A 44,908-nucleotide genomic window follows, 5' to 3' on the forward strand; every position below is an offset into this window, starting at 1 on the left:
GTGTAGCGGATTTCGCTGCAGATCATGCCGACCACGGTGACGGTGGTTTCGTTCATCATCGGTGCATCCCCCTGGATGTGTGCTGTGCGGGTCCTGCTTATGGCCGGTGATCGCCTGCCCCCTGGGATCCTGGTGGAACTATGGTGGCATTCTTCGTGAATCGGGCACAAGGGTTCGAAGGGGGTGTGCACTCGTTCGGCCCAGTCAGGGCTCTTCCGTGGGGCCTTGGGCGGTTTTAGTGTTTGCCGAAACGATGCCGACGCTGGAGGCTTTTCGTGACCGGTTCCGTGGACAACGCCGCTGCCCAGCCCTTCCTCGCTGCGATCGCGGGGCAGACCGTGCCCGGGTTGATGGAACGCAATGCCACCGAGTACGGGGATCGGCCGGCGCTCACCGGGGCTCCGGATGCCGAGGGGCATACCAGTACCTTGACTTGGGCTGAGTTGCGGGAGCGGGCCGCGGAGTTCAGTGAGGGGCTGGTCGCGCTGGGGTTGGAGCCCGGGGATCGGATGCTGACCATGATGTCCAGTCGGCCCGAGCACTGGGTCGCCGACTACGGTGCCCAGCACGCGCGCGCCATCCCGTGCACCGCCTACGACACGCTGTCCACCGAGCAGATCGGTTACGTCGCCGCGCACAGCGCCGCGCCGATCGTGGTGCTGGAGGGCCGGCACGAGATCGAGCGGTGGCAGCCGGTGCTGGCCGATCTGCCGGAGTTGCGGCACGTCATCGTGGTCGAGGAGGCCGACTGCGTCGTCGTCGGCGAGGCCGCGCACGGCAAGCAGTTCCTGCCTTACAGCGCGGTGGTGGCCATCGGGCGGGAGCGGCTGGCGGACAACCGGAGCCTGTTCGAGCAGCGCTGGCGGCAGATCCGGCCGCAGGACCCGGTCGGCATGATGTACACCTCCGGCACCACCGGCGATCCCAAGGGCGTCGTGCTGACCCATCTCAACGTCCTGTACGAGGCGGAGGCCGTCAACGCGATCCACCCCATCGACGACTTCCCCAACGCCCTGGCCTACCTGCCGCTGGCCCACATCGCCGAGCGCGAACTCAGCCTCTACGGCTCCGTCGTGAAGATCGCGCACGTCCACCTCTGCCCGGATCCGCGCCAGGTGATCGGCGCGCTCGGCCGGGTCCGGCCGGAATCGCTGTTCGGTGTGCCGCGCATCTGGGAGAAGCTGGTCGCGGGCGTCCAGGGCCTGGTGAAGGCTGCCGATCCAGCGCGGCGTGCGGCGTTCGAGAAGGCGCACGCGCTCGCCGTGGAGGCCTTCGACCTGGCCACGGCGGGCAAGCAGGTGCCGGAGGAGTTGGCGCGGGCCGTCGCCGAGGCCGACCGCACCGTGCTGGCCCCGGCCCGCTCGCTGCTCGGCCTGGACCGGCTCACCCGGGCCACCAGTGGGGCGGCCCCGATCTCGGTGGAGACGCTGCGCTTCCTGAACGGCCTGGGCATCCCGCTGATGGAGCTCTGGGGCATGTCCGAGACCAGCGGCGCGGCCACCGTGTGCACGCCGGTGGCGAACCGGGCCGGCACGGTCGGCCCGCCGATCCCGGGCATCGAGGTGAGGATCGCCGACGACGGCGAGGTGTTCGTCCGCGGCCCGATCCTGCTGGCCGGCTACCTCCAACCGGACGGCAGCGTGCAGTCCCCGCTGGACGACGGGGGCTGGCTGGCCACCGGCGACGTCGGAACCCTGGACGAGGACGGCTTCCTGACCGTCACCGACCGCAAGAAGGAGCTGATCATCACCTCCGGCGGCAAGAACATCCCGCCGACGCTGATCGAGAGCCACCTGACCGCGCACCCGGCCGTCGGCTTCGCCGCCGCGATCGGCGACCGCCGCCCCTACGTCACGGCCTTGATCGTCCTGGACCCGGACGTGTTCCCGGGCGACGCGGCGCACTCCCCCGAAGCCCGGGCCGCGGTGGACCAGGCGGTGGCGACGGCCAACGCCAAGCTGGCCCGGCCCGAGCAGGTGAAGAAGTACACGATCATCCCCGGGCCCTGGACCCCGGACACCGGCGAGGTGACGCCGAAGCTGAGCCTGCGGCGCCGGGTGATCGTCGACCGGTACGCCGACGTGATCGATGAGATGTATGTGCAGACAGAGAGCTAGCGGAGAGGGTCTTCAGGCGTAGGCGCGGAACCGCCTACGGAAGTACCGCATATAGAGCGTCACAGGCAGGTCACGTACTCGCCGGGGAATCCTGGGGTACGTCGAACGCGCCACCCGCGCCCCGAAGCGGAACACCCGCTCGCGGCGCGGGTCCCAGACCAGCCCGAACTCATCCCGCATGCGCTCTGGCAACAGGCCTGTAGTGACGAACCGGTTCAACGGTTGCAGCGGACGCAAGTACCACGGAAGCGCTCGGTTGTAGAGCAGATCACGGCAGATCCGCTTGGCCTCCTCGGAGATCACTAGTGTCGCCACCTCGCGATCCCAGTACTCCTCGAACTCCGTCGCCGAGGACGGCCACATGTCCTCAGGGCAGCCGAGCAGCGTGCTGAACACCGAGGCCTCGCGAAAGAACTCCTCCCGCATCTCGGCAGACATCGGCCCGAGCGCGGATTCGTATAGATGGAGCGCGTTCCTATAGAGCGTCGCAGCGACCCAGAGCTGGAGTTCCGGATCGTTCGCGGAGTAGCCCGCGCCTTTGACATACGTATGTATCCGGTTGACGGTGCCGGCGATCGCCGCGGACTCCTCGGGTGTCCCAAGCGTGATCGCATAGACGTAGTCCAACGTCCCGCGCAGCCGCTTAAGGGGCTTCTCCGCGAACCGACTGTGCTCGGCCACTCCCTGTGCCACTTTGGGATGCGCCACCTGGAGCAGGATCGCGCGGCCGGCCCCGAGGAGGGTACAAGCCTCCTGCACCACCTGCTGGATCGCCGTCTCGTTCCGTACCCTCACTGCGCCAACCCCAATCCGGCCGCACCCGCGAGCAGCCCGGCCGCCAGGCTCACGCCGACGTTCAGGACGGCCTTCCCGAACGCCCGTTCTTCCACCAGCCTCACGGTCTCGACACTGAATGTCGAGAACGTCGTATAGGCGCCACAGAGGCCGGTACCCAGGATGGCCACCGCCTGCTTGGACAGCCCATGATGAGCACCCATACCCACCAGCACCCCCAGGACGAACGCGCCCGTGACGTTGATCACGAGCGTGCCCCACGGGAACGCACCCCGGTTCCGGGACGCCACGAGCCTGTCCACGAGGTACCGCGCGGGCGCCCCTATAGCGGAAGCGATGGCTACGCCTAGCAGAGTCATGCGCGGGACCATCCAGGGGAACGCCTGACGAGCGCCGCGCGCGCCAGGAAGATGCCGAGCGCCGTGGCGGCCAGCCCGGAGAACAGGCTGCCGAAGACGTCCAGCGCGGCCAGGCCATAGCGTCCCGCGGCCAGGAACCGGTCCGTGTCGACCATCCACGTGGAGAACGTCGTATAAGCGCCGAGGAAGCCGACCGCGCCGAAGGGCCGCACATAGTGCGTCGGCGGCCACACCTCGATCACGCACACCAGCAGCACCGCCAGGACGAACGCCCCGGTCACGTTGATGACGAACGTCGTCGCCGGGAACGTGTGCTGCGCGGTCGGGAACGCCTGGCCGAGAAGGTAGCGCGTCGGCCCGCCGAGGAACCCGCCGGCGGCGATGACCGCCACCACCCGCCCTGTGCCCGGCCCGGAAGCCGGCGCGGCCGGAGCCGGGGCCTCGACACTGCTGCCCTCGCCCTCGGGCGGGACCTCGTGGTGCCAGGCGTGATGAGGCCCGACGTGATGGGGTCCGAGGTGGTGAGGCCCGACGGGGTGGGGCCCCGGCTCGTGCCCGGCGTCGGAGGGCGGCTGTGGGGAACTCACGCGCCCATGATCGCCCGCCCGGCCGCCGGCGCCCAAACCGCCATCCCGGGTCGGATCCGGGCATCGTGGACGTCCCCTGATTTCGCCATGGCGGCTATAGCCGAATCCGGCCCTTACCGATTGTTGACGCGCTGGCCACAGCCGTAGCGATGATGCATCCCGGGGCCGGCGGGCGTTCCCTTGGAGTCTCCTCCGCCGACGCTTGGATTTTACCGTTAAGCCGCAGATCGCGCATTTACAAGCACTGCGATGCGCACCTACATTCACAGGGCATCTCGCGAGCAGCCACCCTCACCCGATCTCTCCCACACGCCTGGAGTGAGATGTCTCCCCTGTCCAGACGCAAGTTCCTGTCCGCTTCCGCGGCGGCGGCGGCCGGTGCCGCCTTCCTGCCGGAGACGCTGCGCACCGCCATGGCCGCTACGGCGGGCCTGAGCGGATCGCTCAGCGACGTCGGCCACATCGTGATCCTGATGCAGGAGAACCGCAGCTTCGACCACTACTTCGGCACCCTCGCCGGGGTCCGGGGCTTCGGCGACACAGTGCCGTACGTGTTCCAGAACGGCACCTCGGTGTCCACCCAGCCCAACGGCAGCAAGACCATCCTGCCGTGGCACCTGAACACCGCGACCACCAGCGCACAATGCGTCCCGGATCTTGATCATTCCTGGGGCGGTATGCACAACGCCTGGGCCAACGGCTCCTACAACGGCTGGGTAGCCGCCAAGGGCGTCGACACCATGGGCTACTACACGCGGGCCGACATCCCGTTCCAGTACGCCCTCGCCGACGCCTTCACCATCTGCGACGGCTACCACTGCTCCGTCATGGGCCCGACCAACCCGAACCGGCTGTACATGTGGACCGGGATGATCGACCCCAACGGCACCGGCGGCGGTCCGGTCACCGACAACTCAGAGGCCGGGTACACCTGGACCACCTACCCCGAGCGCCTCCAGGCCGCCGGGGTCACGTGGAAGGTGTACCAGGAGACCGACAACTACGACGACAACGCGCTGGCCTGGTTCAACCAGTACAAGAACGCCGCGACCAGCAGCCCGCTCTACCAGCGCGGCATGGTGAAGTCCACGGACTCGGTCGCGGAGTTCCAGGCCGACGTCACCAACGGCACCCTGCCGCAGGTCTCCTGGATCGTCGCGCCGGCCGGCAAGTCCGAGCACCCGAACTACGCCCCGGCGCTCGGCGCGGACTACGTCTCGAAGATGCTCACCGCGCTGGCGTCGAACCTGGACGTGTGGTCCAAGACCGTCTTCATCCTCAACTACGACGAGAACGACGGCTTCTTCGACCACGTCATCGCGCCGACCCCGCCGGCCGGCACCGCCGACGAGTTCGTCAGCGGCCTGCCGATCGGGCTCGGCGTGCGGGTCCCGCAGCTGGTGATCTCCCCCTGGTCGCAGGGCGGCTGGGTGGACTCCACGATCTACGACCACACCTCCACCATCCGGCTGATCGAGACCTGGACCGGTGTGCAGGAGCCGAACATCTCGGCGTGGCGGCGCGCGGTCTGCGGCGACCTGACCACCGCGCTGAACTTCGCGACCTCGACCACCACCTTCCCGACGCTGCCGGCCACCGGCCCGCTGGTGACCGCGGCGAACAACCAGTGCTCGACGCTGCCCGCCCCGACCCCGCCGGCCACGCAGAGCATGCCGACGCAGGAGGCGGGCACGAAGGGCCAGCGTGCCACCCGCTACCAGCCGAACGTCACCGGCCGCTACGACCTGGCCGCCGGCCGGTTCTGGACGGACTTCTCCAACGCCGGCGCGCAGGCCGTCCCGCTCCAGGCCTACACAACGGCCTACCGGACCTTCGCGAACTGGCAGTACCTCATCTCGCCGAACTCGACGTCCTCGGACTACTGGAGCGCGCAGAGCGTCAGCGCCGGCAAGTACTCGCTCGACGTGCACGGCCCCAACGGTTTCCTGCGCACGTTCGTCGGCGACCTGACCACCATCAGCAACGCCGCGCTGCCGCACCTGGAAGTGAAGCCGGGCTACGACACGGCGAACAACGCGCTGGTGCTGACGATGACCAACACCGGCACCGCCTCCGCGGTGATCACCGTCACGGCGAACCACTTCATCACCGGCGGGCCCTGGACCTTCACGGTCGCCGGCGGCGCGACGGTCACCCACTCCTGGGCCACGGCCGGCGGCTGGTACGACCTGACGGCCACCGCGAACGTCGGCGACAACTTCCTCCGCCGGTTCGCCGGGAAGATCGAGACCGGTCAGCCCGCGACGCCGAGCAGCGGCGGTGGCGGCGGCACCGCCGCCGTCCTGGACCGCACCGGCTGGACGGTGAAGTACTTCGACAGCCAGGAGACCGTCGGCGAGAGCGGCGCGGCGACCAACGCTATAGACGGCAACACCGCTACCTACTGGCACACGCAGTGGTACAGTGTCACGCCGAACCCGCCGTGCCCGCACGAGATCCAGCTCGACATGACCGCCTCGCACTCCGTGTCCGGGTTCACGTACCTGCCACGGCAGGACGGGGGCAACCACGGCTGGGTCGGCCAGTACGAGTTCTACGTCAGCGCCGACGGCACCAACTGGGGTACCGCGGTGGCAACCGGCACGTTCGCGAACGACAACACCCTGAAGACCGTGAACTTCACCGCCGCGACCGGCCGCTATGTACGGTTCCGGGCTCTGTCGGAGGTCAATGGGAACCCGTGGACGTCGTGCGCGGAGCTGAACGTTATAGGGATCTGATCCGCAGAGCTCTATAAGTCCGGCCCCTATAGGGATGCGCTACCGGAAGGCCTCGTAGCGCATCTCTACAAGGTCGTGGGAGGGGTCAAGGTTGTGCGGCTGAGCGAAGCCGGTCAGCACGAACCCCTCCCGTTCGTAGAAGCGGCGGCCGCGCTCGTTATCGTCCCGGACCAGCAGGACGAGTTCCTTGGCGTCCGTGGTGCGCGCGAAGTCGATGACCGCCTGGTTCAAGCGGCGCGCGACGTCGGTACCGCGCGCCTCGGGGCGGACGAACACCCCGAGGACGATCCATGAGCCCGGACGGTTGAAGTGCGGCGCCGCGCTCCACATACCGGCGAGCCGCCCGGTCGCGTCGTCCACGGCGACGTAGAAGGCCTGCTCCGTGGACGTGGCGTTAGTCCGTGCGCGTTCCTGCCATTGCTCGTCCGTCATGGCCAGGGCCTGCTCATGGGTCTGGCCGTAGTTGGTCGGCGAGTCCAGCAGCGCCGCCAGGCGCAGCTCCCTGAAGTCCCGCCACTCATCCGCAGTGGTGCGGCGCACGGTGTAAGCCATGCTCGGCATCTTCACAGGTTTCCCAAGGCCGGCGCCACAGAGTTCTCGCGACGTTCTCGCGGAGGTCTCGCCTGCGAGTACGCCGCAGCCCTCAGCCGCAGCCGTCAGGCGACCAAACCGACGAACCCCGCGAGGAACGCCGGCGCCCCGAGTCCGACCAGGCCCCAGCCGAGCACTTCCATCATGCCTTCGCGCTTGCACTGCCGATGGTGCTCCGCACGGCCGCCGCTCAACCGGACGGTCGACTCGTGCAGCCATTTGGCGCCGTGGTCCGACAGGTCGACCTTCCGATAGGCGAGCACCCGGATCACGTCCAGGGCCATCACCAGCCCGAGGCCGACGAATACCAGACCGACCGCCACCGCACCGGCGTCCCCCCACTGCCCGTGCAACACGCCGGAATGGTCGGCGAGACGAGCACTCAAGGACCTCGAAGCGGTCATCCATGACTCCCAAAGCTGTGAATCGCCGGACGTGGGGGGCGAACGTGCGATCCGCGTCCACGACCAAGAGTCTCACCCAATTATCCGAAAGTCGCGACAAGAGGGGTAAGCGTGATCATCGTTTCGATTGATTCTCGGTGAACCAGTCCCGGGAGCCGGCCCGCGCCACCCGCCCGGCCGTCCCAGCAGGCGCAGCAGCCTCACCAGCCCGACGATCGCCGTATGGTGGCCAAGCACTATGCCGCGATCTTCAAGGCACCGGGATCCAAGAGGTTCTCGTCCGCGGCGTTCGTCGGCCGGCTGCCCATGTCGATGCTCGGCCTGGGCATCATCTTGATGATCAAGGAGTCGACCGGGAAGTACGCGCTGGCCGGCGTGGTGTCCGGGACGATGGCGCTGGTGCAGGCTTTCTGCGGGCCGTTCCTGGCCCGGCTGATCGACCGGCGCGGGCAGGCCGAGGTCGTGTTCCCGATGCTCGTGGTGTCGGCCGCCGCGCTGTGCTCGCTGATGCTCTGCGTCCGCTTCAAGGAGCCGACCTGGTCCTGGTTCGCCTCGGCGGCGCTGGCCGGGGCCTTCCTGCCGAACGTCGGGGCGCTGGTACGGGCCCGCTGGACCAAGCTCTACACCGGGACCCCGTCGTTGCACACCGCCTACTCCTTCGAGGCGGTGATGGACGAGGTCGTCTTCATGATCGGCCCGATCCTGGTCACCTTCCTGACCCTGCAGGTGCACCACGAGGCCGGAGTCGGGCTGGCCACCGGGTTCCTGGTCGTCGGCACCACGGCGTTCCTGGTCCAGCGCCGCACCCAGCCCGCCCCGCATCCGCACGAGCACCACACCGGCCCCGCGGCGATCGCCATCCCCGGCATGCGGGTGGTGCTCATCTGCGCGATCGCGATCGGGGTGATGTTCGGCTCCATCGAGGTGGTGACCGTGGCCTTCGCCGAGGAGCACGGGCACGGCGACTGGTCCGGGCTGCTGCTGGCGGTCTACGCCGTCGGGTCGTTCATCGCCGGGCTGATCTTCGGGGCCACGCACTGGGAGACGCCGCTGGACCGGCGGGTCATGATCCTGCTCGCACTGGTCCTGATCACCGCGACGCCGATGGCGCTGGCGCCGAACATCGGGGTGCTGGCGCTGGTGCTGCTGCTGGCCGGCTTCGCCATCTCCCCGACCTTGATCACGCTGGTCGCGCTGGTCGAGTTCCTGGTCCCGGCGGCGCGGCTGACCGAGGGCATGGTGATCGAGACCACGGGCGCGGCGCTCGGGATCACCGCCGGCTCGGCGGTCGCCGGCTGGCTCATCGACCGGTCCGGGGCGCACACCGCATATCTGGTCCCAGTGGCAGGAAGCGCCCTCGCCCTCTTGACTGCGCTGCTCGGCTCGCGTTGGCTACGTCCGGGGGATCCGGCGATCGAGTGAACGGCGCGGCTCACGGCTGGCGTGCCGGCGGAAGAATCGGGTGAGGCGTGGCGGGCGCGAACGAGTGGTCCAACTGGGCCGGCAACCAGACGGCGAAGGCGGCCCGGGTGGTCACCCCGCGAACCGCCTCCGAGGTCGTCGAGATCGTGCGCACCGCCGACGACGAGGGGATGACGGTCAAGGCCGTCGGCTCCGGGCACTCCTTCACCCCGGCCGCGGTCACCGACGGGGTGCAGGTCTTGCCGGACGGGCTGACCCGGCTCAAGCAGATCGACAAGGAAGCCGGCCTGGTCACCGTCGAGTCCGGGATGCCGCTGCACCAGCTCAACGCGCTGCTGGCGGAGAACGGCCTGGCGCTGACCAACATGGGCGACATCCAGGTGCAGACCGCCGCCGGCGCGATCGGCACCGGCACCCACGGCACCGGCCGCGCCTCCGGCTCGATCGCGGCCCAGGTGGCGGCGCTGGAGCTGGTGCTGGCCAACGGCGAGATCGTGATCTGCTCGCCGAGCGAGAACGCCGAGCTGTTCCAGGCCGCGCGCCTGGGTGTCGGCGCGGTCGGCTACGTGACCGCGGTGACGTTCCGCACCGAGCCCTCGTTCCTGCTCACCGCCCGCGAGGAGCCGATGAAGCTGGACGCGGTCCTGGACGGCTTCGAGGAGCTGGCCGACGGCAACGAGCACTTCGAGTTCTACTGGTTCCCGTACACGACCAGCACCAACATCAAGCGCAACAACCGCACGACGGGCCCGGCCGCCCCGCTGTCCGGCTTCCGGCACTGGATGGACGACGAGTTCCTGTCGAACTCGGTGTTCGGCGCGGCGCAGCGGCTGGCCCGCACCGCGCCGCGGCTGACCAAGACGGTCTCGAAGGTCTCCGGCTCGGCGCTGTCCGCCCGCAGCTACACCGACCGCTCGGACAAGGTGTTCACCTCACCGCGCCGCGTGAAGTTCGTGGAGATGGAGTACGCGGTCCCGCGGACCGCGTTCGTTTCCGCGTTCCGCGAGGTCACGCAGCTGGTCAACGGCTCGAACTGGAACGTGAACTTCCCGATCGAGGTGCGCGTGGTGCCCGGCGACGACCTGTGGCTGTCCACGGCGCACGGCCGTGACACCGCGTACATCGCCTGCCACATGTACCAGGGCACTCGGTACGAGGAGTACTTCAAGGCCGTCGAACAGGTCCTCATCGGGCACGACGGCCGGCCGCACTGGGGCAAGATGCACACCCGCGACGCCGAGTATCTCGGCAAGACCTACCCGCGGTTCGAGGACTTCCTCGGGGTGCGCGACCGGGTGGACCCGAAGCGGTTGTTCGCCAACGAGTACACCCGGCGCGTGTTCGGGGACTGACAGGACTGCTCGCAGACCCGACCCCGAACCCTCGAACCCGACGTCGAACCAGACGCCAACCGCGACTACGCCGCCACCGGCGTCGGCGCGGTGGCCGCGGCCGGCGTCGCGGCCACCGCGGGCTCGGCACCCGCGACGATCAGCTCGCCCTTCGGCGCGTCGTACACCGCGCGGTCCAAGATGCCCTCCCGACTGGCCACCACGACCGGCACCAGCGCCTGGCCCGCGACGTTGATCGCGGTGCGGCCCATGTCCAGGATCGGGTCGATGGCCAGCAGGATGCCGGCGCCGGCCAGCGGCAGCCCGAGCGTGGTCAGGGTCAGGGTGAGCATCACGATCGCCCCGGTCAGACCGGCGGTGGCCGCCGAGCCCACGACCGAGGTGAAGGCGATCAGCAGGTAATCCTTCAGGCCCAGGTGCACCCCGAAGACGTTGGCCACGAAGATCGCCGCCAGCGCCGGGTAGAGCGCCGCGCAGCCGTCCATCTTGGTCGTGGCGCCGAACGGCACCGCGAAGCTCGCGTACTCCTTCTGCACCCCCAGCCGCTCGGTGACCACCCGCTGGGTCATCGGCAGCGTGCCGATCGAGCTGCGCGAGACGAAGCCCAGCTGGATCGCCGGCCAGGCCCCGGCGAAGAACTTCAGCGGGTTGACCCGCCCGGCCAGGCTCAGCACCAGCGGGTAGACGACCAGCAGCACCAGCGCCAGCCCGGCGTAGATGTCGACGACGAAGGTGGACAGCGGCTTGATCAGGTCCCAGCCGTAGACCGCGACGGCCTTGCCGATCAGGCCCAGGGTGCCCAGCGGGGCCAGCCGGATGACCCACCACAGGGCCTTCTGCACCAGCTCCAGCACCAGCTCGGAGGCCTTCACCACCGGCTCCATCCGGTCACCGACGGCCAACACCGCGGCGCCGGAGACGATGCCGAGGAACACGATCTGCAGGACGTTGCCCTCGCTGAAGGCGCCGACCACGTTGGTTGGGATGATGCCCTGCAGGAAGTCGACCCAGCTGCCGGTGGTGCCCGGCGCCTTGACCCCGGCCCCGAGGCTGACGCCGTGGCCGGGCTTGGTCACCACGCCGAGCGCGATACCGATACTGACGGCTATCAGCGCGGTGATGGCGAACCACATCAGGGTGCGCAGAGCCAGCCGCGCGGCGTTGGCGACCTTGCGCAGGTTCGCGACCGAGACCAGGATCGCGGTGAAGACCAGCGGCGGGACCGCCAGCTTCAGCAGCTGGACGAAGATCGTGCCGATCTGGGTCAAGGTGGTGGCCAGCCAGCTCAGGTGCGCGTCGCGGGCGACCAGGCCGAGGCCGACGCCGACGACCAGGCCCAGCAGGATCTGGATGCCGAACGGGACGTGGGGGAACTTCCGGCCGCGGGCAGGCGGATCGACGGATGCGGACATGGTTGTTCTACTCCGGGATTCGAGAAGTGCGGAAACGGGTGGGCGCTGGTTCGCGTCAGGCGTGACGCGGAGTACACAGCGCGCACTGCGTGCGGCACAGGTCGATGTGGCGGCGCTGGACCAGCAGCTCGCCTTCCCAGATTGATCGCATGATCGGACCAATGTACGTCACGACCGCCGCCGTCCCAAGCCTGCGCCTCCCCCATCTCATCAGGCGGACCTCCTACCATCGGCACGGAAAGTGAGGGTTCGATCACAGTAGGGAGTCCTCGTGGTGACGGACGTCGAAGTCGGCCTGAAGCAGCGGCGCAAGGCCGCGGTCATCGGCGTGGCCGGGGCGGCCTTCGCCGCCGCGGCGCTGGCGGCGGTGAGCGCGGCGCACGGCGCGGTCGGACCGATCACCGGGACCTCTCCGCTCGCGCCGCCGCTGGGCGCCTGTCTGGGCCCGCAGTGCCCCGGGCTCTGGCCGCCGCCGCACAATGGCGACTTCGCCGGCCGGGACGCGGCGATCAACATCTACGCCGGCACCGACTTCAGCGCCACCGGCCGGGCCGCCGAGGCCGAGGGCAAGATCGTGGTGCTCGGGGACTTCACCGTGGACAAGACCGGCGGCGGGATCTTCAACGCCGCCGTCGTCGGGGTCGGCTCGCGGGTCCCGCCGCCGGACGGCTCGGACTTCGTGACGGTCGGCGGGAACGTCACCGTGCGGCCGACCAACCGGCTGGAAGTCGGCGGGGTCGACTCCAAGGGCCCGGCGTACGGGAACCTCGTGTACGGCGGCACGGCGACCGGCACCATCAGCGTGGTCCCGTCCGGCCAGGCGATCCAGCGGCCGGGTGCCGCCGATCAGTACTCGGACCTGCGCGGCTACATCGAGGACCGGTCGCAGTGCGCCGCCACCGCCCCGGCGACCGGCACGGTCAGCGTCTCGCCGTCGGCTGTGACCTTCACCGGCGACGGGACGAGCCCGCTCCAGGTCTTCGACGTCCCCGGCGACATCGGCGGCGCGAGCACCGTGGGGATCGAGTTCAACAACATCCCGGCCGGCGCCACGGTGCTCGTCAACATGACCGGGACCGCGCCGGTCATCAACACCTACACCGGCACCGGTCTGCCCGGCGATCAGACGACCGAGCTGCGGCCGCGCCTGATGTGGAACTTCCCGAACGCCGCCTCGGCGACGATCCGGGGCGGGGCCCAGTTCCAGGGCTCGATCCTCGGCGGCAACCCGGCCGGGACGCTCAGCATCCAGACGCCGGGCCAGAACGGCCGGGTGTACGTGGCCGGCGGGCTGGTCCTGACCAACTCCAGCGCGGGCTCGGAGATCCACGCGTATCCGTTCGACGGCGTGCTGCCGGAGTGCGGGACGTCGCCGACCTCGTCCTCCTCGACGTCCGAACCCACGACGAGCCCGACCTCGCCGACGAACTCCCCGACGACCTCGCCGACCACGACGGCTCCGTCTTCCTCCCCCTCCACGACACCCTCATCGAGCTCCACGACACCGACCACCGCGGCGCCGACACTGCCGACCACCCCCTCGGGCACCCAGCCGTCGTTCTCGACCCGCCCCGCCGGCCGGGGCCTGGCGGCGACCGGCAGCAGCCTCGCGCCGGCCCTCGGCCTGGCCGCCGCCGCGCTGTCGGCCGGCGCCGCGGTCCTGGCCTTCACCAGCCGGAAGAGGGGAAAGCACGTCTGATCCGCCGGCCTCACGGCTCGTGAGACAACCGGTCCGCATCCCGGACGACAGTGGACGCGTCCGGGATGCGCTGCCAGGCTGAGGGGCATGTCTCGAGCCGGAATCGCCCTCGTCAGTCGACGCCATGTCGACTACGGCCGCCTTTCCAGCATGGCCTGTACGGTCCGCACCGCGCTCTGACCCGCGCCTCTTTTAGCGGTTCGCGCCCCGCGCCTCCTCCCTTCCGGCCGTACGAACCTGTTCAAAGGACACCCCGAGATGACTGTCACCCCGTCCACGCCTGCCCGCGCCGGCCGTCCCCGCCAGCAGCGCGGCGAGGGGCAGTGGGCCAAGGGCTACTTCACCCCGCTGAACGGCAACGAACAGACCAAGAAGGACGACGACGGCCTGAACGTGCGGGCCCGGATCGAGAACGTCTACGCCCACCGCGGGTTCGACGCCATCGACGGCGGCGACCTGCGCGGCCGCTTCCGCTGGTGGGGCCTGTACACGCAGCGCCGCCCCGGCATCGACGGCGGCAAGACCGGCATCCTGGAGCCGGAGGACCTGGACGACAAGTTCTTCATGCTGCGGGTGCGCATCGACGGCGGCCGCCTCAGCCTGGCCCAGCTGCGCGCCATCGCCGAGGTCTCGGAGAAGTACGCGCGCGGCACCGCCGACGTCACCGACCGGCAGAACATCCAACTGCACTGGATCCGGGTCGAGGACGTCCCGGCGATCTGGAAGACGCTGGAGGACGTCGGCCTGAGCACCGCCGAGGCCTGCGGCGACGTCCCGCGCGTGATCCTCGGCTCGCCGGTCGCCGGCATCTCCGCCACCGAGATCATCGACGGCACCCCGGCGATCGAGGAGATCTCCCGGCGCTACATCGGCAACCCGGAGTTCTCCAACCTCCCGCGCAAGTTCAAGACCGCGATCAGCGGCCTGCAGGACGTGGTGCACGAGATCAACGACATCTCGTTCGTCGGCGTCGTGCACCCGGAGCTGGGCCCGGGCTTCGACCTGTGGGTGGGCGGCGGCCTGTCGACGAACCCGCACTTCGCCAAGCGGCTGGGCGCCTTCGTGACGTTGGACGAGGTCCCGGACGTCTGGGCCGGTGTCTGCGGCATCTTCCGGGACTACGGCTACCGTCGCCTGCGCAGCCGCGCGCGCCTGAAGTTCCTGGTCGCGGACTGGGGCGCGGCGAAGTTCCGCGAAGTCCTGGAGACCGAATACCTCAAGCGCGCGCTGACCGACGGCCCGGCGCCGGAGCCCGCGCCGACCTACGAGCGTGACCACATCGGCGTGCACGTCCAGAAGGACGGCAAGCGCTACATCGGCTTCGCGCCCCGGGTCGGCCGCGTCGACGGCGCGACCCTGGCCAAGATCGCCGACCTGGCCGAGGCCGCCGGCTCGGACCGGGTGCGGACCACCGCCGAGCAGAAGATGTTGATCCTGGACGTGGCCGAGGAGCGGGTCGAGGAACTGGTCGGCGCCCTGGAAGCGCTGGACCTCCAGGTCCGGCCCTCGGTGTTCCGCCGGTCCACGATGGCCTGCACCGGCATCGAGTTCTGCAAACTGGCGATCGTGGAGACCAAGAAGGCCGCGTCGAACCTGATCGACGAGCTGGAGCGCCGGCTGCCGGACTTCGACCAGCCGCTGACCATCAACGTCAACGGCTGCCCCAACTCCTGCGCGCGCATCCAGGTCGCCGACATCGGGCTGAAGGGCCAGCTGGTCCTGGACGAGAACGGCGAGCAGGTCGAGGGCTACCAGGTGCACCTGGGCGGCCACCTCGGCGCGCAGACCAAGGAACCGACGGATGTCCAGGACGGCGCCTTCGGTCGCAAGGTGCGCGGGCTGAAGGTGACCGCGGCGGCGCTGCCGGACTACGTCGAGCGGCTGGCGCGCCGGTTCCAGGAGCAGCGGCACGCGGACGAGACCTTCGCGCAGTGGACGGTGCGCGCCTCGGAAGCGGACCTGGCATGAGCGAGCGAGCAGCGCCGGCGTACTGCCCCTACTGCGGCGACGAGGATCTGCGGCCGGAGGAGGGCAGCCACCGGCGCTGGTCGTGCCGGTCCTGCCGGCGGGTGTTCGAGGTCGCCTTCGTCGGCCTGCTCGCGTCCCGGACGGACCGCACGGATAATGCCGGAGATGCCGCATCCGGGTCCTGACAAACAAAATGCAAGTCATGCGGTTTGAGGGCTCGTCAGAGCGGCATACGAAATATGGTCCCTGACTCCCCCCACAAGGAGCCGCCTATGACCATCTTCGGTCCCGACATATCGTCCTATCAGAGCGGGCTGGTCTTGTCCCGGCTCGCCGACGCCGCCTTCGTCATAGCCAAGACGACCGAAGGCACCTACTACACCGATGCCGACTACCAAGGCTGGCGAGAGCAGGCCGCGCAGCTCGGCAGACCGTTCATCTGGTACCACTTCATCTCCAACGAGAGCGCAAGCGCACAAGCCGCGCATACCGCCGCCAATGTAGGAAACAGCGCACTGCCGGGCATGCTGGATGCCGAGCCCGCTAACTCCTTCTCGCCGTCCCTGGCCGACATCCTCGCCTACGTGGACGCCGCGCATGCCGCGGGACTCAATCTGCGTCTGGTCTATCTGCCGCGCTGGTACTGGCAACAGCTCGGTTCACCCGATCTGTCCGCACTGACCAGCCGCGGCGTGTCGTTGGTCTCCTCGGAGTATCCCGGCGGGTCCGGGAGCGTCGGGAGCCTGTATCCCGGCGACGGGGCGTCCGGATGGGAGTCCTACGGCGGGCTCACACCCCTGATCTACCAATTCACCAACCAGGCGTCCGACGGCGGACAGAGCCTGGACTACAACGCTTTCCGGGGCACGACCGCGAACTTGGTCGCGGCCCTGGGCACCCCCGGTCTGGAGGACGACAACATGCCCGCATTCGCGACAGGTGTGATCACGCCCGGCGCCGGCGCCGTGACCATGGTGTTGCCGCCGCCGGCGAACTACGGCAGCGCGAACTGGGGGAACGTGTGGTTCAGCCTGGGCGCCGACTTCGGTACGGCGACCGTGCGGGTCGCCATCTTCACGCACGGCCAGGGCTGGTCGCACATCTACGAGAACGTGGTGGTCGACGCCGCCGCCGACCGCGTCAACCCGTTCGGCGGGCCGCTGCCCACCGCGGTCCAGAAGATCAGCATCGCCCGCGTGACGAACCCGAATGTCCCGGTGGCCTACCTTCTGGAGGCCGTAGCCCGCTGATCAGCCGACCAGGGCTGAGTAAGGGTCCTGACCGCGCCGACCTGACGGGTACCTGGACAACCCGCGCTCGATCTTTTGAGGCCAACCCGTTGACCCGGGTTGGCCTCATTGCTAGTTTCCCCTTCGCAGACGATCTCAGGGGCCCGGTGTCCCGGGATTCGTCGGGCGCTGACAGGCCCCATCGCACCACGGAGCACGCCAGAGCGCGCGGTACCGCCGCGTGCCGGTGCCGTGCGCCCGCGCACCAACACGCCGCCACGGCCAACCCCGGCCGGACGGCGAGGTCCCAGCGAGAGGAAGCCACCACATGCTCCACACCCCCACCACCGCCCATGGCAAGGCGCGCCTGGCCGCCGCCGCCATCGGCGCCAGTGCCGCGCTGCTCGCCGCGTTCGGCACCGCCGGTTCCGCCCAGGCCGCCCCGGCCGCCGCCGCCCGCCACGGCGTGATGCCGACCGTCGCCGGAGCCGCGCAGTTCCGCGCGCAGGCCGCCCACGACGCCGCCACCGCGAAGGCCGCCACCGGCCCGGAGACGCTGTCCTACGGCGGCGGCGTCGACGGCATCGGCGTGATGGACCAGCACCCCAAGGTCTACGTCATCTTCTACGGCAGCCAGTGGGGAACACAGAGCAAGGACGCCAACGGCAACCTGACGTTCTCCAACGACCCGCAGAAGGGTGCCGCGCCGGCGCAGATGCTGTTCAAGGGCATAGGCACCGGCGGTGAGTCGTGGTCCGGGACCATGACCCAGTACTGCGACGGCCCGCTGGTGAAGGCCGGCGCGACCAGCTGCTCCACCAGCGCCGCGCACGTACCGTACCCGACCGGCGGCGTGTTCGCCGGCGCCTGGTACGACAACTCGGCCAAGTCCCCGGCCGCCGCCAGCGGCCACCAGCTCGGCGAGGAGGCGCTGAAAGCGGCGCACCACTTCGGCAACACCACCGCGGCCTCGAACCGGGCCGCCTACTACGTGATCCTGTCCCCGCACGGCACCAACCCGGACAACTACCAGGGCCAGTACTGCGCCTGGCACGACTACAACGGCGACAGCACCCTGACCGGCGGCGCGGTGACGTCCAACGTCGGGGACTTCGCCTTCTCCAACCAGCCCTACAACATGGACTCCGGCCAGGGCTGCGGCGTGAACTTCCTGAACTCCGGCAGCAAGGGCACGCTGGACGGCTGGACCATGACCCTGGGCCACGAGTACAGCGAGACCATCACCGACCAGAACCCGGCCGGCGGCTGGACCAACAACGTGGCCGGCTCGCAGTACCAGGGCCAGGAGAACGCCGACGAGTGCGCCTGGCTCAAGGGCGTGACCGGCGGCGCCGGCAACGTGAAGTTCGGCAACGGCACCTTCACGTTCCAGGGCAGCTGGTCCAACGACACCAACGTCTGCGCGCTGACGCACGCGACGGTGAAGTGACCCGGCTGTAGGCGACGCGGAACCCGCCGGGTCTCAGCCCTCAGCCTTCGGGCCGGGGCTCGGCGGGAGTCCACAGGTCCTGACGCGGCGGCAGCACCGCCGAGCCCGATGACGCGAGATCGTCCGCGTGCGGTGCCGACTGCGGCGGGAGCATGATCGTGGGTTCGTCGGCGGCGCTCGGCCGCGGCGGGATCAGGAGGGTCGGCTCGTCATCCGCGGCGGACGTCTGGTTCGGTGGAGCAGCGCTAAAGATATGTCCGGCAGCTTCGGGTGCCGCCGACACCGCCTCGCCGTACACTTCCACCCCGTGCAACCGCGCAGTGGCGATCAAGCTGTGCCGCACCTCCGGCCAGGTCGCCATCAGCAGGGCCGCGAACACCCCGCACTGGACCGTCTTCTCCCGCCCGAGCGCACCCCGGTACACGACCTCGCTGACCACGTCGCCGCCGCGGGCCTTGGTCAGCCGCGGCGCCGCGAAGTCGCCGAGCAACGCCATCGCGTGGTCCACCACCCACTTGCGGCCCGGCACCGGCGGCAGCAGGTGCCGGATCTTCTCCGCCTCGCGGGCCATCGCCTTGTCGGAGACCACCTCGACCAGGTCCCGCACGATCACCCGGACGGCCTTGTCCCAGGGCACGTCCTCGCCGTCGAAGGCCATGTGGTCCGGCCCGACGGCCACCTCGCCGTACCGGTCGAGCAGCCCCAGTGGTTTGAGGGCCAGCGACGGGAGGTCGGTGCGCCGCCGCAGATACGCCGCGAGGGAGATCTCCCACAAAGCGTCGGCGGGCGCGGACGGCATCGGGATCATAGGTGTCTTCTGGTCCCCCACGCGGCTCACTCTAGCGATCCCCGCGCGGGCCCCCTCCCCGAGACTGCCAGTATGCCTACTGTCGCGGATGTGCTGTGGAAGATGCTCGCCCAGGCCGGTGTGCGGCGCTGCTACGGAATCGTGGGCGACGCCCTGAACCCGGCGATCGACGCGCTGCGGCGGGCCGGCGACATCGACTTCGTGCACGTGCGGCACGAGGAGTGGGGCGTGTTCGCGGCGGTCGCGGAGGCGAAGATGTCCGGGCGGCCGGTCGCGGTCTGCGGCACCGCCGGACCCGGGGTGAGCCACCTGATCAACGGCCTGATCGACGCCCGCAAGGAAGGCGTCCCGGTGATCGCGATCGCCGGTGACGTCGAGACCGCCATCATGGACACGGACGGTCTGGAAGAGCTGAACCCCTATACGTTCTTCAGCGTCGCGTCTCTATATACAGGTCGCCTAGTAGACCCGAAACAGCTGCGGCCGATCGTCACCTCCGCCATCACCACCGCGCTGGCCGAACAGGGCCCGACGGTGATCTCGCTGCCCGGCGACGTGGCGGCGGCGGACGCACCGAATGTGTCGACGCATATAACGGTGCCGAACACCATGGTCGGCCCGGCGCCCGATGCGGACATCGGGAAGCTGGCCGAGATCGTCAACGGCGCGAAGACGGTCACCATCTTCGGCGGCGAAGGCTGCCAGAACGCCCGGGACCAGGTCCGCGCCCTCGCGGACAAGCTGAACGCACCGGTCGGCTACAGCTTCAAGGGCAAGCAGTGGCTGGAGTACGACAACCCGCACGCGGTCGGCATGACCGGGCTGCTCGGCTACGGCGGCTGCTGGGAGGCGGCGAACCACGCCGACGTGCTCCTGATGCTGGGCACGGACTTCCCGTTCCCGCAGTTCCTGCCGCACAGCGGCGTCAAGGTGGTCCAGGTGGACCGGGACGGCCGCCGGCTGGGCCGCCGCGTGCCGCTGGTCCACGGACTGGTCGGCGACGTCGGTGCGACCCTGGACAAGCTGCTGCCGCTGGTGTCGGCGAAGACCGACGACTCCTTCCTGCGTAAGTGTCTGAAGAAGACAGAGGATTTCGACAAGCAGTTGCAGCACTATGTCGAACGCGGTCCGGCCCTGAAGCAGATCCGTCCCGAGTACCTGACCGCGACCCTCGACCGGCTCGCGCCCGAAGAAGCCGTATTCACCGTGGACACCGGCACCGCGTGCATCTGGGCCGCGCACTACCTGCACTTCGGCCCGAAGCGCCACCTGTTCGGCAGCCTCACGTGGGCCTCGATGGCCAGCGCCTCGCCGAACGCGTTCGGCGCCAAGATGGCCTTCCCGGACCGCGCGGCGATCGCCCTGTGCGGCGACGGCGGCTTCACGATGCTCGGCCTCGGCGACCTCCTCACTGAGGTACAGCGCAAGGCCGAGATCGTGCACGTGATCCTGAACAACGGCAAGCTCGACTTCGTCTGGATCGAGATGCAGGAGGCCGGGCTCACGCCGTGGGGCGTGGACTTCCAGAACCCGGACTTCGCCAAGGTAGCCGAGGCGATGGGCGCCCGGGGCATCAGGATCGAACGCCCCGCGGATCTGGAGCAGGGCCTGAAGGAGGCCCTGAACCACCGCGGGGGTCCGGTGGTGGTCGACGTGGTGGTCGATCCCTACGCGCTGGCGCTACCCGCGCACACCCCGGCCGAGACGATCAAGGGCTTCACGCTCAGCGTCGCCAAGCAGGCGCTGACCGGCCACCTCGGCGACGTCGTCAAGGAGGCGACGCACAACGCGCGGCTGCTCTGAGCACGGAGCACGTCCCCGTACTCAGAGCACATCCGGCATCGCGGTTCTACGGCCTCAAAGCACGCCGCGCAGTGCGCGTCGGCGCTCTCAGAGCGCGTCGGCCAGCCGGTCGACCTGCTTGGGGTCGCGGCCGTAGCAGTAGAACATCACCTCGTCGACGCCCTGGTCGGCGTACGCCGCGACGGCCTCGCGGACTCCCTCCGGCGTGGTGATCATCGCGGCGACGAACTGCTCGCCCATCTCGCCGGCGAAGCGGTAGTAGCCGCCCATGGCCGTACGGGCCTCCTCGACCACCGACTCCGGGCCGAGCGCGGCGTTGACCTGGGCGACGATCCGCGGCGCTCCGTCCCGGCCGGCCTCCTCCCAGGTCCGGCGAACCGTGTCGATCTGAGCGCCGATCATCTGCGGCGGCGCGACGGCCAGCAGTCCGTCGCCGAATCGGGCGATCCGGCCCAGTGCGGCCGGCGCGAACGCGCCGAACAGCACCTCAGGGCCGTTCTCCCGGTGGGACAGCGGCCCGATCGGGCCCAGGGTGTCGCTGTAGTCGGCGCCGGACCAGACGCGCCGCATCACTTCCATCTGCTCGTCCATGCGCCGGCCGCGCGACCGGTAGTCGGCGCCGACCACCTCGAAGTCGTCCTCGCGGCCGCCGACGCCCAGCCCCAGGACGAAGCGGCCGCCGCTGAGCCGGTCGAGGGTGGCGGCCTGCTTGGCCAGCAGGACAGGCTCGCGCAGCGGCGCCAGCAGCACCTCGGTCTGGAGTCGGATCCGAGTGGTCGCACCGGCCAGGACGGACAGCGTCACCAGCGGTTCGGGGTTGTCGAAGACGAAACGGTCGAGCAGACCGAGGGTGGAGAACGGTCCGGTGTCAGCGGCCCGGGCCCAGTCGAGCAGCACCTCGGGGGTGCTGACGGGAAGGCCGATTCCGACTTTCATGAATAACCTCCATAAGGGAACGACGAAACAATGCCGCCCCCTCCAGGACTTCGGCAATGCGAAGCCTAAGGCTCCCGTTCTGCGGCGTTCCCTCTGGGGAGCTCCCTCTCGGAGTATCGGCAGCCTAGGACCTCGACTCCGGCGCAACAACCCCATTACGCCACCTCAACGTGGCGTGAGACACATGGTCCGCATCATGGACGACAGTGGACGACCCGCGGACCGCGTGCGACTCTCTAAGCATGTCTCGTGCTGGAATCGCGCTCGTCGGTCGACGTCACGTCGACTTCGGACGGCTGTCCAGCATGGTCTGTATGCCGGCCCAGTAGACCTCGCCCGCGATCTGTCACCGAAGATCCTTCAGGGCGCTCGGTCCGCCGGCCCTTCCCCCACGCCGTCCGAGGACGCCGCCTTCACGCGGTCCGGGCGCGTCGGGCGTCCGGCACGCCCGTGCGCCCGCCACTGTAAGGGGAAGCCCCGAAATGTCAGCGGACACCGCACCCGCGTCGGTCAAGCCCCGGGCCGGCGACCTGCGAGCGCTGGCCGAGCAGGCCAACGCAGAGCTGGAGCACGCCCCGGCCGGGCGGGTCGTCGAATGGGCCCAGGCCACCTTCGGCACGGACCTGGTCGTCGCCTCCTCTATGGCCGACACCCACCTGGTGCACCTGGCCTCCACCGCGGCGCCGGGCATCGACGTCGCGTTCCTGGACACCGGCTACCACTTCGCCGAGACCATCGGCACCCGGGACGCCGTCGCCGAGGTGTACCCGGTGCGGCTGCTGAACATCACCCCGCTGCGGACGGTCGCCGAGCAGGACGCCGAATACGGCCCGCGGCTGTACGAGCGCGACCCCGACAAGTGTTGTGCGCTGCGCAAGGTCGAGCCGCTGGAGCGGGCGCTGAAGCCGTACACGGCCTGGATCAACGGCATGCGCCGCGAGGAGTCACCGACCCGCGCGGACATCCCGGTGGTCGGCTACGACGCCAAGCGCGACATGGTCAAGATCTCCCCGCTGGCCGCCTGGACCCAGGCCGATCTCGACGCCTACATCACCGACCACGGCGTGCTGACCAATCCCCTGTTCATGGAGGGCTACACGTCGATCGGCTGCGAGCCCTGCACGCGCAAGCCCCTGCCCGGCGAGGACCCGCGGGCCGGCCGGTGGGCCGGCAACGCCAAGACCGAATGCGGACTGCACACCTGACATGAGTACCCTGACCCACGACGAGACGGCCCCGGCGCACGATCATCTGCGCACGTTGGAGGCCGAGGCGGTGCACATCATCCGCGAGGTGGCGGCCGAGTTCGAGCGGCCGGTGCTGTTGTTCTCCGGCGGCAAGGACTCGATCGTCATGCTGCACCTGGCGTTGAAGGCGTTCGCGCCGGCGCCGGTGCCGTTCGGTCTGCTGCACGTGGACACCGGGCACAACTTCCCGGAGGTGCTGGCGATGCGCGACCGCACCGTCGCCGAGCACGGGCTCCAGTTGTCCGTGGCGCATGTGCAGGACTACATCGACGACGGCCGGCTGACCGAGCGCCCGGACGGGACGCGTAATCCGTTGCAGACGGTGCCGTTGGTGGACGCGATCCAATCGCACAAATTCGACGCCGTCTTCGGCGGCGGACGCCGTGACGAGGAGAAGGCCCGCGCGAAAGAGCGGGTCTTCTCGCTGCGGGACGACTTCGGGCAGTGGGACCCCAAGCGGCAGCGTCCGGAGCTGTGGCGGCTGTACAACGGCCGGCACCGGCCCGGTGAGCACGTGCGGGTGTTCCCGTTGTCCAACTGGACCGAGCTGGACGTGTGGCAGTACATCGCCGAGCAGGACATCGTGCTGCCGGAGATCTACTACGCGCACGAGCGGCAGGTGTTCGCCCGAGGCGGCATGTGGCTGTCCCCGGGCGAGTGGGGCGGGCCGCGCGAAGACGAGCCGGTCCAGACCCGCGTAGTGCGTTACCGGACTGTCGGGGACATGTCGTGCACCGGCGCGGTGGATTCCACCGCCGTCGACGTGGCCGCGGTCATCACCGAGATCACTGCTTCCCGGATCACCGAGCGCGGGGCCTCCCGCGCGGACGACCGCCTGTCCGAGGCGGCTATGGAGGACCGTAAGCGAGAAGGGTACTTCTAGTCATGACTGTGCTTCTGGACGCGCCGACCTCAAAGGACACCCACGTCGCCGGACTGCTGCGGCTGGCCACCGCCGGCAGCGTCGACGACGGCAAGTCGACCCTGGTGGGCCGGCTGCTCTTCGACACCAAGTCGGTGCTGGCCGACCAGTACGAGGCGGTGGAGCGCACCTCGCGCAACCGCGGGCTGGAACAGGCGGACCTGGCGCTGCTGACCGACGGACTGCGCTCCGAGCGGGAGCAGGGCATCACCATCGACGTCGCCTACCGCTACTTCGCCACGCCCAAGCGCCGGTTCATCCTGGCCGACACGCCCGGGCACGTGCAGTACACCCGCAACATGGTCACCGGCGCCTCGACCGCCGAGCTGGCGGTGATCCTGGTCGACGCCCGCAAGGGCCTGGCCGAGCAGACCCGCCGCCACACCGCGGTCTCGGCCCTGCTGCGAGTGCCGCGGGTGCTGCTGGCGGTGAACAAGATGGACCTGGTCGACTTCGACAAGGACCGGTTCGCCGAGATCGAGGCCGACTTCGCCGCCTACGCCACCGCGCTCGGGATCGAGCACCACGCGGCGCTTCCGGTATCGGCGCTGCGCGGGGACAACGTCGTGGAGCCCTCGGCGGATCTGGCCTGGTTCGAGGGCCCGACGCTGCTGGAGTTCCTGGAGAACGTTCCGGTCCAGACCGAGCGGCGCCCGGCCGGCCGGTTCCCGGTGCAGTACGTGATCCGGCACCAGAGCGCGGACTACCGCGGCTACGCCGGCACCGTCGCCTCCGGGCACCTGGAGGTCGGCGACCCGGTCGTGGTGCTGCCCTCGGGCCAGCGCTCGACGATCGCCGCCATAGACCTGCTGGGCCGCGCGGTCGAGCGGGCCACCGCCGGGCAGGCCGCCACCGTGCTGCTGACCGACGAGCTGGACGTCTCCCGCGGCGACCTGATCGCCCCGGCCGAGGCCGCCCCGGCCGCGGTGCGGGACGTGGTGGCGACCGTCTGCCACCTGTCGGAGAAGCCGCTGGCCGTCGGCGACCGGGTGCTGCTGAAGCACACCACGCGCACGGTCAAGGCGATCGTGAAGGAGATCTCCGCCAAACTGGACATCACCGACCCGCTGGCCGCCGCGGCCGCCGCCGGCCCGGCCGAGACCGACGAGTTCGACTGGGACCACGACGCCCCGGCCCCGCACACCCTGCACGCCAACGAGATCGGCCGGGTGGTCCTGCGCACCGCCTCGCCGATCCTGCTGGAGCCCTACGCCACCGACCGCGAGACCGGCTCGTTCCTGCTGATCGACCCGGCCAGCGGCGACACCCTCACCGCCGGCATGTCCGGGGACCCGCTGGGGGTCTTCTCGTGATCGAGCGCGCGCTGTTCTCCCACAACTTCACCGGAGACGTCCGATGTCGGGCCGCGGTGCCTCACCGCTGCTCGCTGTTCCGACATCGAAGATTCCTGTAGTCCCCCTGGAGCGTGCGTTGATACGAAGGGCGTTCTCTGCCGTCGCCGCCACCGTCGCGGCCGGCTGGCTGATCGTGTCGGTGGTGATCGTGATCGCCGCGTACGTCTCCACCACGGACCACAGCTCCGGGTCGGTCACTACTTCCGCCGCCGCGGGCACCACGTCCACGGCCGCCGGCGAGCTGCGGCTGGGCTACTTCGCGAACGTCACGCACGCCACCGCCGTGGTCGGGGTCGCCCACGGCGACTTCGCCAAGGCGCTGGGCACCACCAAGCTCACCACCCAGATCTACAACGCCGGCCCGGCCGAGATGACCGCGCTGCTCGGCGGCCAGCTGGACGCCGCCTACGTCGGACCGTCCTCGGCCCTGTCCGCCTACGCCCAATCGCACGGCCAGGCGCTGCGGATCGTCGCGGGCGCCACCAGCGGCGGCGCGGAGTTGGTGGTGCGACCCGGGATCACCTCGGTCGCGGACCTCAAGGGCAAGACCCTGGCCACCCCGCAAAAGGGCAACACCCAGGACGTCGCCCTGCGCGCCTGGCTCAAGCAGAACGGCCTCACCGCCAACCCCGACGGGACCGGCGACGTCTCGGTGAACCCGCAGGACAACGCGGCCACCCTGGACCAGTTCAAGGCCGGACACATCGACGGCGCCTGGCTGCCCGAACCGTGGGCCTCCCGGATGGTGGCCGAGGCCGGGGCGAAGGTGCTGGTCGACGAGCGCAGCCTGTGGCCCGGCGGGCAGTTCGCGACCACCAACCTGGTGGTCTCCACGGACTTCCTGGCCGCGCACCCGGACACCGTCAAGGCCCTGATCGACGGCCAGATCGCCGCCAACTCCTGGATCACCGCGAACCCGGCCGCCGCCCAGACCCTGGTCAACGACCAGCTCAAGGCCCTCACCGGCAAGGCCCTCACCGACGCCGAGATCGCCCGGGCGTTCAGCGAGCAGACGGTGACCGACGACCCGCTGGCCGCCACCCTCCAGACCTCCATGGACCACGCCGTGGCCACCGGCCTGCTCAAGCAGACCGATCTGCACGGCATCTTCGACCTGACGCTGCTGAACACCGAACTGGCCCGGGACGGCCGGGCCGCGGTGTCCGACGCCGGGCTGTCGAGCAAGTAGCGAAAGCGAAGGGGATACCGCCATGACCGCCACCGTCGAGACCTCGGCGCCTCCCGGTACCGTCACGTCCGCGACCGGCACCACCCCCGCCGCCGTGCGCCTGTCCGGGGTCGGCAAGACCTTCCCCGGCGGCGCCCCGGTGCTGGACGGCATCGACCTGACCGTGGCCCCCGGCGAGTTCGTGTGCCTGCTCGGCGCCTCCGGCTGCGGCAAGTCCACGCTGCTGAACCTGGTCGCCGATCTGGACGCGCCGAGCTCGGGAACCGTCGAGGTGCCCTCCGGCCGGGCCGCCCTGATGTTCCAGGAGTCCGCGCTGTTCCCCTGGCTGACCGCCGGGGAGAACATCGACCTGGCACTGCGGCTGCGCGGGCTGTCCCGGCGCCGCGACCGGCAGGCCGAGACCGAGCGCCTGCTGGACCTGGTCCGGCTGCGCGGCGCGTACGACAAGCGGCCGCACCAGCTCTCCGGCGGGATGCGGCAGCGGGTCGCGCTGGCCCGGGCCCTGGCCCAGGACACCCCGGTGCTGCTGATGGACGAGCCCTTCGCCGCCCTGGACGCCATCACCCGGGACGTGCTGCACGAGGAACTGATCCGGCTGTGGGAGGCCACCGGGCTCGCGGTCCTGTTCGTCACCCACAACGTCCGCGAGGCCGTGCGCCTGGGCCAGCGGGTGGTGCTGCTGTCCTCCCGGCCCGGCCGGGTCGCCCAGCAGTGGCGCGTGGACATCCCGCAGCCACGCCGCATCGAGGACAAGGCCGTCGCCGACCTGTCGGTGGAGATCACCGACCACCTGCGCAAGGAGATCAGCCGCCATGGCCGCTGACACCACCGACACCGCCGCCGGGGCCGCGGGACCCGCCACCGGCGGCGACGCGCTCGCACACATCGAAGCCGGACTTGACGCGCTGGAAACATCCACGGAACCGGAGTCCAGCAGACTCAGGCACGTGGCCGCGTCCGTCTTACCCCCGATCGTCGCCGTCGCGCTGATCGTGGCCGTCTGGCAGCTCCTGTACGCGGCGAAGATCTGGCCGGACTGGAAGCTGCCGGGGCCCTCGGAGGTCTTCTCCTCGCTCAAGGACACCTTCTCCGGCGGCGACGCCTGGGGAGCCGTCGGCCACAGCATCGGCCACGGCGCCGTCGGCTTCGGCGCCTCGGTCGCCCTCGGCACCCCGCTGGGCATCCTGGTCGGGCGCTACAAGGCCGTCCGCTCAGGCCTCGGCCCGATCCTGTCCGGGCTCCAATCCCTGCCCTCGGTCGCCTGGGTCCCGCCGGCGCTGATGTTCTTCGGCCCCACCCCGGCCATGCTCTACACCGTGGTCCTGCTCGGCGCGGTGCCCTCGATCGCCGTCGGCGTCATGTCCGGCCTGGACCAGGTACCGCCGATCTATCTTCGGGTCGGCCACAACATCGGCGCCCGCGGTCTGGCCTCCGTCCGCCACGTCCTGCTCCCGGCCGCGCTGCCCGGCTACCTCGCCGGTCTGCGGCAGGGCTGGGCCTTCGCCTGGCGCTCGCTGCTGGCCTCGGAGATCATCGTCCAGTCCGCGAGCCTCGGACACTCCCTGGGCTTCCTGCTGAAAAACTCCCAGGACGCCAACGACATGTCCGGCGCGTTCGCCGCGATCGTGCTCATCCTGGCCGTCGGCGTGGCGGTCAACCAGCTGCTCTTCGCGCCCCTGGAACGGCGCGTGCTCAAAGCGAGGGGGTTGGCGTGAAGCAGGCAGAGGCGATGCTGGCGGTCGCCCACGGAAGCCGCGACCCGCGGCACCGCGAAGTCATCACAGCACTCGTGGAAACGGTTCGTGCGCAACGGCCGGAGCTCCGGGTGGAGACCGCGTTCCTCGATCACTGCGGCCCCACCACGACGCGGGCCCTTCAGGGACTGGTCCGGGACGGGTATCAGAACGTGCGGGTAGTGCCGCTGCTCCTGAACACCGCCTACCACGTGCGGCAGGACATCCCGGCCGCGGTGTTGGCGGCGCACGAGTCGCTGCCCCGGCGCTGGCGGTCCGGGGTGACGACGCCGGTGCTGGCCGAGCCGCTGGGCCCGCACCCGCTGCTGATGGCCGGACTGGAGCGGCGGCTGCGCGAGGCCGGAGTGTGGCCCGGGGACGAGGAGGCCTCCGTGGTGCTGGCCTGGGCCGGATCCTCGGACCGGGTGGCCGCCGCGGCCGTGGACGAGCTGGCCGAGGGCTGGCAGCGCAGCGGCTGGGAGCGCGTGGTGCCGGTACCGGCGGTCGGCGACCAGGCCGGGGCGGCCGTGCGCGCGCTGCGGAGCCGCGGTGCGCGCCGGGTCGTGGTGGCGCCGTACTTCCTGGCGCCGGGATTCCTCGCCGACCGGATCCGCGGCTCGGCACTGCGGGCCGGGGCGGACGCGGTGGCCGACGAGCTCGGGAACGCGCCGGAGGTGGCCTCGGCGGTACTGGCCCGGTTCGACGGGGCGCGGACCCGCTGCCTGGCGCACGTGGCGTGAGCTGAACTGAACTGAACTGAGTGAGCTGAGCCGCGCCTTTCCGGCATCCGGACCGGCGGAATCAGCGCGGCCGGAGCGGGGTTGCAAGCTGCGAACCCTGGCAACCTTTGAAAGGATCCGTGTATGCGCGCGATCGTCGTCGGCCAGACCGGCGGGCCCGAGGTCCTCCAGCTCTCAGACGTCAACGACCCGGAACCGGGGCCCGGTGAGCTCCTGGTGAAGGTCGGCGCCGCCGGCGTGAACTTCGCCGAGATCTACGCGCGCATCGGCCTGTATCCGAGCGATACGCCGTTCACCCCGGGTGCCGAGGTCGCAGGGCACGTGCTGGCCGTCGGTGATGGGGTCACAGATTTCAAGCCCGGGGACCGGGTGGCGACCGCGGACGCCCGCGGCAGCTACGCCGAACAGGTGATCGTGCCGGCCGACCGGGCAGTGCCGGTGCCGGACGGCGTGGACATCGAGACCGCCGCCGCCGTACTGCTGCAGGGCATGACCGCGCACTACCTGACGCAGAGCACGTACCCGGTCAAGGCCGGCGAGACCGCGCTGGTGCACGCCGCGGCCGGCGGCATGGGCCTGCTGCTGACCCAGATGGTTCGGGCGGCCGGCGCCAAGGTGATCGGCACCGTCTCCAGCGCCGAGAAAGCCAAGCTGGCCGCCGAGGCCGGCGCCGACGAGGTGATCCGCTACGACCAGCTGTCCGGCGAGGAGCTGGCGGCCGAGGTGCGCAGCCGCAACGGCGGGCAGGGCGTGCACGTGGCCTACGACGGCGTGGGCAAGGACACATTCGACGCCTCGCTGGCCTCGCTGCGGGTGCGCGGCATGCTGGTCAGCTACGGCAACGCCTCCGGCCCGGTCCCGCCGGTCGCCCCGCTGCGGCTGATGCGGGCCGGCTCACTGTTCCTGACCCGCCCGACGCTCGGCAGCTACATCGCCGCCCGGCAGGAGCTGGAGTGGCGCGCCGGGGACCTGTTCCGCTGGCTCCAGGACGGGACGCTGTCCGTGCGGATCGGCGCCACGTACCCGCTCGGCCAGGCCGCTCAGGCGCAGACCGACATGGAATCGCGCAAGACGACCGGCAAGCTGCTGCTGGTCCCGTAAGCGCACATCGCGTCAGCCGAAGACGGTCCCGGTCCGAACTCGCGGAGTTCGGACCGGGACCGTTCTCAACCCAGCTTCTGATACATCACGTGGATGCCGACGTAGCCGTGCCTGCGGCTCTTGTACGCCTCCGGCACGGTCCCGATGATCCGCATCCCGATCGACTGCCACAGGTGCACCGCAGGGGCATTGCTCTCCACCACGGCGTTGTACTGCATCCCGCGGTAGCCCTGCTCGCGCGCCCACTTCAGCGAATGCTCGCCCAATGCCCGGCCGACGCCCCGGCCCGCGGCCTCCGGAGCCACCATGTAGCTCGCGGTGGCCACGTGCGCGCCGGGGCCGGGCCGGTTCGGGCCCATCTTGGCGCTGCCCAGCACCGCGCCGGCGGCGTCGACGGCGACCACGGTCAGCCCCGGCGGCCGCTCCACCCACATTGCGCGGCCCTCATCCTCGGTGGGCTCGTAGGGGTAGACGTAGGTCTCCCCCTCGGCGCAGATGGCGCGAAAGAACGGCCAGATGTGCGGCCAGTCCTCGTCGGTGGCTTCGCGGATCCGCGGCGGTGTCGACATGCCGCGAAGGATAACGGCCGGTCGGCGGTCTGCGATCAGTGGTCGCCGGTCAGCGGTCGCCGATCAGCTGGAGGCGGTCTGGTTCACCGCGCCGATGAACGTGCCCGGGTGGGTCGCGGCGGACTGGTCCTCCAAGGCCCAGCTCCACGGCCACGGGACGGTCGTCGGGGTCTTGGTGTCCGGCGGGATGATGACGGCCGACTTCACCTGGAAGCCGTTGGTGCCGGCGCCCTCGGTGTGCGAGAGCACGTACAGGCTCGCCAGCGCGCTGGTGCCGGGCGCCAGCGTGAGCTTCGGGACGTCGCCGGACTGGTTCTCCAGCGGCCAGTCGAGACCGGACGTCGAGACCAGGTCGACCTGCGGGTGGCCCTGTATGGTGCAGCTGCTCTGGCCGGTGTTCTGGAACGAGACCGTCGCCGGGTCGTTGGTCTTGCTCGGGTCCGGGTCGGCGTCGGTGCCGTGGATGATGGTGACCTTGAGATTCGAGGCCTGGCACGCCGACCCGGAAGCGCTGCCCGGGGCCGGGGCCGAGGACGAGCCCGCGCTCGACGGGACCGCGGTGGACTGCCCGCCGCCGGACGAGGAGCCCGAGGCGGACCCCGGGGCCGAGGTCACGGTGGACGTCACGGTCACCGGCGCGGCGGCCGACGTGGTCGTCTGCGCCGGCACTCCCGCCGCGGCCGTGGACTTCGTGTTGCTCGAACAGGCCCCCGCCAGCAAAACGGCGGCGAACACGGCCGCGACAGCGGCCGATCGCTTAGTCCTCATTGCTCCACTCCTGACAAGACGATGATCAAATCAACCTGTCAGAGGGCGCCCCTCGATCACAAATCGGTGTTGAGACTGCGTTCGAATCAGGAAGCGAGCACGCGCTGCTTCTCCTCCTCGATGTCGTATCCGGCCGGCGGCCATTTCGGATCCAGCCGCTCCAGCGTCTCCACCAACAGGTTGGTGATCGCGAAGTTCCGGTACCACTTGCGGTCGGCCGGGATCACGTACCAGGGCGCCGTCTCGGTCGAGGTCAGGTTCAACGCGGCCTGATACGCCTCCTTGTACGCCGGCCAGAGCTTGCGCTCGGCGACGTCGTTGGTGCTGTACTTCCACAGCTTGGTGGGATCGTCCAGGCGGGCCAGCAGCCGTTCCTTCTGGGTGTCGCGGCTGATGTGCAGGAAGCACTTGACCACGGTCGTGCCCTGGTCGGCGAGTTCCTGCTCGAACTCGTTGATCAGGCCGTAGCGCAGCTCCCACTGCTCGCGCGGGACCAGGTCGCGGACCCGGACGATGAGGACGTCCTCGTAGTGGCTGCGGTCGAAGACCCCGACCACGCCGGGCTTCGGCAGGGCCTTGCGGATCCGCCACAGGAAGTCGTGGGACAACTCCTCCTTGCTCGGGGCCTTGAAGGAGGTGATGTGCAGCCCGCCGGGGTCCATGACGCCGGCCACGTGCTTGACCGTGCCGCCCTTTCCCGAGGTGTCCATGCCCTGCAACACCAGCAACAGGCTCTGGCGGGCCGGCTCGGTGCCGCCACGGGACTGCGCGAACAGCCGCTCCTGGAGGTCGGCCAGGCGGGCCGCGAGTTTCGGCAGCTTCTGCAGCGCCTCGGATTTCGAGTCCACGCCGGGGTGCGCGTCGGACGCCAGCTTGGACAGCTTGACCGGGGAATCGGGGGCCCGCAGCAGGTGCGTGTAGGACTTCGCCATGAAGGAAGCCTGCCATCCGGGTTACCGGTTCGCACGTCATGGGAGCCGTTCCGGCGCTCGCGGGGAGGTGGGACGGCGAGCGGGGCGGTCGCGGGGACGACTGGCAGGCGGGTCAGGCTGTGGTCAAGCTGGTCAGGCGGCAGGCTGGTCAGGCCCGGACCGCGCCGGCCGACGCAAGGTCGGTCAGACGTGGGCCGGGTCGTGGGTCGCGGCCAGTGCCGCGCCGTCCCGGGCCAGCGCGGTGATGCGGGAGACCGCGCGCAGGTACTTCTTGCGGTAGCCGCCGCGCAGCAGCTCGGGCGTGAACAGGTCGCCGAGCGGCGTGCCGGAGGCGACCACCGGAACCTTGCGGTCGTAGAGCCGGTCTATCAGAACCACCAGGCGCAGGGCGACGTTCTGGTCGTCCAGCGGCCGGACGCCGGTGAGCCCGACCGCGCTGACGCCGTCTATCAGGGCGCCGTAGCGGCTGGGGTGGACCGCCGCCAGCTCGTGGGTCAGGCCGTCGAAGGAGTCCAGGGTGGCGCCGGGAAGCTCGTCGGCGGTGCGGACCACGACGTCCTCGGCGACCGGGGCCGGCGGCGTCGGCAGGTCGCGGTGCCGGTAGTCGGGGCCGTCCACGCGGATCACTTCGAAGCGCGCGGACAGAGCCTGGATCTCGCGGAGGAAGTCGGCGGCGGCGAACCGGCCCTCGCCGAGCTTGTCCGGCAGCGTGTTGGAGGTCGCGGCCAGCTTCACGCCGCGGTCGGACAGCCGGGTGAGCAGGGTGGAGACCAGGACGGTGTCGCCGGGGTCGTCGAGTTCGAACTCGTCGATGCAGACCAGCGCGAAGTCCGACAGCCGCTCCACGGCGGCGTTGAAGCCGAGGGCGCCGACCAGGCTGGTGTACTCGACGAAGGTTCCGTATGCCTTCTTCTCACGCGGGGCCGGGGACTCGTGCCAAACCGAGGCCAGCAGGTGGGTCTTGCCGACGCCGAAACCGCCGTCGAGGTAGACGCCGATCGCGCCGGACGCGGGAGCCTTCTTCTTGAACAGCCCGCCGCTCTTCTTCGGCGCGGCGCCCACGGTCGCGGCGAAGGCCTGCAACCGGTCACGGGCCGCGGTCTGGCTGGGCTCGGCCGGGTTCGGCAGGTAGCTGGAGAACCGCACCTGGTCGAAACGCGGCGGCGGGACCAGGTCGGCGACCAGCCGGTCCGCACCGACTTCGGGCCGGCGGCCGACGAGGGTCGCGGCATTCGCGGAGACTATCGGAGCAGACGTCGGCACCCTTCCAATGTCGCAGGCCAGAGTGGGTGTCCCGGACCATCCGGGGGGTGTAGTTGATCACATGTGAAGCCGGTCACAAAGCCTTGTGCGACGGGTGGATGCGCCGCGCGTGTCAGAAGTCTCCTGGTGTGATTCGCTGGACCCATGTATCAGCTGCTGCCACCGCCGCCCCGCAACCGCCAGGTCGACCTGGCCGAGGTCTACGCCTATCCCGCAGGCGCGCCGCGCTGGGTGCGGGCCAACATGGTCGCCACCGTCGACGGTGCCGCGACCGCCGGCGGCAAGTCGGAGGGCATCTCCGGGGAGGCGGACAAGCGGATCTTCGGGGTGCTGCGGGCGCTGGCGGACGTGGTGCTGGTCGGAGCGGGCACCGCGCGCGCCGAGCAGTACCGCCCGGCGCGGGTGCGGGAGCAGTACCAGGCCGCCCGCGCCGCCGCCGGTCAGGCCCCGACCGCGGCCATCGCCGTGGTCTCCCGCGCGATGGACCTGGACTGGTCGCAGCCGCTGTTCACCTCCCCCGCGGTGCCGACCATCGTGCTCACCGCCACCGACGCCCCGCAGGACCGCATCGACGCCGCCGCCGGGGCCGGGGCCGAGGTGATCGCGGCCGGGACCGGCTCGGTCGACCTGGCGCTGGCCGTGGAGCGGCTGGCCGAGCGCGGGCTGGGGCGGATCCTGTGCGAGGGCGGGCCGCACCTGCTCGGGCAGCTGGCGGCGGCCGGGAAGCTGGACGAGCTGTGCCTGTCGGTGGCGCCGCAGCTGCGCGGCGGGGACTCGATGCGGGTCCTGGCCGGGCCGGACCTTACGGACGGGTTACCGCTGATCCTGCACAGCCTGCTCACGGAAGACGGATTCCTCTTCGCGCGTTATCTAGTCGGAGGAACACACGGTTCCGCAGCCGGTCCCGGTAAGGAAGGGTGAGTCACATGGTCGAGAAGGTGGAGAAGACCGAGACGGAGTGGCGGTCGTTGCTGACGCCGATGGAGTTCGCGGTGCTGCGCGAGGCCGGGACGGAGCAGCCGTGGAGCGGGGACTACGTGTCCACGCACACGGAGGGGACGTACCACTGTCGCGCTTGTGACGCGCCGTTGTTCCGGTCCCAGGCGAAGTACGACTCGCACTGCGGGTGGCCGTCGTTCTACGAGCCCGGCGAGGGCGACGCGGTGACGCTGCTCCAGGACACGAGCCACGGGATGGTGCGGACCGAGGTGCGCTGCGCGGCTTGCGGATCGCATCTGGGGCACGTGTTCGACGACGGTCCGGTGGACCACGGCGGGCAGCGGTACTGCATCAACTCAGTGAGCTTGAAGCTGGACGAGGCCTGATCCTCTCCGGCTCTTCGTCTCCTCACGCTCAGTCGCCGCGCTGCCAGCGCATGGCACCCGCGGCGATGCCGAGCAGGGCCACCGTCGCCAGCAGGGCGGTGGCCGCGAGGGACGTCGGCGGGAGCGGGTGCACACCCGACTTCAGCGGCGGCCACGCGGTCAGCACGCGGGGGTTGAGGAGCGAGGACAGCACGGGGGTGTTCCGTAGGGACTGCTCGGCGTCGGTCAGGGCCTTGGCGACGCCGGGCATCCCGGTCAGCAGCCGGCCGGCGGCCACCGGCACGGCCAGCGCCACGACCGCCACGGCCACCGCGACCGACACCCGGTACCAGGCGGTCAGCCACCCGATGGCGAGGCCGAACAACCCGGCCGCCATCGCCGCCGCGGCTGCCGGGGCCACGCCCTGGAGCACGGGGTCGGCGGCGGCGCCGTCGGGGATCAGCGTGCGGTCGCCGGCGTAAGCCCACGCCAGCGCGAGGGCGTAGCCGAGGGCGGCGGCCAGGGCGACCAGCGCGCCGGTGAGGGCGGACAGGAGCGCGGTCAGCGTGGCCTTGGCGACCGTCAGCCACGCCCGCCGAGGCACCACGGCGAGGGTCACGTAGCGCATCTCGTGGTGCCGCTCATGTCCCGAGGAGGCGGCACCGATCACGACCGCCGCGGCCAACGCGGGCAACGTCCCCGCCAGCCGCAACAAGGCGACGATCCGCTCCGAGGCACCCGCCGACACCGCCAACGCGGCCGCCACCCCGAACGCGGCGGCCACCACGGCCGCACCCCCCGGCACCCGCCGAGTGGCCCGCAGGCTCCCCAACCGGCGAAGTTCGTAACGGAACGCGGCGATCATGCGGAAGCATCCTGCTCTGCCGGGGCCGCCTCCGCGACCGGAGGGTGCTGCTGGCTGGGCGTTGTCTGCTGGCCGGGCGCCTGCTGGCCAGACGCCTGCTGACCGGACGCCTGCTGACCGGCTGTCTGCTGGCCCTGCGACGCCCGCGCTGCGACGGCGCGCCACGGGGTCATGCCGTCGCTCGCCTCGGCGGCGGGCTCGACGGTCGCAGTCGCGACGGTGAAGGGCACGGCGGGTTGGCCGAGGCTTGCGGGCGGTTCGAGCGACGCCGCAGGAGGCTGCGACTCGGCTTTGTTGCGGCCCCGCCGGAGGCCGAACGGGCTGCCGTGGCGCAGTGATTCGGAGCCGGCGCTGGAGGTGTCGGCCTTCTTGGGTTGGGCGGCCGACCAACGTGAATGGGCAACCGAGCCCTGCGAGCGCCAGGAACCGGCGCTCGGTTTGGGTGCCTCAGCGACGCTCGGCTTGGGCGCCTCGCTGACATGAGTCGCCGACAGGTCCGGCGCTGTGGTCGCCGCCCGCGATGCCGATTCGGTCGCCGCCGACTCGCGCGGCTCGGCAACCGAGCCCTGCGATGGCCACACGCCGGTTTGTGCGAGCTGACGCTCAGTCTCGGCAGCGGTCTCATGCGGCGCCGGATCACTCGCCGCACCACTCGCCGCAGACTCCCGTTGCCGTGATGGCCACACGCCAATGCCCTGGCTCACCTGGCTGGCCTCAGCAGCCGCGACAGCTTCGTGCAGCTCAGCGATCAAGCTCTCCGAGGACCGCCCGCCAGCACCATTCCGTGCCGCCTCGCCAGCCTCAGCCACCTGCGGCTCAGCCATCGCGGTAGCGGCGTGCGCTCCGACCAGCTCCTCGTGAGCACCAGCCACTGGCACCTGCGGCTCAGCCATCGCGGCGGTGACCCCGACCTGCGCCCCGACCAGCTCCTCGCGGACGGCGGCCGCCGGCACCTGCTGCTCAGCCATCGCAGTGGCGGCGCCGGCCTGGGCTCCAACCAGCTCCTCGCGGACGGCGGCCGCCGGCACCTGTGCCTCGACCACCTCCGCCTCTTCGATCTCCTCCGCGACCATCCGCACCCCCGAGTGCCAGGCGGTGGTGCGGTTGAGGCCGGGCAGGAGCTCCTTCTGGCGCGGGACCGGGCGCAGGCCGAAGACGTCGTCGTCGTGGCCGATCTCGCTGAGCTCGTGCAGGCAGATCCCGGTGACGTGGGCGATCTCGCCGATGCGGGCCCGGTCCAGGCCGCGGACCTGGAGGGCGCCGGGGCCGGCGGCGGCCAGGGCGGCGCCTTCGGACTCCAGGGCCGCGGCCAGGCGCGCGGCCTGGGGGCTGCGGACCTGGACGACGGTGGCGCGGCTTTCGTCGAAGACCTCGGCGGCGGAGCGGCTGGCGATGACCCGGCTGACGCCGTCCTGCTCGTCGCGGCGCAGGACGACGACGTGGTCGGCGGTGCCGGACAGGGTGTCGGGGTCGGTGGCCGCGACCAGGACGGTGCGGCCCTGGGCTGCGTAGGCGCGGATCAGGGCGTGGAACCAGGACATGCCGTGGCTGTCCAGGGCCCGGGGCTCGTCCAGGATCAGGGCTGCGGGGTCGCCGAGCAGGGCCGCGGCGATGGCCAGGCGCTGGCGCTGGCCCGGGTCGAGGCGGCCGCAGCGGACCGTGGCCTGTGTGGACAGCCCCGCGACCTCCAGGACCTCGGCGACGCGGGACTTGGGGACGCCGCCGCCGGCCGAGTAGAGCTGTAGGTGGGCCTGCACGGTGCGGCCCGGGTGGACGGCGTCGGGGTTCAGGGCCAGGCCCACCTCGCGGACCGCGGGCCGCAGGGCGCGGTAGGGACGCCCGCCGAACAGGGTGCGGCCGCCGCCGGCCTCGAGTTCGACCATCAGGCGCAGGACTGTGGACTTTCCCGTACCCGGGGCCCCGAGCAGGGCTGTGACCTGGCCCGGGTACACATCGAACGAGACCTTCTCCACGGGACCACCGCCCGCGCCGCGGGATCGGCGGGTGCTGGTCAGCTCGATCGCCTCGATCACCGCGACTCCTCTTGCTCCGGGCCCGACCCGCCGCGCGGCGCCGGGAGGTCCGGCAGCCGGTGTCCAGTGATTGATCACCGTCCGCGACATCGCTGTCCGCTACGGTAGCCGTGATCACTCACGGGACCGGGGGAAATCACCGTGAAGAGTGATGAAGTGTCGCAGCAGGTTGCCTACCGCCAGGTTCTAGACAACCCCCCTCGGGCGTGCGCACCATGAGAGGAACCCCCACTCGCGAGGAGGTCTGCAATGGACCTCGCACCCGCCGTACCCCTTTCCGCCGCCATCGCCGAACACCTGGCCGCGACCGAAGGCGAACACGGGCTGTACGCCGAGATCGTCGCCGCCGACCCGCGCCTGACCTTCGCCGTAGAGAACCTGATCCGCGAGCACGCCGAACTGCGCGCCGTGCAGTGCGACCTGGCGGGCATGGGCGACAAACAGCTGGCCGACCTGGCCCGCCGGCTCAACCGGCACTGCCAGCGCGGGAACGACCTGGTCCACGAGGCCTACGTCGTGGACCTGGGCGGGGAGACCTGAGCCGAGGTCCGGTTCAGCCGGTCCACAGGCTCGGTTCCACCAGTTCAGACCGCGCAGCCTCTTCAGACCGCGCAGCCCCTTCAGACGCACAGCCCCTTCAGACACTCAGTCTCCGGACGGCCGCAGCATCGGCGGGTTCAGCAACGTCGCGTTCCCCCGCCGGAACAGCTGCGCCGGCCGGCCACCCTGCCGCGAGGTGGTGCCGCCGGTCGGCACCAGGAAGCCCGGTGTCCCGGTCACCTTCCGGTGGAAGTTCCGCGGATCGAGCTGCACGCCCCACACCGCCTCGTAGACGTTGCGCAGCTCCCCCACGGTGAACTCCGGCGGGCAGAACGCCGCGGCCAGCGACGAGTACTCGATCTTCGACCTGGCCCGCTCGATCCCGTCGGCCAGGATCCGCGCGTGGTCGAAGGCCAGCCCCTCCGAACCGGGCAGCGTGACGACCGGCAGCCACTCGGCCGCCCGCGCGTCGCCCCCGGCCGCCGGGAACGGCCCCTCAGAACCCTCCTGCAGCGAGGTCAACGGCGCGAGCGCCAGATACGCCACCGACACCACCCGCATCCGCGGGTCCCGGTCCGGGGTGCCGTAGCTGGCCAGCTGCTCCAGGTGCACGCCGTGGTCGGGCACGCCCTGCGAATCCTGCCCGGCGACCTCCAGCCCCAGCCCGGTCTCCTCGGCCAGCTCCCGCACCGCGGCGTCGCCCAGACTCTCGTCGGGCTTCACGAACCCGCCGGGCAGCGCCCACCGGTCCGCGAACGGCGGCTCCCCCCGCCGCACGGCCAGGACGCTCAGCCCCGGTTCGGCCACGGTCAGCACGACCAGATCCACGGTCACCGCGAACGGCGGATAGTCGGTCGGGTCGTACTCCGGGTCGAGGTCCTGTGGCATTGGACCATCGTAGCGTGATGTCGTCAGGGTGACGAGAACTGGGGTCGGCCGACCGGATCACGGCAGGTGGGCACCCGCTTAAATCACCGGAGCCGCATGAGTCCTCCGAATACGATCGTCATATGGCGAATGAGGATCCTGCGTGGATCACAGTGATCGGCTACGAGAACCTGCCGGGCTGCCCGGCCCCGGTGCGCGCCGTCGCCCTTTGACTGATCGACCGCGGCATCGACTGGTTCCCGTTCGACCTCACAGACGTCCGCATCGACTTGTACTGCGGAATCCGTGGCGACGGGCACTGGCACGGCACGTTCTCGATCAAGCTCCGCGCGGACCAGCTCCGGCGCCTGGGCCTGCACCCGGACCAGCCCTGGTCCCACGTCACCGGCCCCGGCCGCCCGGCCTGGGCGCACGCCGAAGCCCTGCGGCACATGGTCGGCTCACCGAAGCACCGACGCGGCTAACCGCAGCGGCCTCATCGCGTTCCCGGTGAAACGCCAGGTGGCGATCTCGACCTCGGTGACGCGCAGCGGGATCGGGGTCAGGTCGCGCCGGTCGGCGACCCAGTCGATCAGGGCCCGGGGATCACCGATCGGGGCGGCGAAGTGCAGGATGTTGAGATACCAGATGTCGCGCTTGAGCCCGATCCCGTCCTCCAGCCAGGCGTCATCGCCGAGCGCGGCGGTGTAGGCGGCTGAGAGCCGGTCCGGGGCATCATCGACCGGGATCGCGCACGCCATCACCGACAACGGAGTCAGCGTCAGGCCGAAGACGTCGAACGTCAGCGGCGGTACGCCGCCCGACGCCACACTCAGCGCCTTGGCATAGCGCGCGACGCACGGATCGTCGTCCGGGATGTCGGTACGCGGGTGCTCGAGCGCACGCATCGTCAGGTGCGAGTTGCCCACCGCGCCGGTCAGCCAGTGACCGTCACCGGCGACCACCGCGGCTTCGCGGGCCAACTCCGCCAGCGACGCCTCCGACCCCGGATCGGGCCGGAGCAGCGCCGACACGCCCCACCGCCGGCTACCGCCACCCGGCGGCACCTCGATCCGGTGCGAGCCGTCGGCGAGCGCGGCCGCTCCCTCGGCGAAGAGTCGGTCGAACGGGGCACGGTCGGTCCGGCACGGCATCGGCTCAGTCACTCGGTGTCCTCCAGGCTCGGATTCTCCAGGTCGGAGGGGAAGACACATAGTCGGCTTCGCTCGGTTGCAAGTCGGCGTCGTCGACTGAGTCCCGCGACTTATTACGAACCAAAGAACCTCCCTGCTGTTTGCTGGTGCTGCACGACCTGCGGTGATGTGATGGGCTCGTGGCAGAGGCAATGGACGCTGCCCGCGATAGTGCGAGCGGGAGCGGTGACGGGCCTGGCCGGTCCGATCGGGAGGGACGGCCGGTCGGGCGACGTGTGGTGTTCGGGGTCGTGGGGCTGGGTGCGCTGGGCGTGCTCGGCGGGTCCTCCGTGGAGCGGTTCTTGGCCGACGTCGCGGCGCACGATCCGACCGGGCTGACGAACCTGCTCCCCCTGGGCAACCAGTTCCGCATCTACACGGTGACCGGGAGCGTCCCGACACCGGATCCGAACACCTACCGACTATCCGTCACCGGCCTGGTGGACCGGCCACAGCACTTCTCGCTGACCGATCTGGCGGCGCTGCCGCAGACCGACCTGGTGCGGGACTTCCAGTGCGTCACCGGGTGGCGGGTGCCGAGCGTGCCGTGGAGCGGGGTTCGGCTGAGCGACATGTTGGCGCTGGCCGGGGTGCAGAGTTCGGCGAAGGCGTTGCGGTTCGTCTCCTTCGACGGGACCTATACGGAGTCGTTGACCCTGGACCAGGCCCAGAACCCGGACATGTTGGTGGCGCTGAAGATGCTCGGCGGGCCGGTGACCCATGAGCACGGCGGGCCGGTGCGGCTCTACGCGGCGCCGATGTACGGGTACAAGAGCATCAAGTGGCTCCAGGAGATCCAGGTAGTGGACGCGGTCCATCCCGGCTACTGGGAGGGCTACGGCTATGACGTCGACGGCTGGGTCGGAAAGTCGAACGGGAGGACCGGCGATGTCCCGACCGGCTGAGGCCGGCGCCGTCCGGCGGCGCATCGAGCGCTTCACGCGCGCCGAACGGTACGTCCACCGTGCGACCGCCACGTTGATGCTGGTGCTGATCGCCACCGGGGCGGTGCTGTACCTGCCCTCGTTGTCGGTGCGGATCGGGCACCGTCCGGTGGTGGCGTTGATCCATCTGTACTGCGGGTTCGCGCTGCCCATCCCGATGGCGGCGGGGCTGTTCTCGCGGGCGTACCGGGCAGATGCGCGGCGGCTGAACCGGCACAGCGAGACCGACCGCGAGTGGCTGCGGAATCGGGCCTGGCGGCGCGAGCGGGCCCGGGAGCTGGCGCTGCCGGTCGGCAAGTTCAACGCCGGGCAGAAGCTGAACGCGGCGTTCCAGTGCGGGGCGATCCTGGTGATGGCCGGGACCGGGACCCTGATGTGGTTTCCGCACCTGGTCGGGGTGTCGGCCCGGACCGGTGCGACGTTCGTGCACGACTGGCTGGCGCTGGCGATCGGGTTCGTGGTGATCGGCCATGTGTGGTTCGCACTGAACGACCACCAGGCCCGGATCGGGATGCGCACCGGATATGTCACGCGGGGTTGGGCGCAACGGGAGCATCCGGCCTGGGCCGCCGAGGTGGCGGCGCAGGACCGGTCCGGAGACGGGGACCCGGACCCGGATGCCGTGAGTGAGGCGGAGGACCGCGCGGCCCGCGGCGAGGCGGGCGCGCGCGATCGAGAGGAAGGCCGGGCCGTCCATCAGGCGCGGGCCTGGGACAGGTAGTCGACCATCGCCGTACACGGGGTGCGGCGGTGGGTGACGACGACGTCCATGGCGTCCGTGGCCGGGTGCAGGTGCGCCACCATCTGGCGATCGTTGCCAGCCGTGGAAGCCGCGCGCAGGCACGGGGACGCCGACGGATCGGCCGCGGCCAGTGCCTGGGGCGGCTGGGGCGCCGACGATCGGGCCGCGACGCCGCCGGGGATATCGGGGGTGTCGGGGATATCGGCGGATTGCCTGCCCGCCGCCAGCATCTGCTTGGTGTTGGCCGGTCTCGCGGCCGGGACCAGCGGGTTCGGGAGGGTGCGGGAGCGGGCCGCCAGGACGGCAGTCGGGCCGGCAGGAGCCTGCGACTCCGGGGCGTACAGCTCCTCGACGCGGGGACTGGTGTGGGATACGCGGAAGGCGTCGATCACCGGTCGGCGGCCGTTGGCCGGAACGCCGGTCGTGGTGGCGGGGACGCCGGGGCCATGGGCGTGGGCCGCACGAGCGGGCTCGGCGAGCCACGGGACGTAGTGGCCGTGGTGGCGCGTGGCCAGGACATGGCCCAGCAGGCCCATATCGGCTGGGTGGTCCGGGACGGTGAGCGTCCAGCCGGAGGCCTCCCATTCTTGGACGGTCATGGTGCCCGGCTCGGGCTCGACGCCGTTGTGGTCCAGGTGGTGCCGGGCGTGCGGCACGCTGGCCTTGACCGGACCGGCACCGGTCGACGCGGCGCCGAGGGCCGGGTTCGGCAGCATCGGCACGGCGAGCGCCGCGATCGCGACGGCGATGCCGGTGGTGCCACGCCGGGTACGGGTCGGCATCGCACGGGGCTGGAGCAGGGCGTGGGCGGCTCGACGCCGAACGTCGGCCAGGGCCCGGGGAAGGCGGGGCTGCGGCTGCTGCGCCGGGGTCGGCGGGGTGACTTGCTCTATGCGGTTCATGAGATCTCCAGATCGGTTCCGGATTCGGTGGGGACGGTTTCGGTGGAGCGGGGAGAAGGGATCGGGGCCGGAGCGGAGTCCGGATCTGAACTGTCAAAACCGGCGCCGTTGTCGAAACCAGCGACGGTGTCGGAATCGACGGCGGCCTCGCCGAACAGGTCGCGCCGCGTACTGGCGGCGGACTCGCGCACGCCCTCGCCGTCGATGGCGTGGTGCAGACCGGCGCGGATCAGCGAGGCGAACTTGTACTCGGGATCAATGGCCAGCGCCCGATCCACCGCACACTGCGCGATGGCGGGCCGGCCGATCGCCCACGCCGCCCACGCGGCCAGCGCGTAGGGAGCGAGGCGAAGCTCAGGATGGGGCGCGCGACGCGCCAATTCGGCGCCGAGGCGCAGCAGCCGCCCGGCGGAGTCCACGGTCGCGGCGGCGCACGCCAGGTAGTCGCGCACCCGCCAGTTGAGCAGCGCGATCAGCAGCTCGGCCGCCTCGCCGTCGGCGATGACCGGCGGCGCGAGCAACGAGCCGGGCGGCTCGGCAAGCGCACCGAGCGGCACCCCCTCGGACTTGCCGGCGAGCGACGGAATGCGGTTGCTCACGCGGCGGGAGTTGCGGGCCGCCGGGATGACGGCGCCGGTGGAGTGCGGGGGGCGCGGCTCGGACTGGTCGGCGGGAGAGCTGTCGGAGGCAGAGCTCTCGGAGGCAGGGCCGTCGAAAGCAGGGTCGTCGAAAGCAGAGCCTCCGAGAGCAGAGCTGTTGTCGGCAGAGCCCGGAGATGCGGGAGCGTCATCGGCATCCGACTGGGAGGACGGACTCGCAGCCGAACCGCTGAAGCCATCACGGGGCTGCGAGCCGGAGGCCGCCGAGCGGCCGGATCGAGCCACAGCCGAACCATCTGCGGTGGCGACGTCATCCGGGTGCGAGGCCGCGAGATCAGCCGCCCGGCCCGACCGTCCGCCCCGCGTCCCAGCACCGCTACCGGCGCCGGAGCCGTCGTGCGGCTGCACGTCGGCGGCGGCCGAACGGCCGGCGAGGGCGGTGGTGGCGCTGTCCGACAGGCCGCGGCGGCCGGCACGGGGGCCGTCGGCCCGGGGGGTGCGGGATGTGGGTGGCTCGGCGTCGGCCCCGCAGCGGGCCAGGAGGACGTCCATCAGGCGGCGGGCGTCGGCCAGGCCTGCGTCGGTGTCGTACCAGGTGGGGTCCAGGTGTTCGGCAGCCGCGGCGGTGCGGGTCAGGGCTTCCGGCGGGTAGGGGTCCAGGGTCGCGTCGAGCGCTTCGCGGCTGGCGTAGACCGTGTGGCCGCGGGTGGCGAAGGCGCCGGCCAAAGCGGCGGGGGCCTCGGCGGGAACGACGGTGCCGGCCGCCGGGCAGCAGCGGTTGTTGCGGCACATGTAGGACCACCAGCGGCCGTTGGCGCTGTAGAGGGCGTCGACGACGGTGACGCGCTCCTCGCTGGCCGCCGCCTCGAGTTGGGCGCGGAAGGCGGCCATCAGTTTGCGGCAGTGGTCGGGGCGGGCCTTGGCACCGGTCGCGGCGCGCGGGCCGAAGGCGACCAGGATGGCGATGTCGGCGTCCTGGTCGCGCAGCCGGGCCGCGAGTTCCAGGGCGGTGCCGCGTTCCTGACCGCGGACCTGGTCCAGGTCGATGCGGACGCCGTGCCGGATGAAACTGCCGCCTTCGGCCGAATGGCTGATGCCCAGGATCACCAGGCTGTTCTCCGGGTGGAAGCCGAACAGGAACGGGATCGAGGCGATCACCGAGCCGGGGGAGGCCAGGCGGACGGTGCTGACCGGGCCGGCGGCGGCCTCGGCGGTCGCTCCGGGGTCGGGGGTGTCGCCGTCGGCGGTGCCGGAGGCGGCGACATTCGAGGCGGCGACACCCGGGGCGGCGACATTCGAGGCAGCGACATTCGAGGCTGTACTCACCGGTTCGGCGGCGCCCTCATCGCCGGAACTCCCGGCACGGCGCCCGGACCCACCAGACGCATCGGCGGCGGCGCCACTCGCACCGCCCCCGCCACTCGCAC

General features: G+C 70.8%; 42 protein-coding genes. 24 read left to right on the forward strand and 18 right to left on the reverse strand.

The window, feature by feature from the left end:
* Positions 1-350: 350 nt before the first annotated feature.
* A complete protein-coding gene (locus IZR01_RS20035) occupies positions 351-2,117 on the forward strand; it encodes an AMP-dependent synthetase/ligase (RefSeq protein WP_194899088.1) in 1,767 nt (588 codons plus the stop codon).
* Between the two features lie 12 nt (positions 2,118-2,129).
* Here IZR01_RS20035 and IZR01_RS20040 read toward each other — a convergent pair whose 3' ends face one another.
* From IZR01_RS20040 to IZR01_RS50755, 3 genes are read right to left on the reverse strand one after another with little or no spacing between them, the layout of a single operon-like run.
* Positions 2,130-2,912 carry an oxygenase MpaB family protein gene (locus IZR01_RS20040; protein WP_194924713.1) on the reverse strand — a complete coding sequence of 261 codons (783 nt, stop codon included), beginning with the start codon at positions 2,910-2,912 and terminating at the stop codon, positions 2,130-2,132.
* On the reverse strand, positions 2,909-3,283 hold the full coding sequence (gene crcB / locus IZR01_RS20045) for a fluoride efflux transporter CrcB (RefSeq protein WP_323747052.1): 375 nt from the start codon (positions 3,281-3,283) through the stop codon (positions 2,909-2,911). The genes IZR01_RS20040 and crcB overlap by 4 nt, the downstream gene beginning before the upstream one ends.
* The gene (locus IZR01_RS50755) at positions 3,268-3,858 is read right to left on the reverse strand and encodes a fluoride efflux transporter FluC (protein ID WP_323746703.1); all 591 of its coding nucleotides are present in this window, start codon (positions 3,856-3,858) and stop codon (positions 3,268-3,270) included. The genes crcB and IZR01_RS50755 overlap by 16 nt, the downstream gene beginning before the upstream one ends.
* Positions 3,859-4,181: 323 nt before the next feature.
* Between IZR01_RS50755 and IZR01_RS20055 the strand changes: the two genes are divergently transcribed.
* On the forward strand, positions 4,182-6,599 hold the full coding sequence (locus tag IZR01_RS20055) for a phosphocholine-specific phospholipase C (RefSeq protein ID WP_194924714.1): 2,418 nt from the start codon (positions 4,182-4,184) through the stop codon (positions 6,597-6,599).
* Positions 6,600-6,638: 39 nt separating this feature from the next.
* Here the strand turns inward: IZR01_RS20055 and IZR01_RS20060 are convergent, their stop codons facing one another.
* Positions 6,639-7,151 carry a GNAT family N-acetyltransferase gene (locus IZR01_RS20060; RefSeq protein ID WP_194896298.1) on the reverse strand — a complete coding sequence of 171 codons (513 nt, stop codon included), beginning with the start codon at positions 7,149-7,151 and terminating at the stop codon, positions 6,639-6,641.
* A gap of 104 nt (positions 7,152-7,255) precedes the next feature.
* Complete coding sequence (locus tag IZR01_RS20065) at positions 7,256-7,594, reverse strand: hypothetical protein (protein WP_194896297.1); 339 nt, start codon at positions 7,592-7,594, stop codon at positions 7,256-7,258.
* A 222-nt stretch (positions 7,595-7,816) separates the two neighbouring features.
* Between IZR01_RS20065 and IZR01_RS20070 the strand changes: the two genes are divergently transcribed.
* Together IZR01_RS20070 and IZR01_RS20075 are read left to right on the forward strand one after the other, a co-directional pair.
* Complete coding sequence (locus IZR01_RS20070; RefSeq protein WP_194924715.1) at positions 7,817-9,016, forward strand: MFS transporter; 1,200 nt, start codon at positions 7,817-7,819, stop codon at positions 9,014-9,016.
* 47 nt (positions 9,017-9,063) lie between these two features.
* Positions 9,064-10,368: a D-arabinono-1,4-lactone oxidase gene (locus IZR01_RS20075; protein ID WP_194896295.1), complete on the forward strand. Its 1,305-nt coding sequence runs from the start codon at positions 9,064-9,066 to the stop codon at positions 10,366-10,368.
* 65 nt (positions 10,369-10,433) lie between these two features.
* Here IZR01_RS20075 and IZR01_RS20080 read toward each other — a convergent pair whose 3' ends face one another.
* The gene (locus IZR01_RS20080; protein ID WP_194896294.1) at positions 10,434-11,780 is read right to left on the reverse strand and encodes a dicarboxylate/amino acid:cation symporter; all 1,347 of its coding nucleotides are present in this window, start codon (positions 11,778-11,780) and stop codon (positions 10,434-10,436) included.
* Between the two features lie 274 nt (positions 11,781-12,054).
* On the opposite strand from IZR01_RS20080, the gene IZR01_RS20085 reads away from it, so the two are divergent.
* The 5 genes from IZR01_RS20085 to IZR01_RS20105 all read left to right on the forward strand — a co-directional run bounded on the left by IZR01_RS20085 (position 12,055) and on the right by IZR01_RS20105 (position 18,126).
* Positions 12,055-13,479: a choice-of-anchor A family protein gene (locus IZR01_RS20085; RefSeq protein ID WP_194924716.1), complete on the forward strand. Its 1,425-nt coding sequence runs from the start codon at positions 12,055-12,057 to the stop codon at positions 13,477-13,479.
* Between the two features lie 258 nt (positions 13,480-13,737).
* A complete protein-coding gene (locus IZR01_RS20090) occupies positions 13,738-15,447 on the forward strand; it encodes a nitrite/sulfite reductase (protein ID WP_194899908.1) in 1,710 nt (569 codons plus the stop codon).
* Positions 15,444-15,632 (forward strand): hypothetical protein, encoded by a 189-nt coding sequence (locus tag IZR01_RS20095; RefSeq protein ID WP_194899907.1) that lies wholly within the window; start codon positions 15,444-15,446, stop codon positions 15,630-15,632. Before IZR01_RS20090 ends, IZR01_RS20095 begins: the two co-directional genes overlap by 4 nt.
* An 87-nt stretch (positions 15,633-15,719) precedes the next feature.
* Positions 15,720-16,697 carry a GH25 family lysozyme gene (locus IZR01_RS20100; RefSeq protein WP_194899906.1) on the forward strand — a complete coding sequence of 326 codons (978 nt, stop codon included), beginning with the start codon at positions 15,720-15,722 and terminating at the stop codon, positions 16,695-16,697.
* Between the two features lie 307 nt (positions 16,698-17,004).
* Positions 17,005-18,126, forward strand: coding sequence for a hypothetical protein (locus IZR01_RS20105; RefSeq protein WP_194924717.1), 1,122 nt, complete (start codon positions 17,005-17,007; stop codon positions 18,124-18,126).
* 40 nt (positions 18,127-18,166) lie between these two features.
* Here IZR01_RS20105 and IZR01_RS20110 read toward each other — a convergent pair whose 3' ends face one another.
* A complete protein-coding gene (locus IZR01_RS20110; RefSeq protein WP_194924718.1) occupies positions 18,167-18,925 on the reverse strand; it encodes a hypothetical protein in 759 nt (252 codons plus the stop codon).
* An 81-nt stretch (positions 18,926-19,006) separates the two neighbouring features.
* Here IZR01_RS20110 and IZR01_RS20115 point away from each other — a divergent pair, with 81 nt between their 5' ends.
* A complete protein-coding gene (locus IZR01_RS20115; protein WP_194924719.1) occupies positions 19,007-20,737 on the forward strand; it encodes a thiamine pyrophosphate-dependent enzyme in 1,731 nt (576 codons plus the stop codon).
* 87 nt (positions 20,738-20,824) lie between these two features.
* Here the strand turns inward: IZR01_RS20115 and IZR01_RS20120 are convergent, their stop codons facing one another.
* Positions 20,825-21,673, reverse strand: a complete 849-nt coding sequence (locus IZR01_RS20120) for an LLM class flavin-dependent oxidoreductase (RefSeq protein ID WP_194895792.1) — start codon at positions 21,671-21,673, stop codon at positions 20,825-20,827.
* A 482-nt stretch (positions 21,674-22,155) separates the two neighbouring features.
* Between IZR01_RS20120 and IZR01_RS20125 the strand changes: the two genes are divergently transcribed.
* The 8 genes from IZR01_RS20125 to IZR01_RS20160 all read left to right on the forward strand — a co-directional run bounded on the left by IZR01_RS20125 (position 22,156) and on the right by IZR01_RS20160 (position 29,960).
* Positions 22,156-22,878, forward strand: a complete 723-nt coding sequence (locus IZR01_RS20125; protein WP_194924720.1) for a phosphoadenylyl-sulfate reductase — start codon at positions 22,156-22,158, stop codon at positions 22,876-22,878.
* A 1-nt stretch (position 22,879) separates the two neighbouring features.
* Positions 22,880-23,803 (forward strand): sulfate adenylyltransferase subunit CysD, encoded by a 924-nt coding sequence (gene cysD / locus IZR01_RS20130; protein ID WP_194895790.1) that lies wholly within the window; start codon positions 22,880-22,882, stop codon positions 23,801-23,803.
* Positions 23,804-23,805: 2 nt separating this feature from the next.
* Positions 23,806-25,155, forward strand: coding sequence for a sulfate adenylyltransferase subunit 1 (locus IZR01_RS20135; RefSeq protein ID WP_194895789.1), 1,350 nt, complete (start codon positions 23,806-23,808; stop codon positions 25,153-25,155).
* 118 nt (positions 25,156-25,273) lie between these two features.
* A complete protein-coding gene (locus IZR01_RS20140) occupies positions 25,274-26,386 on the forward strand; it encodes an ABC transporter substrate-binding protein (RefSeq protein WP_194924721.1) in 1,113 nt (370 codons plus the stop codon).
* 22 nt (positions 26,387-26,408) lie between these two features.
* Complete coding sequence (locus IZR01_RS20145) at positions 26,409-27,209, forward strand: ABC transporter ATP-binding protein (protein WP_194895787.1); 801 nt, start codon at positions 26,409-26,411, stop codon at positions 27,207-27,209.
* On the forward strand, positions 27,199-28,101 hold the full coding sequence (locus tag IZR01_RS20150) for an ABC transporter permease (protein WP_194895786.1): 903 nt from the start codon (positions 27,199-27,201) through the stop codon (positions 28,099-28,101). Before IZR01_RS20145 ends, IZR01_RS20150 begins: the two co-directional genes overlap by 11 nt.
* Positions 28,098-28,859 carry a sirohydrochlorin chelatase gene (locus IZR01_RS20155; protein WP_323746421.1) on the forward strand — a complete coding sequence of 254 codons (762 nt, stop codon included), beginning with the start codon at positions 28,098-28,100 and terminating at the stop codon, positions 28,857-28,859. The genes IZR01_RS20150 and IZR01_RS20155 overlap by 4 nt, the downstream gene beginning before the upstream one ends.
* Positions 28,860-28,982: 123 nt before the next feature.
* A complete protein-coding gene (locus IZR01_RS20160) occupies positions 28,983-29,960 on the forward strand; it encodes a quinone oxidoreductase family protein (protein ID WP_194895785.1) in 978 nt (325 codons plus the stop codon).
* 65 nt (positions 29,961-30,025) lie between these two features.
* Here the strand turns inward: IZR01_RS20160 and IZR01_RS20165 are convergent, their stop codons facing one another.
* The 4 genes from IZR01_RS20165 to zapE all read right to left on the reverse strand — a co-directional run bounded on the left by IZR01_RS20165 (position 30,026) and on the right by zapE (position 33,492).
* Positions 30,026-30,529, reverse strand: a complete 504-nt coding sequence (locus IZR01_RS20165) for a GNAT family N-acetyltransferase (protein WP_194895784.1) — start codon at positions 30,527-30,529, stop codon at positions 30,026-30,028.
* 63 nt (positions 30,530-30,592) lie between these two features.
* Complete coding sequence (locus tag IZR01_RS20170; protein WP_194895783.1) at positions 30,593-31,297, reverse strand: DUF4232 domain-containing protein; 705 nt, start codon at positions 31,295-31,297, stop codon at positions 30,593-30,595.
* 86 nt (positions 31,298-31,383) lie between these two features.
* Positions 31,384-32,229, reverse strand: coding sequence for a polyphosphate kinase 2 family protein (locus IZR01_RS20175; RefSeq protein WP_194895782.1), 846 nt, complete (start codon positions 32,227-32,229; stop codon positions 31,384-31,386).
* A gap of 183 nt (positions 32,230-32,412) precedes the next feature.
* A complete protein-coding gene (zapE, locus tag IZR01_RS20180; RefSeq protein ID WP_194924722.1) occupies positions 32,413-33,492 on the reverse strand; it encodes a cell division protein ZapE in 1,080 nt (359 codons plus the stop codon).
* A 144-nt stretch (positions 33,493-33,636) separates the two neighbouring features.
* Between zapE and IZR01_RS20185 the strand changes: the two genes are divergently transcribed.
* Together IZR01_RS20185 and msrB are read left to right on the forward strand one after the other, a co-directional pair.
* Positions 33,637-34,413: a pyrimidine reductase family protein gene (locus IZR01_RS20185; RefSeq protein ID WP_194895780.1), complete on the forward strand. Its 777-nt coding sequence runs from the start codon at positions 33,637-33,639 to the stop codon at positions 34,411-34,413.
* Positions 34,414-34,418: 5 nt separating this feature from the next.
* Positions 34,419-34,817: a peptide-methionine (R)-S-oxide reductase MsrB gene (gene msrB / locus IZR01_RS20190; protein WP_194924723.1), complete on the forward strand. Its 399-nt coding sequence runs from the start codon at positions 34,419-34,421 to the stop codon at positions 34,815-34,817.
* Positions 34,818-34,845: 28 nt separating this feature from the next.
* Here the strand turns inward: msrB and IZR01_RS20195 are convergent, their stop codons facing one another.
* Together IZR01_RS20195 and IZR01_RS20200 are read right to left on the reverse strand one after the other, a co-directional pair.
* Complete coding sequence (locus tag IZR01_RS20195) at positions 34,846-35,661, reverse strand: hypothetical protein (protein WP_194924724.1); 816 nt, start codon at positions 35,659-35,661, stop codon at positions 34,846-34,848.
* Positions 35,658-37,694 (reverse strand): ATP-binding cassette domain-containing protein, encoded by a 2,037-nt coding sequence (locus tag IZR01_RS20200; RefSeq protein ID WP_194924725.1) that lies wholly within the window; start codon positions 37,692-37,694, stop codon positions 35,658-35,660. The genes IZR01_RS20195 and IZR01_RS20200 overlap by 4 nt, the downstream gene beginning before the upstream one ends.
* A 249-nt stretch (positions 37,695-37,943) precedes the next feature.
* On the opposite strand from IZR01_RS20200, the gene IZR01_RS20205 reads away from it, so the two are divergent.
* Positions 37,944-38,234: a hypothetical protein gene (locus tag IZR01_RS20205; RefSeq protein ID WP_194895776.1), complete on the forward strand. Its 291-nt coding sequence runs from the start codon at positions 37,944-37,946 to the stop codon at positions 38,232-38,234.
* Positions 38,235-38,339: 105 nt separating this feature from the next.
* Here IZR01_RS20205 and IZR01_RS20210 read toward each other — a convergent pair whose 3' ends face one another.
* Positions 38,340-39,122 carry an NUDIX hydrolase gene (locus IZR01_RS20210; protein ID WP_194924726.1) on the reverse strand — a complete coding sequence of 261 codons (783 nt, stop codon included), beginning with the start codon at positions 39,120-39,122 and terminating at the stop codon, positions 38,340-38,342.
* Positions 39,123-39,391: 269 nt separating this feature from the next.
* Between IZR01_RS20210 and IZR01_RS20215 the strand changes: the two genes are divergently transcribed.
* A complete protein-coding gene (locus IZR01_RS20215) occupies positions 39,392-39,586 on the forward strand; it encodes a hypothetical protein (protein WP_228554964.1) in 195 nt (64 codons plus the stop codon).
* Here the strand turns inward: IZR01_RS20215 and IZR01_RS20220 are convergent.
* Positions 39,563-40,267, reverse strand: coding sequence for a hypothetical protein (locus IZR01_RS20220; protein WP_194895774.1), 705 nt, complete (start codon positions 40,265-40,267; stop codon positions 39,563-39,565). The genes IZR01_RS20215 and IZR01_RS20220 overlap by 24 nt on opposite strands.
* Before the next feature lie 179 nt (positions 40,268-40,446).
* Here IZR01_RS20220 and IZR01_RS20225 point away from each other — a divergent pair, with 179 nt between their 5' ends.
* Both IZR01_RS20225 and IZR01_RS20230 read left to right on the forward strand, forming a co-directional pair.
* The gene (locus tag IZR01_RS20225) at positions 40,447-41,199 is read left to right on the forward strand and encodes a molybdopterin-dependent oxidoreductase (RefSeq protein WP_194895795.1); all 753 of its coding nucleotides are present in this window, start codon (positions 40,447-40,449) and stop codon (positions 41,197-41,199) included.
* On the forward strand, positions 41,183-41,959 hold the full coding sequence (locus IZR01_RS20230) for a cytochrome b/b6 domain-containing protein (protein ID WP_194924727.1): 777 nt from the start codon (positions 41,183-41,185) through the stop codon (positions 41,957-41,959). Before IZR01_RS20225 ends, IZR01_RS20230 begins: the two co-directional genes overlap by 17 nt.
* Here the strand turns inward: IZR01_RS20230 and IZR01_RS20235 are convergent.
* Complete coding sequence (locus IZR01_RS20235) at positions 41,935-42,882, reverse strand: hypothetical protein (protein ID WP_194924728.1); 948 nt, start codon at positions 42,880-42,882, stop codon at positions 41,935-41,937. The genes IZR01_RS20230 and IZR01_RS20235 overlap by 25 nt on opposite strands.
* Positions 42,879-44,908 (reverse strand): DUF4192 domain-containing protein (locus IZR01_RS20240; RefSeq protein WP_228559860.1); only part of this gene is annotated, 2,030 nt, incomplete at its 5' end. The genes IZR01_RS20235 and IZR01_RS20240, both read right to left, overlap by 4 nt.

The organism is Catenulispora pinisilvae (assembly GCF_015356865.1).
Classification (GTDB): Bacteria; Actinomycetota; Actinomycetes; order Streptomycetales; family Catenulisporaceae; genus Catenulispora; species Catenulispora pinisilvae.

What these genes read in the sequence shown, in the direction of transcription:
- IZR01_RS20035 (WP_194899088.1), top strand. Translation starts at nt 351, where the DNA reads ATGGAACGCAATGCCACCGAGTACGGGGATCGGCCGGCGCTCACCGGG.
- crcB (WP_323747052.1), bottom strand. Translation starts at nt 3,283, where the DNA reads ATGGTCCCGCGCATGACTCTGCTAGGCGTAGCCATCGCTTCCGCTATA.
- IZR01_RS20055 (WP_194924714.1), top strand. Translation starts at nt 4,182, where the DNA reads ATGTCTCCCCTGTCCAGACGCAAGTTCCTGTCCGCTTCCGCGGCGGCG.
- IZR01_RS20060 (WP_194896298.1), bottom strand. Translation starts at nt 7,151, where the DNA reads ATGGCTTACACCGTGCGCCGCACCACTGCGGATGAGTGGCGGGACTTC.
- IZR01_RS20065 (WP_194896297.1), bottom strand. Translation starts at nt 7,594, where the DNA reads ATGACCGCTTCGAGGTCCTTGAGTGCTCGTCTCGCCGACCATTCCGGC.
- IZR01_RS20070 (WP_194924715.1), top strand. Translation starts at nt 7,817, where the DNA reads ATGGTGGCCAAGCACTATGCCGCGATCTTCAAGGCACCGGGATCCAAG.
- IZR01_RS20080 (WP_194896294.1), bottom strand. Translation starts at nt 11,780, where the DNA reads ATGTCCGCATCCGTCGATCCGCCTGCCCGCGGCCGGAAGTTCCCCCAC.
- IZR01_RS20090 (WP_194899908.1), top strand. Translation starts at nt 13,738, where the DNA reads ATGACTGTCACCCCGTCCACGCCTGCCCGCGCCGGCCGTCCCCGCCAG.
- IZR01_RS20095 (WP_194899907.1), top strand. Translation starts at nt 15,444, where the DNA reads ATGAGCGAGCGAGCAGCGCCGGCGTACTGCCCCTACTGCGGCGACGAG.
- IZR01_RS20100 (WP_194899906.1), top strand. Translation starts at nt 15,720, where the DNA reads ATGACCATCTTCGGTCCCGACATATCGTCCTATCAGAGCGGGCTGGTC.
- IZR01_RS20105 (WP_194924717.1), top strand. Translation starts at nt 17,005, where the DNA reads ATGCTCCACACCCCCACCACCGCCCATGGCAAGGCGCGCCTGGCCGCC.
- IZR01_RS20110 (WP_194924718.1), bottom strand. Translation starts at nt 18,925, where the DNA reads ATGCCGTCCGCGCCCGCCGACGCTTTGTGGGAGATCTCCCTCGCGGCG.
- IZR01_RS20115 (WP_194924719.1), top strand. Translation starts at nt 19,007, where the DNA reads ATGCCTACTGTCGCGGATGTGCTGTGGAAGATGCTCGCCCAGGCCGGT.
- IZR01_RS20120 (WP_194895792.1), bottom strand. Translation starts at nt 21,673, where the DNA reads ATGAAAGTCGGAATCGGCCTTCCCGTCAGCACCCCCGAGGTGCTGCTC.
- IZR01_RS20125 (WP_194924720.1), top strand. Translation starts at nt 22,156, where the DNA reads ATGTCAGCGGACACCGCACCCGCGTCGGTCAAGCCCCGGGCCGGCGAC.
- cysD (WP_194895790.1), top strand. Translation starts at nt 22,880, where the DNA reads ATGAGTACCCTGACCCACGACGAGACGGCCCCGGCGCACGATCATCTG.
- IZR01_RS20135 (WP_194895789.1), top strand. Translation starts at nt 23,806, where the DNA reads ATGACTGTGCTTCTGGACGCGCCGACCTCAAAGGACACCCACGTCGCC.
- IZR01_RS20145 (WP_194895787.1), top strand. Translation starts at nt 26,409, where the DNA reads ATGACCGCCACCGTCGAGACCTCGGCGCCTCCCGGTACCGTCACGTCC.
- IZR01_RS20150 (WP_194895786.1), top strand. Translation starts at nt 27,199, where the DNA reads ATGGCCGCTGACACCACCGACACCGCCGCCGGGGCCGCGGGACCCGCC.
- IZR01_RS20160 (WP_194895785.1), top strand. Translation starts at nt 28,983, where the DNA reads ATGCGCGCGATCGTCGTCGGCCAGACCGGCGGGCCCGAGGTCCTCCAG.
- IZR01_RS20165 (WP_194895784.1), bottom strand. Translation starts at nt 30,529, where the DNA reads ATGTCGACACCGCCGCGGATCCGCGAAGCCACCGACGAGGACTGGCCG.
- IZR01_RS20170 (WP_194895783.1), bottom strand. Translation starts at nt 31,297, where the DNA reads ATGAGGACTAAGCGATCGGCCGCTGTCGCGGCCGTGTTCGCCGCCGTT.
- IZR01_RS20175 (WP_194895782.1), bottom strand. Translation starts at nt 32,229, where the DNA reads ATGGCGAAGTCCTACACGCACCTGCTGCGGGCCCCCGATTCCCCGGTC.
- IZR01_RS20185 (WP_194895780.1), top strand. Translation starts at nt 33,637, where the DNA reads ATGTATCAGCTGCTGCCACCGCCGCCCCGCAACCGCCAGGTCGACCTG.
- msrB (WP_194924723.1), top strand. Translation starts at nt 34,419, where the DNA reads ATGGTCGAGAAGGTGGAGAAGACCGAGACGGAGTGGCGGTCGTTGCTG.
- IZR01_RS20195 (WP_194924724.1), bottom strand. Translation starts at nt 35,661, where the DNA reads ATGATCGCCGCGTTCCGTTACGAACTTCGCCGGTTGGGGAGCCTGCGG.
- IZR01_RS20205 (WP_194895776.1), top strand. Translation starts at nt 37,944, where the DNA reads ATGGACCTCGCACCCGCCGTACCCCTTTCCGCCGCCATCGCCGAACAC.
- IZR01_RS20210 (WP_194924726.1), bottom strand. Translation starts at nt 39,122, where the DNA reads ATGCCACAGGACCTCGACCCGGAGTACGACCCGACCGACTATCCGCCG.
- IZR01_RS20225 (WP_194895795.1), top strand. Translation starts at nt 40,447, where the DNA reads ATGGACGCTGCCCGCGATAGTGCGAGCGGGAGCGGTGACGGGCCTGGC.
- IZR01_RS20230 (WP_194924727.1), top strand. Translation starts at nt 41,183, where the DNA reads ATGTCCCGACCGGCTGAGGCCGGCGCCGTCCGGCGGCGCATCGAGCGC.
- IZR01_RS20235 (WP_194924728.1), bottom strand. Translation starts at nt 42,882, where the DNA reads ATGAACCGCATAGAGCAAGTCACCCCGCCGACCCCGGCGCAGCAGCCG.